General features: G+C 56.3%; 56 protein-coding genes, 1 tRNA gene and 1 pseudogene (1 of these 58 only partly in view). 30 read left to right on the forward strand and 28 right to left on the reverse strand.

Going from position 1 to position 57671, the window contains the following annotated elements; translation table 11 throughout:
* The coding region (locus BM320_RS00375; RefSeq protein WP_165614962.1) for an OmpA family protein at window positions 1–2073 on the forward strand (2073 nt) is incomplete at its 5' end.
* A gap of 59 nt (window positions 2074–2132) precedes the next feature.
* Window positions 2133–2321 (forward strand): hypothetical protein, encoded by a 189-nt coding sequence (locus BM320_RS16635; RefSeq protein WP_511256183.1) that lies wholly within the window; start codon window positions 2133–2135, stop codon window positions 2319–2321.
* A 181-nt stretch (window positions 2322–2502) separates the two neighbouring features.
* Here the strand turns inward: BM320_RS16635 and BM320_RS00380 are convergent, their stop codons facing one another.
* From BM320_RS00380 to BM320_RS00405, 5 genes and pseudogenes are all read right to left on the reverse strand, one after another.
* Complete coding sequence (locus tag BM320_RS00380) at window positions 2503–2796, reverse strand: hypothetical protein (RefSeq protein WP_090194967.1); 294 nt, start codon at window positions 2794–2796, stop codon at window positions 2503–2505.
* 722 nt (window positions 2797–3518) lie between these two features.
* Window positions 3519–3926: a hypothetical protein gene (locus BM320_RS00385; protein WP_090194970.1), complete on the reverse strand. Its 408-nt coding sequence runs from the start codon at window positions 3924–3926 to the stop codon at window positions 3519–3521.
* Entirely contained in the window at window positions 3916–7398 is a 3483-nt protein-coding gene (locus BM320_RS00390; protein WP_090194975.1) for a class I SAM-dependent DNA methyltransferase, read from the reverse strand. The genes BM320_RS00385 and BM320_RS00390 overlap by 11 nt, the downstream gene beginning before the upstream one ends.
* A gap of 328 nt (window positions 7399–7726) precedes the next feature.
* A pseudogene (locus tag BM320_RS00400) lies at window positions 7727–8919 on the reverse strand (IS3 family transposase).
* Window positions 8920–9038: 119 nt separating this feature from the next.
* A complete protein-coding gene (locus BM320_RS00405; protein WP_090194981.1) occupies window positions 9039–9929 on the reverse strand; it encodes an ABC transporter substrate-binding protein in 891 nt (296 codons plus the stop codon).
* A 101-nt stretch (window positions 9930–10030) separates the two neighbouring features.
* On the opposite strand from BM320_RS00405, the gene BM320_RS00410 reads away from it, so the two are divergent.
* The 3 genes from BM320_RS00410 to BM320_RS00420 are packed head-to-tail and all read left to right on the forward strand — an operon-like array spanning window position 10031 to window position 12784.
* On the forward strand, window positions 10031–11020 hold the full coding sequence (locus BM320_RS00410; protein ID WP_090194982.1) for a FecCD family ABC transporter permease: 990 nt from the start codon (window positions 10031–10033) through the stop codon (window positions 11018–11020).
* On the forward strand, window positions 11017–12012 hold the full coding sequence (locus BM320_RS00415; protein WP_090194985.1) for a FecCD family ABC transporter permease: 996 nt from the start codon (window positions 11017–11019) through the stop codon (window positions 12010–12012). The genes BM320_RS00410 and BM320_RS00415 overlap by 4 nt, the downstream gene beginning before the upstream one ends.
* Window positions 12005–12784: an ABC transporter ATP-binding protein gene (locus BM320_RS00420; protein ID WP_090194988.1), complete on the forward strand. Its 780-nt coding sequence runs from the start codon at window positions 12005–12007 to the stop codon at window positions 12782–12784. Before BM320_RS00415 ends, BM320_RS00420 begins: the two co-directional genes overlap by 8 nt.
* Before the next feature lie 351 nt (window positions 12785–13135).
* Here BM320_RS00420 and BM320_RS00430 read toward each other — a convergent pair whose 3' ends face one another.
* From BM320_RS00430 to BM320_RS16465, 6 genes are all read right to left on the reverse strand, one after another.
* Entirely contained in the window at window positions 13136–14005 is an 870-nt protein-coding gene (locus BM320_RS00430; protein ID WP_131802225.1) for a site-specific integrase, read from the reverse strand.
* A 131-nt stretch (window positions 14006–14136) separates the two neighbouring features.
* Window positions 14137–14694: a hypothetical protein gene (locus BM320_RS00435; protein WP_090194994.1), complete on the reverse strand. Its 558-nt coding sequence runs from the start codon at window positions 14692–14694 to the stop codon at window positions 14137–14139.
* Window positions 14695–15131: 437 nt separating this feature from the next.
* A complete protein-coding gene (locus BM320_RS00440) occupies window positions 15132–15350 on the reverse strand; it encodes a helix-turn-helix transcriptional regulator (protein WP_242650918.1) in 219 nt (72 codons plus the stop codon).
* A 38-nt stretch (window positions 15351–15388) separates the two neighbouring features.
* Window positions 15389–16084 (reverse strand): hypothetical protein, encoded by a 696-nt coding sequence (locus tag BM320_RS00445; protein WP_090194998.1) that lies wholly within the window; start codon window positions 16082–16084, stop codon window positions 15389–15391.
* Window positions 16077–16889, reverse strand: a complete 813-nt coding sequence (locus BM320_RS00450; protein WP_242650919.1) for a tyrosine-type recombinase/integrase — start codon at window positions 16887–16889, stop codon at window positions 16077–16079. The genes BM320_RS00445 and BM320_RS00450 overlap by 8 nt, the downstream gene beginning before the upstream one ends.
* Before the next feature lie 28 nt (window positions 16890–16917).
* Window positions 16918–17271 (reverse strand): Arm DNA-binding domain-containing protein, encoded by a 354-nt coding sequence (locus tag BM320_RS16465; RefSeq protein ID WP_242650920.1) that lies wholly within the window; start codon window positions 17269–17271, stop codon window positions 16918–16920.
* Between the two features lie 308 nt (window positions 17272–17579).
* Here BM320_RS16465 and BM320_RS00455 point away from each other — a divergent pair, with 308 nt between their 5' ends.
* A complete protein-coding gene (locus BM320_RS00455) occupies window positions 17580–18821 on the forward strand; it encodes a tyrosine-type recombinase/integrase (RefSeq protein ID WP_090200190.1) in 1242 nt (413 codons plus the stop codon).
* A 429-nt stretch (window positions 18822–19250) separates the two neighbouring features.
* Here the strand turns inward: BM320_RS00455 and BM320_RS00460 are convergent, their stop codons facing one another.
* The 6 genes from BM320_RS00460 to BM320_RS00490 all read right to left on the reverse strand — a co-directional run bounded on the left by BM320_RS00460 (window position 19251) and on the right by BM320_RS00490 (window position 26486).
* Entirely contained in the window at window positions 19251–21005 is a 1755-nt protein-coding gene (locus BM320_RS00460; RefSeq protein ID WP_090195002.1) for a phosphate ABC transporter substrate-binding/OmpA family protein, read from the reverse strand.
* 3 nt (window positions 21006–21008) lie between these two features.
* On the reverse strand, window positions 21009–22112 hold the full coding sequence (locus tag BM320_RS00465) for a BMP family ABC transporter substrate-binding protein (protein WP_090195005.1): 1104 nt from the start codon (window positions 22110–22112) through the stop codon (window positions 21009–21011).
* A 693-nt stretch (window positions 22113–22805) separates the two neighbouring features.
* Window positions 22806–22882: transfer RNA gene (locus BM320_RS00475), tRNA-Arg, on the reverse strand.
* Window positions 22883–22955: 73 nt separating this feature from the next.
* Window positions 22956–24344, reverse strand: a complete 1389-nt coding sequence (locus tag BM320_RS00480) for a sensor histidine kinase (RefSeq protein ID WP_090195010.1) — start codon at window positions 24342–24344, stop codon at window positions 22956–22958.
* Between the two features lie 9 nt (window positions 24345–24353).
* Window positions 24354–25772: a dihydrolipoyl dehydrogenase family protein gene (locus BM320_RS00485; protein WP_090195014.1), complete on the reverse strand. Its 1419-nt coding sequence runs from the start codon at window positions 25770–25772 to the stop codon at window positions 24354–24356.
* Window positions 25773–25775: 3 nt separating this feature from the next.
* On the reverse strand, window positions 25776–26486 hold the full coding sequence (locus BM320_RS00490) for a TVP38/TMEM64 family protein (RefSeq protein WP_090195017.1): 711 nt from the start codon (window positions 26484–26486) through the stop codon (window positions 25776–25778).
* A gap of 283 nt (window positions 26487–26769) precedes the next feature.
* On the opposite strand from BM320_RS00490, the gene rpmH reads away from it, so the two are divergent.
* Genes rpmH through yidD form a run of 3 tightly spaced genes read left to right on the forward strand, consistent with a single transcriptional unit; the run spans window position 26770 to window position 27529 of the window.
* The gene (gene rpmH / locus BM320_RS00495) at window positions 26770–26904 is read left to right on the forward strand and encodes a 50S ribosomal protein L34 (protein WP_008231458.1); all 135 of its coding nucleotides are present in this window, start codon (window positions 26770–26772) and stop codon (window positions 26902–26904) included.
* A gap of 23 nt (window positions 26905–26927) precedes the next feature.
* On the forward strand, window positions 26928–27311 hold the full coding sequence (gene rnpA, locus BM320_RS00500; protein WP_375342068.1) for a ribonuclease P protein component: 384 nt from the start codon (window positions 26928–26930) through the stop codon (window positions 27309–27311).
* Complete coding sequence (gene yidD, locus BM320_RS00505; protein WP_090195019.1) at window positions 27308–27529, forward strand: membrane protein insertion efficiency factor YidD; 222 nt, start codon at window positions 27308–27310, stop codon at window positions 27527–27529. The genes rnpA and yidD overlap by 4 nt, the downstream gene beginning before the upstream one ends.
* Here yidD and BM320_RS00510 read toward each other — a convergent pair.
* Entirely contained in the window at window positions 27526–27897 is a 372-nt protein-coding gene (locus BM320_RS00510; RefSeq protein ID WP_090195022.1) for a winged helix-turn-helix transcriptional regulator, read from the reverse strand. The two genes, yidD and BM320_RS00510, sit on opposite strands and share 4 nt — an antisense overlap.
* Window positions 27898–27997: 100 nt before the next feature.
* On the opposite strand from BM320_RS00510, the gene BM320_RS00515 reads away from it, so the two are divergent.
* The 4 genes from BM320_RS00515 (at window position 27998) to BM320_RS00530 (ending at window position 32006) form a co-directional block, all read left to right on the forward strand.
* Window positions 27998–28393, forward strand: coding sequence for an MAPEG family protein (locus tag BM320_RS00515; protein ID WP_090195024.1), 396 nt, complete (start codon window positions 27998–28000; stop codon window positions 28391–28393).
* 42 nt (window positions 28394–28435) lie between these two features.
* Window positions 28436–29290 carry a tRNA 2-thiocytidine(32) synthetase TtcA gene (gene ttcA, locus BM320_RS00520; protein WP_090200194.1) on the forward strand — a complete coding sequence of 285 codons (855 nt, stop codon included), beginning with the start codon at window positions 28436–28438 and terminating at the stop codon, window positions 29288–29290.
* A 335-nt stretch (window positions 29291–29625) separates the two neighbouring features.
* A complete protein-coding gene (locus tag BM320_RS00525; RefSeq protein ID WP_131802227.1) occupies window positions 29626–31218 on the forward strand; it encodes a PstS family phosphate ABC transporter substrate-binding protein in 1593 nt (530 codons plus the stop codon).
* Between the two features lie 182 nt (window positions 31219–31400).
* Window positions 31401–32006, forward strand: coding sequence for a LolA family protein (locus tag BM320_RS00530; RefSeq protein WP_090195030.1), 606 nt, complete (start codon window positions 31401–31403; stop codon window positions 32004–32006).
* A gap of 42 nt (window positions 32007–32048) precedes the next feature.
* Here BM320_RS00530 and BM320_RS00535 read toward each other — a convergent pair whose 3' ends face one another.
* Complete coding sequence (locus BM320_RS00535; protein ID WP_090195033.1) at window positions 32049–32636, reverse strand: transglycosylase SLT domain-containing protein; 588 nt, start codon at window positions 32634–32636, stop codon at window positions 32049–32051.
* A 75-nt stretch (window positions 32637–32711) separates the two neighbouring features.
* Entirely contained in the window at window positions 32712–33593 is an 882-nt protein-coding gene (locus tag BM320_RS00540; RefSeq protein WP_090195036.1) for an AEC family transporter, read from the reverse strand.
* Window positions 33594–33660: 67 nt separating this feature from the next.
* Here BM320_RS00540 and hspQ point away from each other — a divergent pair, with 67 nt between their 5' ends.
* Window positions 33661–33987, forward strand: a complete 327-nt coding sequence (hspQ, locus tag BM320_RS00545; RefSeq protein WP_090195038.1) for a heat shock protein HspQ — start codon at window positions 33661–33663, stop codon at window positions 33985–33987.
* Between the two features lie 46 nt (window positions 33988–34033).
* Window positions 34034–34804 (forward strand): peroxide stress protein YaaA, encoded by a 771-nt coding sequence (gene yaaA / locus BM320_RS00550; protein WP_090195041.1) that lies wholly within the window; start codon window positions 34034–34036, stop codon window positions 34802–34804.
* Here yaaA and BM320_RS00555 read toward each other — a convergent pair.
* Window positions 34801–35976, reverse strand: a complete 1176-nt coding sequence (locus BM320_RS00555) for an acetyl-CoA C-acyltransferase family protein (RefSeq protein WP_090195042.1) — start codon at window positions 35974–35976, stop codon at window positions 34801–34803. The genes yaaA and BM320_RS00555 overlap by 4 nt on opposite strands.
* Window positions 35977–36116: 140 nt before the next feature.
* On the opposite strand from BM320_RS00555, the gene BM320_RS00560 reads away from it, so the two are divergent.
* Genes BM320_RS00560 through BM320_RS00580 form a run of 5 tightly spaced genes read left to right on the forward strand, consistent with a single transcriptional unit; the run spans window position 36117 to window position 41816 of the window.
* Window positions 36117–36776, forward strand: coding sequence for an ABC transporter ATP-binding protein (locus tag BM320_RS00560; protein WP_090200196.1), 660 nt, complete (start codon window positions 36117–36119; stop codon window positions 36774–36776).
* Window positions 36773–39157: an ABC transporter permease gene (locus BM320_RS00565; protein ID WP_090195045.1), complete on the forward strand. Its 2385-nt coding sequence runs from the start codon at window positions 36773–36775 to the stop codon at window positions 39155–39157. The genes BM320_RS00560 and BM320_RS00565 overlap by 4 nt, the downstream gene beginning before the upstream one ends.
* A complete protein-coding gene (locus BM320_RS00570; protein WP_090195047.1) occupies window positions 39147–40172 on the forward strand; it encodes a lipocalin-like domain-containing protein in 1026 nt (341 codons plus the stop codon). The genes BM320_RS00565 and BM320_RS00570 overlap by 11 nt, the downstream gene beginning before the upstream one ends.
* Window positions 40165–40722, forward strand: coding sequence for a pyridoxamine 5'-phosphate oxidase family protein (locus BM320_RS00575; protein ID WP_090195050.1), 558 nt, complete (start codon window positions 40165–40167; stop codon window positions 40720–40722). Before BM320_RS00570 ends, BM320_RS00575 begins: the two co-directional genes overlap by 8 nt.
* Complete coding sequence (locus tag BM320_RS00580; protein ID WP_090195053.1) at window positions 40722–41816, forward strand: slr1591 family oxidoreductase; 1095 nt, start codon at window positions 40722–40724, stop codon at window positions 41814–41816. Before BM320_RS00575 ends, BM320_RS00580 begins: the two co-directional genes overlap by 1 nt.
* Here the strand turns inward: BM320_RS00580 and BM320_RS00585 are convergent.
* The 3 genes from BM320_RS00585 to BM320_RS00595 all read right to left on the reverse strand — a co-directional run bounded on the left by BM320_RS00585 (window position 41813) and on the right by BM320_RS00595 (window position 45470).
* On the reverse strand, window positions 41813–42601 hold the full coding sequence (locus tag BM320_RS00585; protein ID WP_090195056.1) for a metallophosphoesterase family protein: 789 nt from the start codon (window positions 42599–42601) through the stop codon (window positions 41813–41815). The two genes, BM320_RS00580 and BM320_RS00585, sit on opposite strands and share 4 nt — an antisense overlap.
* 56 nt (window positions 42602–42657) lie before the next feature.
* Entirely contained in the window at window positions 42658–44250 is a 1593-nt protein-coding gene (serA, locus tag BM320_RS00590; protein ID WP_090195058.1) for a phosphoglycerate dehydrogenase, read from the reverse strand.
* A 77-nt stretch (window positions 44251–44327) separates the two neighbouring features.
* On the reverse strand, window positions 44328–45470 hold the full coding sequence (locus BM320_RS00595; RefSeq protein ID WP_090195061.1) for a phosphoserine transaminase: 1143 nt from the start codon (window positions 45468–45470) through the stop codon (window positions 44328–44330).
* 155 nt (window positions 45471–45625) lie between these two features.
* On the opposite strand from BM320_RS00595, the gene serB reads away from it, so the two are divergent.
* From serB to BM320_RS00610, 3 genes are all read left to right on the forward strand, one after another.
* Window positions 45626–46501 carry a phosphoserine phosphatase SerB gene (gene serB / locus BM320_RS00600; protein ID WP_090195063.1) on the forward strand — a complete coding sequence of 292 codons (876 nt, stop codon included), beginning with the start codon at window positions 45626–45628 and terminating at the stop codon, window positions 46499–46501.
* Window positions 46502–46586: 85 nt separating this feature from the next.
* The gene (locus BM320_RS00605; RefSeq protein WP_090195066.1) at window positions 46587–47303 is read left to right on the forward strand and encodes a deiodinase-like protein; all 717 of its coding nucleotides are present in this window, start codon (window positions 46587–46589) and stop codon (window positions 47301–47303) included.
* A 50-nt stretch (window positions 47304–47353) separates the two neighbouring features.
* A complete protein-coding gene (locus tag BM320_RS00610) occupies window positions 47354–48475 on the forward strand; it encodes a trans-sulfuration enzyme family protein (RefSeq protein WP_090195068.1) in 1122 nt (373 codons plus the stop codon).
* Window positions 48476–48629: 154 nt separating this feature from the next.
* On the opposite strand, the gene BM320_RS00615 is transcribed toward BM320_RS00610, so the two are convergent.
* Window positions 48630–49316 (reverse strand): response regulator transcription factor, encoded by a 687-nt coding sequence (locus BM320_RS00615; RefSeq protein WP_090195071.1) that lies wholly within the window; start codon window positions 49314–49316, stop codon window positions 48630–48632.
* Between the two features lie 155 nt (window positions 49317–49471).
* On the opposite strand from BM320_RS00615, the gene ribA reads away from it, so the two are divergent.
* Window positions 49472–50548, forward strand: coding sequence for a GTP cyclohydrolase II (gene ribA / locus BM320_RS00620; protein ID WP_090200197.1), 1077 nt, complete (start codon window positions 49472–49474; stop codon window positions 50546–50548).
* A 4-nt stretch (window positions 50549–50552) separates the two neighbouring features.
* On the opposite strand, the gene BM320_RS00625 is transcribed toward ribA, so the two are convergent.
* Window positions 50553–50795, reverse strand: coding sequence for a hypothetical protein (locus tag BM320_RS00625; protein WP_131802229.1), 243 nt, complete (start codon window positions 50793–50795; stop codon window positions 50553–50555).
* Window positions 50796–50968: 173 nt separating this feature from the next.
* Between BM320_RS00625 and BM320_RS00630 the strand changes: the two genes are divergently transcribed.
* The 3 genes from BM320_RS00630 to BM320_RS00640 all read left to right on the forward strand — a co-directional run bounded on the left by BM320_RS00630 (window position 50969) and on the right by BM320_RS00640 (window position 52498).
* A complete protein-coding gene (locus tag BM320_RS00630; protein WP_090195075.1) occupies window positions 50969–51463 on the forward strand; it encodes a L,D-transpeptidase family protein in 495 nt (164 codons plus the stop codon).
* 64 nt (window positions 51464–51527) lie between these two features.
* Window positions 51528–52010, forward strand: coding sequence for an RNA pyrophosphohydrolase (locus BM320_RS00635; protein WP_090200199.1), 483 nt, complete (start codon window positions 51528–51530; stop codon window positions 52008–52010).
* A gap of 23 nt (window positions 52011–52033) precedes the next feature.
* Window positions 52034–52498 carry a hypothetical protein gene (locus BM320_RS00640; protein WP_090195078.1) on the forward strand — a complete coding sequence of 155 codons (465 nt, stop codon included), beginning with the start codon at window positions 52034–52036 and terminating at the stop codon, window positions 52496–52498.
* Here BM320_RS00640 and BM320_RS00645 read toward each other — a convergent pair.
* Entirely contained in the window at window positions 52495–53679 is a 1185-nt protein-coding gene (locus BM320_RS00645; protein WP_090195081.1) for a lytic murein transglycosylase, read from the reverse strand. The two genes, BM320_RS00640 and BM320_RS00645, sit on opposite strands and share 4 nt — an antisense overlap.
* A 140-nt stretch (window positions 53680–53819) precedes the next feature.
* Between BM320_RS00645 and BM320_RS00650 the strand changes: the two genes are divergently transcribed.
* Window positions 53820–54215, forward strand: coding sequence for a DUF1801 domain-containing protein (locus BM320_RS00650; protein ID WP_090195084.1), 396 nt, complete (start codon window positions 53820–53822; stop codon window positions 54213–54215).
* Here the strand turns inward: BM320_RS00650 and rnr are convergent.
* Window positions 54212–56467, reverse strand: coding sequence for a ribonuclease R (rnr, locus tag BM320_RS00655; protein ID WP_090195087.1), 2256 nt, complete (start codon window positions 56465–56467; stop codon window positions 54212–54214). The genes BM320_RS00650 and rnr overlap by 4 nt on opposite strands.
* Before the next feature lie 134 nt (window positions 56468–56601).
* On the opposite strand from rnr, the gene BM320_RS00660 reads away from it, so the two are divergent.
* Window positions 56602–57360 (forward strand): YHYH protein, encoded by a 759-nt coding sequence (locus BM320_RS00660; protein WP_090195090.1) that lies wholly within the window; start codon window positions 56602–56604, stop codon window positions 57358–57360.
* 128 nt (window positions 57361–57488) lie between these two features.
* A protein-coding gene (locus tag BM320_RS00665) for a hypothetical protein (protein ID WP_090195093.1) crosses the window boundary here: on the forward strand, window positions 57489–57671 show its start. Its footprint extends 393 nt past the window's final position; the window shows 183 of its 576 coding nt (coding positions 1–183); its start codon is at window positions 57489–57491; its stop codon lies off the right edge, out of view.

Genomic DNA, 57671 nt, shown 5'->3' on the forward strand with positions numbered 1-57671 from the left:
GTGACGACTGAGGGGACACCGGATACGGTGAACGGTGTGGCTGCGACGCTGGGGTCCGGTGGCAATGCGACTGTTGCCGAGAACGGCACATGGCCGACTGGCTTTAGCTTGAACACCACAACGGGTGCGGTGATCTACGACGGCACATCTGTGCTGCCGGGTGATTACACGATGGATTACGATCTGTGTGATCTGGCTTCACCGACGCCAAACTGTGAGACGGCGACGGTCACTGTGACGGTTGCTGCGACCCCGATCGAAGCGGTAGACGACACACCACCCAATGTGGACGGCGCGACCGGGGCATCTATCCCCAATGTCGTGGCCAATGACTCGCTGAACGGCGTGACGAACCCCTCGATTGGTTCTGACGTCATCATCAACGAATCTGGCACGGCGCAGGACAGTACCGCTTTGGGGCTTGATGTGACGCCTGCTGCCGGTGGGATCGACCTTGACCCGAACACGGGTATCGTGACGGTCGCTGCTGGAACAACGGCGGGAACCTATGTCTATACATACGAGCTATGTGAGGCGTTCAATCCAGCCAACTGTGACACAGCGACGGTCACGTTGGTCGTTGACCCGCTCAATTTGATCACACGAATCGAGAGCGATCTCGAGGTCATCTTGGAGGAAGATCTGGCCAACACGTTGACGACACAAGTAAACCAAATCTCCGGCTACTCTGCTGATGCTTTGGATCGTTTGCGTCAGCGTTCACCAGAGGCTTGTTTGGCTGATGTGAATGCGCGTCTTGCAGTTGAGAACGTGTTGTTTGACACGGATAAGGCGATCATCAAGCCTGAGAGCAATCAAACGCTGGATGATGTTGCAGAGATCTTGCAAAGCTGTGAGGGCGCATCGTTTGAGATCGCAGGTCACACTGACTTCCGCGAATCTGACGCCTATAACATCGACCTCAGCCAACGCCGTGTCGCGGCCGTGCGCCTTGCGCTTGCGGAACGTGGTGTGGATGTGACGGGCTATGTTGCCCGCGGCTATGGCGAGCGCGAACCCATCGCAACCAACACCACAGCCGAAGGCATGCGTTTGAACCGCCGGGTTGAGTTCCGTCCGATCAGCAATGAAAGCACCGGTCATGCCGAGTACAGCCAATGTGACGATAGCTTTAACCTTGCGCGCAATCTCAACATGACCGCGAACGATAGCGGTGTGTCAGCGCAGGGCGATTTCACGCAAGACCAGCACAGCTGTATCACGGATCGCCGTGAGGTATTGGAAGGGTCTGTCAGCTATGTCGACACAGAGACAGGCCAGACACAAAGTGCGATCAACCTGTCGTACCGTCGTGAACAGTACCGTGGCAGCGAAAGCGTCTTTGGCTACTTTGTAGGGCTTTACGGCTCGCGCTCTGAAGTCACTACGCTGGCAAATGGTGAGATCGACGGGTTTGGGCTGAATGCCGGTATCTACGGTGCCAAACGTCTGGAGCATGACCTGTTCTTGGACTACTACCTTGGTGCCGCAGCGGGCCGCCATTCGTTTGACCTGGCGTTCACCCGTGACTTTGGCGTCGTCAACGCGAATGGTGACTATACCTATCTGGCAGGTTTTGCCGGGGCGGCCATTTCGGGCGAGTTCGCGCTTGGCAAGGCTGTCGTCGCACCACGTGTTGGGTTTGACTACATCTATGCACCCGGTGCAGACGTGGATGTCATCGCTGAACTGGGCGGCCTGACAGAGGCCGGCGGTCTAGAACTGGATGCGATCTCTGGTGGGCGCGTCTTTGCGGAAATTCGGACGGATTACCTGATCCAAGATGGCCGGGCGAACCTCTGGTTCAACCCGCGCGTCTCTTGCTACCAATCTTTGGGTGCACTGGACGGTGTCTGTGGTGTTGGCGGCGCAATCGGGATCGAAAGCGCGGGCGATAACACAGCCCTGACCTACGCTGTCGAGCTTGATGGCGAGTGGGGCGAAAGCTACACAATGGGGTCGCTTTCCATGAGCGTCGCACGTGAGATGGAGGTTGGCGTGCTGAGCGCACAGGCCGACATGACAACACGCGGCGCATTCGGACTTGGCGCGGCATACGACGTCAAGTTCTAACCCGAACAGGTCTTTGAAACTGAAAAAGGCAGGTGCAGCAATGCACCTGCCTTTTTTGCATGCGCGTGTACGAAAGTGCCTCTGGGGGCACCCCTACTGCGAAGTCTGAGCAATTAAGATTGTGGTTGCTGAGCAAATGGCAGCACCCTGAATTATTGCCAAGCGAAGTTGTGCAGCCTGGCCCAAATCCGTTGCGTGAATTGAAAGCCGCGAAGGCCGCAATCAAGACGCTTGTTAATGCGGGGTGACTGGTGCCGTTTGAGGCAGGCGCAGAAATTCGCGGAAAGGTGCGAAAGGAGGCATACCGAATAGTGCGGGGGGCGATCTAACGGATTAGCAGATTAGCGGGATTAGCAGCATGGGGCGGCGGGATTGCAGTTTTGCACCCGCCGTCCTTTTCCTGAATGCAGTGAAATCCTCAGACTAAAACTAGGTATCTTGATCGATATCTATTAACGACTTATCAGTCATATATGCCCTGTATGGAACTAAGATCTCGTTGCTTTTCAGCACCCGCAATTGACCGTCATCTAAATTAACGGTTCCTTCACCTTCCAAAGTAAAGCTCGGTGGGTAGGTTTCTATTGTGTTTGATGCGTCGTGATAGTTCTGGGTGTTCCTTCGGACAGGATGCGCCACATGAACGATTCTGAAGCCTTCTTCACCACCTTTGCAAAAAAGTTCTTTAATATTTTTTAGGTCAATGTCGTTGAGTTTTGCCATTATCGTAAACTCTCTACTCTAATTACCAATTCATAAGTATTGCACATGCTGCTGCAAGTTCGCTGGCCGCACTATTTGGCGCTGGGCCAGTTGCCGCTTCAGTAATGCAGTTTGATAAACTTTGAGCACGATTTCTCAAACCGTCAATGCCGATCTGCCCTACAACGCTCTCACCCAAAATGTGTGCGGCCCAATCTCCAGAAGTCGCTAGCCTGTTAGATGGACTCGCTGCGCCCCACTGAGCGGCGGTGGCGCGGTGGAGTGATCCGCCTTCATACCATTCTGCGAAACTAGGTGTCGCAAAAGCGGTCAACATAGAAAATGCGACTGCGTAATATTTCATAATAAGTACAAGCCCTAAGAACGAATTCAATCTTAGCGGGTGCGGAAAAGAAAGGAAAGCCTCAAGGTGGTAGGTTGGTGCTTCAATAGATTTAGTTAATCGCAAGAAGGGCGTACGATGCGAATTTTGCCAAGGTTCGAGTACTTCTGGAACTACTTGGGGGATCAGGTGGGGGGGTGTCTATGCTCAGATCATAAATTTCCGAACAAAAATAATGATTTGGATGAATTATATGGCGGACTGGGGGTCATCCGCACTATCTGCCTAACTATATGGCTTTGCTTCATAATAATATTATCAAAAAGAAACATACCACATTCAATACCACGCAAAGATCAGAAATGGTGTGTTTGAACCCAAGATCGGGCCCGTTTCCAGCCTACTGCCATTCACATGCTTTCGCGGCTTCCAGCGTCGATGCCAGTTGCAGGCAATACCTTGTGTTGTCCAAATCTCGGGCCAATGTCCTACCTGTATCTAGCAACGTATTACGTTCGTTCAAAAGGTCATTGTAGTCATCGACCAACGTGTTGTGGGTGCGTAGCAGATCATTGTAGTCGTCGACACATTCCGTGACGTTTGATTTGCAGGTAAAGCCTTCGTAATTGCACTGATAGCTATCAAAGCACGAGGCGTATTGATCCACGCAGCGACCGGATGATGAACAGACCGTGTCGCCAAAACCCAGGCACGACGGTTGCGTGCCGCCCCTGCAAGTGAAGCCTTGGGCGGTTGCGGATGAACCGAATGCCACGAGACATAGCGCCGCGATGATCCTATGCTGCATATTTACCCTCTTCGGTTTTATCGGCTTGGCCCAGCGCCGCGAGGCTGTCGAGTAGCGGTGCGACTGTCGTGGCCCTTGCACGTGCGAACCGGCGGGCGATTTGGTCGGGGGTGGCTTCGCCCATCTCGCCCAAGGCTTCGCGCACGGCGGCGATTTGTTCGGGCAGGGTTTTGGGCCATGGGGATTTTTCGACCTTGGCCACAACGCCCAAATCCATGTCGGTGGTTTTGCCCGGTGCCGCCTGCTTGCCTGTCGGGTTTTGGTAGTCGGGGCGGAGCCAGCGAATATGGCCGCGCGCCTCTTCCTCGGCGCGTTCTTTGTTGAGCGCGACAAGGCGCAGCAAAATCTCTTCATCAGACAGGTCCACGGGCCAGCCGTAAGCATCGGCCACAGCGGCATCAATCTGGTCGTGCAGGTCGCGCAGGATACCGATCAAGCCTTGGTCATAAATCTCGCGATCCTTGCCTTCGATCACGTCACCCGCGCGCAGTTTTTCCAGCACGTTATACATCTGCGTCAGGGTCAGCTTGGGGTGGGCGGCCTGCTGACGCTTGCGATGCGCATCAAGGTCTTCACCAAGCTGGCGCAGGTGAGTGCGTTGCGCGTCGGTGAGGTCTGGGAAGGGGAATTTGTCAAAACATTCCGCGTGATTGTAGTTTGCATCATTGCCGACACCTAGCCAACCTCCAGAAGCAATCGACCACCTAACATGAATATGGCTGCTCAAAACTGTCATCAAGGACGCGTCGCCTAAAGCGATTCCAATAAGCTTTGCATCTGGCAAGACGTCTGAATCAACAAAACCAAAAACTCTGTGCTTTGCTGTTCGGCATGTCGCTATGTAACGCTCGAGTGAAGCAATTCCTTCCCGCAAGCTTGGTCGCTGCCTGCCAAATAGCCACCAACTTTCACGAAACTGCTTGTCTCTATTCTGGGCGCGTTCTGGCCAGACCCGATCTCTTAAAATTTGGAAGAGTTCAGGTGCTAAACTTCTAGCCTGCAATTCCGTTAACCCAAAAAAATCGATAACTTGCCAAGCCATCCGGCCATCTATGAACTGTTTTCCATTTTGATAGCGTGAAAGGTAAGACTTCAAATTTGGCTTTTCCGCAAGCAATGCTTTAGCTTCGCTTTCTTCCAAACGAAAGCCTTGACCAACGAGGATCAATCCTTGATGAGAAATGTCGTTGTTTGCCAAAAGTGATTTGGAACTGGCAACATCAGCGCCTATTTGCAAATTCGCGAAAACCTTTCCAGCTTGGTGGTCGAACGTCACCAAATGCCCATCTGCTTCCATTGCCACTTTGGTCTCACTTGCAACTGTCAACAAGCGCCCGCCTCGATTACCAACCGCCCCAACAGTCATAGAAATTCGCACAGCCGCGCCGAATTGTGTATCGACCCAAGGGTGATCGGGAATTGCAAACAATAGAGAAAGCGGCTTTTTGGGATCGTTCAGATGCGGTTCTAGCACCCTGCGGTTAAACGTCTGACGCAAGCTATTGGTTGTGATCAATCCAAACCGCCGCGTGCCTTTGCCTGTTTTGGCATTCCAGCCCCGCGCGGCCAACGCCGCCTTTTCCCACCAGAACATCACCAAATCAGCCGATTGCGGCATCTTGGGATAGGCTTTCCACAGTGCATCGACATAGCCATCGCCAAGGTTGTCGCGCATCCGCTTATTTCCAATAAACGGCGGGTTGCCGACGATAAACTCTGCCTCTGGCCATTTGGTCGCTTTGGGCTTCGCATAGTCATATACGGCAATGCGCGCAGTGGGGTCTGGCACTTCTTCGCCCGTCACGTTGTGCCGTATGGTCGTCACCCCGTCCCAGCGGGTCACAGGGGTGCCGTTCGCGTCCATACGTGGGGTGCGCCCGTCCCATTCCAGCACGGCGTCAGCATTGCGGATATTCTTGAAGTCGCGCAGCACAGGTTCGGACGGGGCCGCGTTGCCATAGGTGCGGAAATGCCATTGCAGGTAGCCGATCCACAGCACCAGTTCGGCCACGTTGGCCGCCCATGGGTTCAATTCGATCCCAAGGAATTGATGCGGGTCCACGGTGATAAAGCTGGTTTGGTCTTCGCCCAATTCGGACAGCAGGGCTGTTACCTCGCCCTCTAGCCGTTTCATCATTTCAAGCGCGACATAAAGAAAGTTGCCAGACCCACAGGCAGGGTCCAGCACCTTGATCTCGCAGAGCTTGGCGTGGAAGTCGTGGACCAGCTTGCGCGCATCTGCTTCCTTGCCATCGCTTGCCAGACGCTGCACCGCCGTTTGCACATCGCGCCAGTCTTCGCGCAGGGGTTCCATGATTGTCGGTGTCACCAACCGTTCCACATAGGCGCGCGGCGTGTAATGTGCGCCCAGCTTGTGCCGTTGCCGTTTATCCAGCGCGCGTTCAAGCAGGGTGCCGAAAATCGCGGGTTCAACCTGTTTCCAGTCGGCTTCCGCCGCTTCGATCAACAGGCTTAGTTGCAGGTTATCAAGGGGCAGGGCGTCCGCCTCTTTGAACAGCCCGCCATTGAACCGTTTGAGGTCTTGCATCAGAACTTGGGAAAAGCCGCCCTTGTCCATGGTTTGCCACAGCCCGCGCAAGGACGGTTCCGCATGTTCGGGGTGGCCACGCAGTTTTTGCAAAAGTGCAGTGAAGCTGCCACGCGGGATCAGGTCCACGTCTTCGGCAAACATTGAAAACAGGCAACGCATCAGAAACCGCGCAACCGCCTCGCTTTCATGCCCTTGACCTTCAAAACTTTTGCCCAGTTCCGCAAGGTGCGCCGCGATTTCGCGCGTGACCTTCGCCGATTGGAGCGATGGATCAAGGCTTTGCGGGTCTGTCCAGATCGTGCGCAACAGATCGCGGGTTTCTTCGTCGCGCAGGTCTTCGAGATAGATGCGGTAGCGGTTGCCGTCAGGGAACTGGTTGTAGCCCTGTCCTTGTCCCGAGAAGTCCGCATAAAGCTCGATCACATGACCAACGTCCACGACCATCAAGAAGGGTGGCCAGCCGTCTTCCTTGGCGACGGCGCGCGCATAGTTGTCAGCCTGATTTCGGGCTTTCAGCATTGTGTCGTCAAATTTGGACGTGCCGCGTTTGCCATGCCCCGTTTGCTTTGTCGCATCCTTTTCAAGGAACAGTTCGAGCGTGTTCTTATCCTTGGCATCGGGCGAAACGAATTGCTTGGCTTCAAGAATAAAGTGATTTTTCTTGTAGAGGTCGATGCGCCCATTTCGTTTGCGCCCAGTATGGGTCAGCGTCACAGGCCGTTCAAAGCGATAGTCGAGAAAATCACCGTCCTTGTCCGATACATTGGGACGTGCCACGCCCAATAGTTCGGTCAACTCAATCGCGAATGTCTGGGCAGTTGCCATTTCGCTACCGCCTGACCCGAGCCAACGCTCAATGAACTCTTCTATCTGCACATGTACCGCCCAAAGTATCAAATTTATCAATTGGAAGTTGCGCATGTATTGGTGGGCGTTTCAATCCCGCAGTTCAGGTTTTTAGCTACGGCGTTGCATACAAACCTTTGATCAACCGGCCCTGTTCTTCTTCTGACACGGGCAAATAACTGGAAATCGTGGTTGCCATATTCTCATGCCCCAAATTCTGCGACCATGCCTTTTGCGCATCTAACGGCAAGTTTCGGTCACTCATTTCCTGTCCCAAGGTTTTGCGAATGCTATGGGGTGTATAGGGATGTAATTGAACTTGGGCGAAAGCGCCGCGAAACACTGCGTTCACATGAAATGAATCTAAGCTACTCCCCAAATGTTGGACAGGATCTGGCGTAAATTAAGCTGCTCTTTGCACCTGCTGATCGGGGTTGGCTGTTTCATTTCTATGCCAGTTGACCACGGCGGGTGGCCTGCCGCCAAGCGAGGAATGCGGTCGCTTGTGATTGGAGGGCTCGATCCACTTTCTAACGCCCGCCTTGGCCTCTGAACCGCTCTCCCAAGCATGCAGATAGACGCACTCGTATTTCAGAGACCGCCACAATCGTTCGACAAAGATGTTGATCCGTTGCCCGGCAGTCGTTTCGCAGAAACGATGAGAGGGGAGGAAACGGCCTTTGCCGTCCGTCGAGATACGGACAGCTGACCGTCGCAGCCGATCTGCCCACGCAACTGAGGTGAACTGGCTGCCCTGATCCGTATTCATGATCTCTGGCGCGCCGAACTTGTGGATGGCCCCGTTCAGGGCGTCGACGCAAAACTCAGCTTTCAGCGTGTTCGATATCCGCCAGGCCAGCACCTTGCGCGTGTGCCAGTCCATAACGGCCACCAGATAGAGGAAGCCGCGCCACATGGGTAGGTAGGTGATGTCAGTGCACCAAACCTGGTTGGGCCGATCCACCAGGAGACCGCGCAGCAGATACGGGTAAATCTTGTGCCCCTTGGCCGCCTTACTGGTGTTAGGTTTCTGATAGATCGGCATAAGGCCCATCAACCGCATCAGGCGTCTGATCCGCTTTTCGTTCACAAGATGATCTTCATTGCGCAGATGCTATGTCATCTGACGCACACCGTAAAACGGGGTCTCCAGGAACTGCTTATCGATCAGACGCATCTGATCGAGGTTCATCTCCGTCTCGCCCTTTGGCTCGTAGTAAAACGATGATCGCGAGATCGACAGCAACGCGCAATGCTTGTCAACTGACAGCGCGGGCAGGTTCGGTTCAATCATATTGCGCCTCACTTGCCGGTCCAGGGTTTGAGCTTTCTGGCCAAAAAATCGTTGGCGACGGCCAACTCCCCGATCTTGGCGTGGAGGTCTTTGACCTGTTCTACGACCGCTTCCGGTGCCTTCAGGCTGCCACGCTCAAAAACACCAGACGCGCCTTCCAACAAGGCCCGTTTCCACTGATGGATCATCGTCGGATGTCCGCCGAACCGACTGGCCAATTCGCTGACCGTCTCTTCGCCGTTCAGCGCCTCTAACGCGACCTTAGCCTTAAACTCTGGGTGATGTTGCTTCCGTTTCGACATTCCTGATCTCCTTCGTGTTGAAGATCAGGAGACTATAAATAGCAGCTTACGTCAGTGTCCGAAATTCGGGGGGTAGCTCACACAGCGGCCGCGATTATCTGTGGTTTACGCGAAAAACGTTACTCGACGCCGTAGATACGCGCGATGTCTTCCAGCATCAGATTGGCGGCCAAGATACCCCCTGCGGTGTTCCAGATAGGATCGCTGACTTCATGCACGCGGCCTTCAGCGACGGCGGAAAGTGACTGCCATAGCGGGTCGGACATGGAATCATCACGCGCGGCCAGACCTTCGCCATCGCCGGTATCCCAGGTAAAATGGAAGATGCGATCACCGTCCATGTCGGGAATGCTTTCCTTGCCGGTCCGGATGGCAAAGTCGTCAACGTTCTGAATTTCAGGACGATCAAAGCCAATTGCGCCAAGGATAAATCCGGAAAAACTATCCAGTTGATAGATGCGGATCTGTGTCGGCAAGAAGCGGATGACGCTGACTTGTTCGTCTTTGGCGTCGCCCAGTTTTTCGGACAAACTCGCCACATTGCTTTCAAACGCGGTCAGCGCCGCTGCACCTTCATCCGCGCGACCAAGTGCGCTTGCATAAAGCTCAAAGTTCAGGCGCCAATCTCCGCGAAGACGTTCTGACACAACAGTCGGGGCAATCGCGGAAAGTTGGGGGTAGATCTCTTCGTGGCGTTGTTTGTTGGCAAGGATCAGATCAGGTTCGAGCGCTGCGAGCAGCTCAAGATTGATCGCGCTTTCTTTGCCAAGGCTGACGGCATCGCCCATGGCGTCGGTGATATGGGGATACCACGGTTCACCCAGCCAGGACTGTGCCGCACCAACGGGGACAACACCAACGGCCAAGACCGCCTCGGTGCCTTCGTTTGTCAACACAACAACGCGTTGCGGGCTATCGGGCACTTCGGTCTCTCCCATCGCGTGGGTGATCGTTTCAGCAGCGAGTGCCGCAGGAAAAAAGACAAGTGCAGTGAGTAGAGAGCGCAGCATCGCGGTCTCCTTTCTATAAAGTTTGAATGCATGACAGAATACGGTGGCGGCAGCTGCGTAACCCTGTTAGCTTTTCTGAGTGAAATACTCGGATACGTCAATTGCTAAAATATTATCTATTCGGCTTGCTGGTTCTGACATTGGCCATCGCGCTATGTACCAGCCTGCATCTCGGTCTGCGGCTCTATACGCCAGTGCAGGTTTGGGCGGCTCTGACAGCCCCTGACACCAGCGAAGTCGCGTTGATCGTGAATGGCTTGCGAGTGCCGCGCACCTTGGCTGCATGCGGCGTTGGGGCCGCGTTGGCGGTGTGCGGGCTGTTGATGCAATCTGTTTTGCGCAACCCATTGGCCGACCCCGGATTGCTGGGGGTGAATGCCGGGGCCAGCTTTGCCGTCGTGTTCGCGTTTAGCGTCTTTGGTGTTTCATCCCTACATGTGCTGTCGATCTTTGCGCTGGCGGGGGCCACAATGGCGACCTGTTTGCTCTACATGCTTTTGGCCCTGGCCGGTGGGCGCATGACCTCGGTCACATTGGTTTTGGCCGGTGTCAGCCTTGCGGCGATGTTGTCGGCGCTGACCCAAGTGTTGATCGTCACCGACGAGGGCACGATGGAGGCCTTGCTGTTCTGGCTCGCGGGTGGGTTCGCGGACCGTGACCCGCAAATGTTATGGGTCGCGCTGCCTGTGATCGGGGTGGGTGTTTTGTTGGCCGCACCCTTGGCCCAAGGGCTGCAAGCCTTGCAAATCGGTGAGCCCGCAGCGCAGGCGATTGGTGTGAATGTCGCCCGTTTACGGATCATCGCGCTTGCGCTTGCCACCGTACTGGCCGGTATCTGCGTAACAATCGCGGGGCCCGTTGGGTTTGTCGGATTGGTCGCACCGCATCTGGCGAGCATGACAGGAGTGCAAAGCTTTGGCTGGCGGATCGGCTTCAGCGCGCTGATTGGCAGCACCTTGGCCGTTTGCGCGGATATTGCGGCACGACTGGTCGTGGCACCGCAAGAAGCACCCGTTACCGCGATGTTGGCCTTGGTGGGAGCCCCGGTTTTGATCGCATTGGTCCGGCGGCAAGACGGAGCAGTGGCATGATCCTGAGACTCTCTGCACCCCTTATCTTTTTGGGCTTTCTGGCCATTCTAGCCACGGGCATCGGGTCATCTTGGATGCCGCTTGACCGTGTCGTAGCAGCGTTGTTTGGCCAAGGCACACGCACGGATGAGATTATCATTTGGACCTTGCGCATGCCGCGCGTTTTGCTTGCGATGTTGGCGGGGGCGGCGCTCGCGTTGGCCGGGCTGTTGCTGCAACATGTCGTGCGTAATCCGATCGCATCACCTTCCGTGTTGGGGCTGGTCGATGGTGCGGCGGTGGGGGTCGTCTTGTTCCTCATGCTATTCTCGAACGAGGCGAACGCCTTGGTTGTTTCTGTCCATTGGTTACCGTTGGCCGCGACATTGGGGGCATTGAGTTTCGCCGCGTTGGTTGCATTGGTGGCAGCCCGCGACCTGATGCAGCCTGCCCGTTTGATCCTTTACGGCATCGCAGCGGCGGCTTTGGCCAAAGCTCTCGTGACCGTGCTGATTGTCCTTGGCCCGGTATACCGCGCGGGCCAATCATTGATCTGGCTGGCGGGATCTGTGCATGCGGCCCACTGGGATGATGTGGCTATCTTAACCTGCGTGTTGGTTGTGCTGACACCTGTGCTGGCGGCAATGGCGCGCCCGTTGGACCAGCTTTTACTCGATGATCAAAGCGCGGGCGCAACGGGGCTTGCGCTTAATTACACAAAAGTGGCGGTTCTGGGATTAAGCGTCATTCTCACCGCCGCAGCCGTATCATTTGCAGGCGGGTTGGCGTTTGTCGGCCTGCTGGCCCCGCATATTGCACGGGCGCTTGTGGGGCTTAGGATGGGCGCGCTGTTGATCGTCACACCGGCTGTTGGGGCCGCGATTGTTCTGGGCGCCGACATCTTTGCGCGCACGATGGCCGCCCCGCTAGAGCTGCCAACAGGAGCGATCACTGCACTTGTCGGAGCCCCCTATTTCTTTTGGCTACTAATCAAAGAGGTCCGCCGTGACTAACCAAGGCTTAACCATAAAAGACGTCTCTTTCGCTTACGCCGGAACACCGGTTTTGCACGATGTGTCAGCGACCTTTGCAAAAGGGCGTTTGACGGCGATCTGCGGCCCAAACGGATGCGGAAAATCCACGTTGTTGAACATTGCAGCGGCGCAACTGACACCATCGCGCGGAGCGGTGCATCTTGATGGACAGCCCTTGGCACAAATACCGCCCAAATCGCGGGCCAAGCAAATAGCCATGTTGCCACAATCACCCCATGTACCGTCCGAATTGAAGGTCCGCGATCTGGTGGGACTGGGGCGATATGCACATCGCACGGCTTTGTCCGGTCTTTCGGTCGACGACCATGACGCCATCGATGCAGCGCTCAAATCCACGAAACTGGATGCCTATGCGCACAGACCAATCGCGGCGCTGTCAGGGGGCCAGAAACAACGTGCGTGGATTTCAATGACCCTCGCCCAATCCGCGCCGTGGGTTCTTCTGGACGAACCAACAAACCACCTTGATGTGACGCACGCCGTTGAAACCATTGAACTTCTCTGGGATTTGGTCCAAGCGGAAAACAGGACCGTTGTCGTCGTGTTACATGACCTGAACCTGATGGCCCGTTTCGCGGACGACGTCATCTTGATGGATCAGGGGCGAATCATCGCGCAAAATACATTTGCAGAGGCAGTCACTGAGAAGCGGCTATCAGCAATCTATAAGCGGTCCATTTCCTTCGGCCACCTCAATAACCGAGAACGCCCGTTTATCGTTGTCGACTAAATAACCCGTTTTCCCTAAACCCTTCGTCCGCTCTTCAACTTTCTGAAACTTCTTTCGTTGCCGCTGAGAAGGCCCACAATCCGCCTTTGCTGTTCTTCGCTGCTGTCGCAAAACGTGTGCAGCGGCCGTTCGTTATGCAAAGGGCAAAGGCCGTTTTGTCCCGCATTTCAGTCATCGGCCTCGCCAAAATGCTGCGCTCCATTACCAATGTCCGCTTCGGGGAAGCTGCAGCGCAGCGTTGCGACGCCAAGGTCCGCAATGGGCCGTTCGCGCACAATAATCCAGAGCCCTCAATGCATTCAAGATTGGGACAGACGTGATACGCCACGTCGAGATTTGCACCCGCCGTTGTTACCGCTGTCTGCCAAATCCGATCTTCTCCACCACCGCGTCATAAAATGCGATTTTATCTTCGTCAGTCATCTGAGGTACATCCGGTGCGCGACCAGTGCCGATGTTTTTCAAGACCTCAAATCGCTGATCTTCAGGCATCGTCCCGTAATGACGTTCCGTGATCTGTTCTGTTTCATGACCGATGTTCAATGACCACGCTTTGCGCTCTTGATGGGTCAACGGACGGGCGTCGCGTTCTGCTCCGATCGTGTGTTTTGCTGCATGGGGCGTATATGGCACCTTGAGGTCGCGGCTGGCCACTCTGAACGCGTCTGTCACGGCATAGGTTGTCGACATAACCGGTATCTGTTTCACCAGATCGACCTTGTGCTTCAGCCACTTGGTATCGGGAAACAGCGCATCTGTGTCGCGGAAACCCAACATCCAAAGTTGCTCGATCCATGCCACAACGATCTCCTCAAAGGCTTTGGCGATCGGGAACCAGAATATGTTGATGCTTTTGCCAGCTTTGGTCCGAGATGCCCCGCCATCCTGTATGATCAGACGTTGCGCGATTTGAACGTGTTGCAATTGAAACGACGCGAGCGTGTCGGCCCGCAATGCTCCGAGAAACGCCAAGGCAAATATCGCACGCGACCGCATCTCAACGAGTGACTCTTCTGGCATGTCCAGCAGCAGCTGCTCGGCGTCTTCAATACTCGGAAAGTCTTTCTGCTTCGTCTGTGCCGGTTTCGCAAGGATCGCCTTGGGCACAACCAAGTAACCCCGAAAATCACGAGGCAAACGTCTGTACCCTTCCTGGCTAATCAACCAATCAAAAAACGAGCCGAGGTACGAGATCGTGTGTTTGATTGATGAAGCCGACATCCTGTCATCGGACGTGACATTGGCGCGTCGCTTGAGATCATCACGTACCGCTGAAAAGTCGTCGATACGTAGCTTACCGAACGACTTTCCCGACAGACATTGTTCAAAATACCGGATCGCAGCGAGGTGCTTTACGATGGTTTTTCATCATAGCGTCCGGCATAGCTCTGCCATTTGTGAATGATGCGATCATTCTCCGAGGAGTAGATCTCGCTTTGATTACCCATGTTAATCCAAATACCCCCACGCAAGTCGGTTTTTTCTTCGCGACAGCAGTCCGTGGGGATATTGGGATTGCGACAATCCTGAAAGCTGTCGCAATCAGTCTCATGCGTTATCTTCTGGACCTTGGACGAACATGACGGACAAACCGCCTGCAGCATGGGACGCCCATTCGCTGCACGGATTTTAGTCACGGCTTCTGGATCCGGCTCGACCGATGCTTGGCACGACCGGCACCAAAACTCGGCGGGCAAAAGTTTGCGGCCTTTCAACGAGCGTTGATGCTTGTGGAATGCGACAACAACAGCCCCACGGAACACATATGGCTTCTGCGCGTCAGAGGGCATCAACCCCTCCTTCACCCAGTTAGAGACCGTATTGGCGGTAACACCGCATGCGATCATCAACTGCTCGACCGAGTAGACCCGGTTCTTCTTGAGGAACACGTTTTTGTAGGACTTTGCCATTAGCCCGCGCCCAACTTTGTTGCTGTGCGCTTCTTGCGTTCGGCTTTGCGTGCCTTCGCTTCAAACTGAACGAGGTCGCTGAGCTTCCAGCGCGATGTGCCTGCGCTCAGCTTGACGGGTGCCGGAACGTTTTCTCGCTGGCCAACCAACGCCAAACCGAGGCGCGCGAGACGTCGTAGCGTTTTGCCACTTCGCGATCCGAAAGAAAGCACTCAGCACAGCTCTCGCACCGAGGTGTTTTCTTCTGGCGAGACTCACGAGCGGATTTTACCGGGTTGGCATCTGATGAGAACAGGTTCAATTGGCTATGTGGCGAAGTTGCGGGCACGACTACGTCCCCCAAACTTGCAGGCTGTCGAGCGCAAATTCACCGCGCACGGAAACCGTCAGGGCGCACGCACCCCATGATTGGCTCGAAAGAAGAGTTGCGGGGGCCATTACTTGCCCCCTGCATTCGGGTCGACGCGGTGCGCTTCAACCCACTGATTGAGATCACCCCCACGGTAAACGATCTTGCGACCCAGACGGTAATAGGCAGGGCCCATCCCTTTGTGGCGCCATTGCGCAAGCTTGTCACGGTCACCCAGCAGCTCAAGCTCAGGATCACCCAAGACATAGCTACGTTTGTTTTCAAATATATTCGTCACTGCCAACATCCATTCGGTTGCTTTGGTTTGCAACGAATGGATGCCCGCTAATCTACATCAAACGTCAGTCCCCGATTTCCAAATCGGGGACCCCAAAGCTTTGATATATATAGAAAAGAAATTTGCTCTTCTGGATCGACGTACGGCACTTTGGTGCCCCTCGGGCAATTCTCGCTCAAGCAGCGCCGGAACTCCTCAACCAAATGCAGGACATTCAAACCTTGCTCCGGATTGTTTCCGCAATACTCCAGCGCCATGCCCAAATGCACCACGCCTCGGTAAGTGTTCCAAACTTCCCGAATGACGTCTTTGTCGCGGGCACCGCTAATCTTTTCGGCCTTCGCCTCCTCGCGCACCTGCTCGAGAACTCCGCCACGCGACTGAACGCCTTCAAACTTTTCGTCCTTGATCGACAGAAAAATCTTGCGACCTATTTGTTCAGCAATGTTAAGCTTGCGTTCGTTTTTAGCCTCGTATCGTTTACCGGTTTCTGAGAACTCAAAAGCTGCTTCCGTTCTTTGCCCCGCTGTCATCGCGACCCACTGTATGAACTCTGAATTGGCCGGGTCAGATCGCCACTCGGGGCCCAGCTTCCGCATCAACTTATCAATCCTGTCAGCCACGACATCATGCTTTACATTCTTGATGGCCCTTTCGCGCAGTTCCATCGTCTCTTCGCTCAAGCCGACCCTGACGAGCTCGATGAACATGAGGTCAAACTCGTTTACTGTGACCTCAATCATCTCGAGCCTCCGCAGACTGCCCCGTTGCCACAAACCGCGACCACCGATCCGTCAGCGCTCTGCGCTTCTCCAGCAAGTCAGATCGTGCGTACGCACGCTCGACATCTGATCCCACGCGATGTGACAGGCTCATCTCTGCAACCTCACGCGGCACGCTCGCCACTTCTGACGCCCAGTCCCGGAATGTGGATCGGAAACCATGAACCGTAACGCCCTCGACATTCATTCGCCGCAACAACATCAGCATCGACATGTTCGACATCGGCTTATGGCGCTTTTGACCCTCAAACACATACTCGGATTGCATGGCCCTCAATGGCTCAATTATCGCCAGCATTTCATCAGTTTGCGGAATGCGGTGATCTTCATCAGTTTTCATCCGTTGCGCTGGGCAGGTCCAAAGCCGTGCATTGGCGTCAATTTTTTCCCAACGCATCCCAAGCACCTCGCCAGTACGCGACCCCGTCAAACAAGTGAACATTAAAGCCTTTGCCGCCATTGCGTTGCGCAGTCTTAAATCCGCGTAGAAACTTGGCACATCTTGCCAGACCATCGCTATGTGGTGCTTTGGCTTGCGTTTTACCTTTGGCAAGGCTTGGGCGTCTTTGATGCCGGTCACTGGGTTTTCACCGGATCGAAAACCTTTGGACTTGGCTACGTCCAGCACAATTTTGAGTCGTTGCGCCAGACGTTTGGCCGTTGCATGCTTTTCCGTCCAGATTGGTGCAAGGCACATCATGATTTCGGGCTGGCCTATGCTATCTATCGGCATCCGACCGATCTTGGGAAAGGCATAACTGCGCAAAGTGCCAATCCACTGTTCGCCATGCTTTTTACTTTTTCCACATCGGCATCCGATCAAAGTGGACTTGTTGGGCGACTTCTTCAAATGTCGGCACTTCGCGGTGCGCTTTGAAGCGAGGATTTAGACCCTGCTTTGCCATGCGGCGGTATTCAAGCGCGCGCTCTCTCGCTTGGTTCAAAGTGACGATGTCAGCGCCGCCCAATCCAAAGTCTGTCCGCAGAGGGCCACCTTTTTTATTCCTCTGGCCTTTGACGACAACGCGCACAAACCAACGCCGTGCACCGCTTGGGTCGACAACGAGATACAAACCATTGCCATCGCCGTGCCGCCCAGCGCTCAGATTCTCAACGAGTTTCTTCGTCAGCTTACCAGATAGGGCCACGATACATACCACTCAAGGAATGAATATAGGTGCAATCGAAGTAAATTCACCGAAAACCAAAAAACCACTAATGCTAAGCGAATAAACAAAAAAGGCCGCCCAAGGTGACCTATTCGAATTCATCAAAAGTGGTAAATGGCGGACTGGAGGGGCGCCATTGTCAATTCCGCAGTTGATCCAAGGTGTACGGCAATGTCTTTTAAAATATGACATATTTGACTTCATGTTTCCCGTGACTTCCTGTCGGTTCCGGTGTATTCACGTTTATAGTGGGGGATCAGTTGGGGGATCAGTTGGGGGATCAGATAATGGCAACATCTGGAATTCGAACACCTAAGAAGGCTTTGACGGCTGCATATGTCCGTACCGTGACGCAGGCGGGCAAGCACTTTGACGGAAACGGCCTTTTCCTTAAGGTCAAAGCTAATGGTGCTAAGCAATGGGTGCAGCGGATTACCATTCGCGGCAAGCGTACCGAGATGGGCTTGGGCAGTGCTGACCTCGTCAGTTTGAGTGAAGCCAGGGATGTCGCACTGCAAAATCTTAAAGTGGCGCGTTCAGGTGGTGACCCGTTGCGGGCCAAGCGTGAAAGCCAAGCTGTTCTGACCTTTGAAGATGCTGCACGCAAGGTTCATGAGTTGAACAAGCCAAGCTGGTTGAACCCCAAGCATGCAGCGCAGTTCATAAGTACACTTGAGACTTACACTTTCCCTACAATGGGGAGTTACAAAGTCAGTGATGTCACCACCTCTGACGTGTTGGCAGCGCTTACACCGATCTGGCTAACCAAACAAGAAACGGCACGGCGTGTGCGCCAGCGGATCGGCGTAGTCATGAAATGGGCAATTGCGCAGGGCTGGCGGCAAGACAATCCAGCCGAAAATATTGATCAAGCGTTGCCAAAGCAGACGAAGGCTGTGAAGCATCGCAAGGCGTTGCCCTATGGTGAAGTTGCTACCTGCATTCAGGTCATACAAAATTCAGGAGCAGGGCGTTCAACGAAACTTGCCCTTGAGTTCCTGATACTGACTGCCGCGCGGTCTGGTGAGGTGCGGGAGGCGGTTTGGGACGAAATAGAGTTCGAGACTGATCCCTCTGCTAATCCCGCTAATCCTGCTAATCGGGCAGTTTGGATCATTCCAGCGCAACGAATGAAAATGAAGCGTGAACACCGCGTGCCGCTTTGCACCCGTGCCGTTGAGATACTGGAAGAAGCAAGGGATATTGCTGATGGTGGCGATCTTATATTTGCGGGAACGAAGGCGGGTAAGCCGCTCTCTGATATGACGCTTTCTAAGTTAATTAAGGAGTTGGGGTTCGAGGCAGATGTTCACGGTTTTAGAACCTCATTCCGTACATGGGCGCAGGAACAAACCAATGTTGCGCGGGAAGTGGCTGAGGCTGCACTTGCACATGCCATTAAAGATGCGTCCGAAGCGGCATATGCTCGGTCCAATTTGTTCGAAAAGCGCAAAATCTTAATGGATAGCTGGGCGAGCTACTTGGCGCTGGGCGAGGCTGAAATTATTACGTTGGGCGCAGCCAAATGAGTAAAGATGAGCCGAGAGAGCAAATTACCGTGCTAGGCGATGATGGCATTCACACCTTAATTCATAGACTTCCGTTAAATGATGATGGCAGCAAACGCGAGTGGGTTGGCCCGACCGAGAGTGTCTTTTGGGGGCGGGTTGAAAGCTTAATGCAAGAAAGTGATCAAGTACTACGTGACGAAGGGTTTCCGAGTGCCACGGCAGCAATACTTTACGCAGTAGGTCATGGCTGGGTATCTCAGGGGGTGCCCCCAAGTAATGAGAATGAGGCCGATATCGTGTCGTTGGTGGAGGGCAGAGATCGCGATGAGGCGAAGGAAATCCATGTAAGATTCGGTAACCCGCGCAGCGGATCTATGAAACAGCCAAGTCGCAAATGGCCCGGCGCATTTCTGCACCGGGCCATTTTTGTCGTCGTCTCAGATCAGCTTAGGCGCGTGGACGGATCCAGATTTCGACGCGGCGGTTTTGTTCGCGCCCTTCGTCGGTCTCGTTGCAGCCAACCGGTGCAATTGGGCCGATCCCATAGCTGCGGACAGCGGCGCTATCGAGATAGCCAGGGTTGTCCAAAAGCAGCACGTCTTTCACCGCATCAGCCCGACGCTCTGACAGGGCAAGGTTTGCATCCAATGATCCGTATGAATCGCTGAACCCAAAGACCAGCACTTCATAGCCTTCGTATTCATTCGAACGAACGATCTCAGAAATCCGCGAAATATCGCTTTCAGCCTTGCTATCAAGCGTGGCGTTGCCGCTGAGGAACCGCAAAGATGTCGAAATCCGGCGCGCGTTGGCAGCTTGGTTGAAGTAGCCACGCATCACGTTGTTCGACGCACGATCTGTATCCCCAGTCAAAACCGTCGAGAGCAAACGTGCCCCTTGGTCTTGCATTGGCACGATTTGCAACTGCTGGGTCACCAAACCGCGCGACGCGATAGAGGCTTGGCCAGCATCTGTTGGGATATATTGCCCAACATTGCGTGCAAATTCCGATGCGGTCCCCGAAGCCAGCGCATAGTGGTACCAGCGCAGGGTCAGCGGATGCTCTTCGGTTTGGATCGCAAAATCAGAGTTGTCGACAAAGATATTGCACGCTGTTGCAAGGTTGAGCGCTTTGACGCCTTCCGCTTGCGACCGGTACAAGATGCCAAAACCTGTTGGGTCCGCAGCAACCGCTGCATTCAGCGCGTCGACAGAGGCGTGGATTGTGCCATTGCCCATTGCGTTGATGCCGGTAAAGCCGCGGGCGTTCAACTGCGCGCCAAGCGCGTCATTGCTGGCCAGCGTGTGCAAGGTGATTGGCTGGCTAGAACCGCCAAGCTGTGACCAATGGGTGATCTCACCGTTGATGATCTTTTGGATCGACTGGAAGTCAATGACATCAATGCCATTGTCTTCACTGACAACAAAGCTGATCGCGTCAAGGCCGATGATTTCTTCGGTCAGAACCTCTGAAATATCAGTTACCTGACGTCCAAGGGCAACAGTCACATCCGCGGGGGTTGCGCGGCCACGGGTCACAGCAAATTGGCTTTCGCCCGCGACCAAAGCCTTGATCGCATCGACTGTGTTCATTGACTGCATGCTGACACTTGCGACCTCAGCACCGCGCGCATCACCAATCAACAAGCCGGGGAGGCCTGATTCACTGCCAAATTGTTGCGTCAGGTTGAAGTCCTTTGCTGCGGTGTAGTCGTCGATGATCGCAGCCACGAGCTGCGCCCCATCCGCACCGGGTACGGTTACGACAAAGCGGTCGCTGGCATTTGCGGAGCCCGGACAGGCAGCGCCTTCGCAGCTCGCGAATTCGCGGCGGACAGTCAGGCTACCATTGCTGGTTTCAATCACATACTCGGTATTAGAATAATCCAGCAAACGCCCGTTGAGCGTGATCAGCCCATCTGAACTGGTCAGCGTTACAACATCCGTTTCATCGACGACCTCTTCGCCATCAGATGGGCATTCGGGGCCTTCGCAGGTCGCAAATTCGCGCCGTATCCGCAATTCGCCAGTGTCTGTCTTAAGAACATAGGTGTCCTCAGTGACATCAAGCAATTCACCGCTTAGAGAAATTGTACCATCGGTGGTTGTCAAGACAACATCTGCAACTGCGGGTGTGGCCACCAGCAAAGCTGCAGAGATTGCACATTGCGCCGCCAAGTTTTTGTTAAATAATCGTCCCATGTCTTAGCCTTCCGAGGGATAAACAGAAGAAATCCCATCCACATAGTAGTCCATTGTCAGCAAGCGGCTGTCGCTCGCAGTTTCACCGGGGGCCAACCAGCCAGAGCCATCTTGCAGGCGCACCGGGCCGGTGTAGGCATGCTCTTCGCCTGATGAGAGGCGCGCAATCACATCCTGGGCCTGCAACACGGTGCGGCTTGGCAGGGTTTCAAGCAGCGGTGCCATAGCAACCATCTGCGCGCCCAGACCGCCCCAAGTGTCCTTGGATTCCCAAGTGCCATCCAAGAATTCGCCAATCCGCTGTACGTAGTAGGGCCCCCAGTTGTTGATCATCGAGGTCATCACAGCATCTGGCGCGTAGTGGCTCATGTCTGACCCTTGGCCAAAGCTGTAGATGCCTTTTTCCTGCGCGGCTTCAACCACAGCGGTCGAAACGGTGTGCTGCATCAGCACATCCGCGCCGCGTTCGATCATCTGGCGCGCAACCGCGCCTTCTTGTTCATAATCGTACCAGGTGTTCAGCCAGGCGATATCAAAAACGATGTCAGGGTTGACCGATTTCGCTGCCAAGTAAGCGGCGTTAATACCCCGGATCACCTGCGGGATAGGGTAGGCGCCGACATAACCGATGCGATTGGTCTTGGACATCGTCGCGGCAAGGAAACCTTCAACCGCACGGCCTTCGTACCAGCGGGTGTTATAGGTGGCGACGTTGGCCGCCCGGATATAGCCCGCACAGCTTTCGAAAATCACATTTGGATTGGCTTGCGCCACCTCAATCGTGGACTTCATATAGCCCGCAGAGGTGGTGAAAATCATGTCATAGCCATCGTCGACCAGCTCTTGGAATTTTTCCTTGTCGCCATTGCCCCATTCGGCAACTTCGTGGAACGCATCGATCTGCGCGCGATCGCCATAGGCGGCACGGGCCTGTTCCAGCCCACGGACATGCTCGTAATCCCAGCCAACATCGCCGCCGGGCGCAAAAAGAAGGGTAAACGCGATTTTGCGTTTGTTCAGTGATTGCGCGTAGGCGGGGCTAAAGACGCTTGTGCCCACCGCCGCTGCGGTCATGCCTAAGGCCTTGCGTCTATTAATGTCTTTCATCAGCGATCTCCGACGTTTAACTTATTTCTCAGCGGATCACTCCGCCTAGTTTTTTACCAATAGGTAAAATTAGACGAAAATAAGTTCGGGTGGAGGCAGCGATATGACCGTGCATTGCCATGCGATTTGCAGCATCGGCGGAATCCGTCCAATCTTGATGTAAAGGGCCACCAAGAGCGGCATTTCCTATCAATTCTGGACGAAGTTGTCATTCTGGACCGGGCGAGCGATCATTTCAATTTTTTTACCAATTGGTCAGCGTTTGCACATTTTTCGAGCATTTCGCAGGTGCCAGGTTGGCCGCGCGGCGGGCTATGGCCGAAAAACGGACCGCAACCACGAATCGAAGTGGCGTCACAACGGCGCGCAGAGCATTGACTGGCATGGAGCCATTGCCGGCATCTGAAAAATCATAGCTGTGGACCTCGGATAATGACGATGACAATTTGGCGCGACTGACCCGACAATATTTTGCGCAATGGCTGTATTTGTTGTGTGTATGCTAGTCGGAAAAGTTAAAGCTGATCGGCTCGTCGCTCGGAAATCCGTTTAACATTGCGCTAACCTGAACAATTGCCATCACCAACTAACTGAGGGCCCGACCCTGGCACCATACATTCGCGCCGCGCGTTGAAGCATGCACGAAGCTTCGCGTGGCCACAGAGTTCAGCCGAAACGGTCAGAAGGGCTAAATGGCGGACTGGGGAGGATTCGAACCCCCGACCCCTTGATTCGTAGTCAAGTACTCTATCCAACTGAGCTACCAATCCGCGTAGGGGGGGATTTAGACGGGCTGGCGCGCGGACGCAAGGCCCTAATTTGATTCTTTTGCGTTTCGTTCGGTTACGCCAGCGCGAGGTCGGCTTTGGGCAGTTCGATCACGAATGTTGTGCCGTCCGCGCCTGTGCTTTCAAGCCGCAAGCGCCCTCCGTGGCCGCGGATCAGGTCACCCGCAATCACAAGCCCGAGGCCGGAGCCGCCTTTGCGCACGCCGCCCTGGAATGGCTGGAACAGGTGCTCTTGGGCCTTGGGCGGCAGGCCGGGGCCGGTGTCAGAGACCGTCAGAAGCCAGCAATTGTCGTCTTCATGCGCATGAATGCAGATTTCGCCGGGTTTTTTCGTGGCCATGATCGCCTGACGCGCGTTGCGCACGAGGTTTTGCACCACGCGGTAAAGCTGTTCGCCATCTGCGCGGACGGTCATGGTGGCGGGAATGTCTTCGGAAAATGACATCTCGTATTCTTCGGCTGCAAGCCGTTCGCTGTCGATCACATCGCCCACAATCTGCGCAAGGTTCACGCGTGACAGTGTTGGCGCAGGTTCTTCGACGCGACCAAATGCCAGCGTGTTTTCGCACAGATGCACAGCGCGGGTAATCGAGCCGACAAGTTTGGGCGCCATGCGTTGCACAAGCGGGTCTTGGGAGCCTTCGATCCGGTCGGTGAAAAGCTGTGCAGAGGTCAGGATATTACGCAAATCATGGCTGACCTTGGCGACGCCGCTGCCCAATTGCGCCAACCGTTCCTTTTGCTTGAGCGCGCTGGTCAATTGCATTTGCATCATTTGCAGCGATTCTTCGGCAGCGCGCAGTTCTTTGATACTGGCCGTTGGCGTGATGATCTGGCGGGCGTCCTCTGGGGCCTTTGTGTAGGCCTGCATATGCGCGACGACCCCCTTGATCGGGGTGACCAGCAGGCGACGCACCGCAAAAAACAGCATCCCTGCGGTGACGACCGAAATAAAGGCGGAAAGGATCAGGATGTTCCAGCCATATTGAAGCATCGCGCTGCGCAGCGGCATTTCGTCAATCGTGACCTCGATCAATAGCCCGCCATCACGCACAGGATTGCCGATAATGCGGATCACGCGTTCTTGCTTATTTAGAAGCGTGGCCAATGCATCGCTGATCAGGGTCATGCTTGTCGGTGCGCGCATGTCATAAGTCGCGGTAATCGGCGAAGGGATCGGTGACGATAGCGCAAGCTGGCGCATATCATCTCGCCGAAGCACCACGTTATAGACTTCGGCATTTGTCAGCAGCTCTGCTTCCAGCGCGGGGCTGATCATATCAGCCGCCTCAAGCGCAAGAGACGCCAGCTGCGCCCGTTCAAGCCGTGCGTTCAAATAATCCTGACGGAACCGCGCGATAGAGGGCACAAAGATAAATACTTCGGCCAGCATCACAAATATGACCGTCAGGATCAGAAATCGGCCAGAAAGTGAGTTGGTCATTAACCCTCGCTATGGCAGCCAGCGCTGCACAAGTCCGACGACACGTTTGACCGTCGGGTTTTCAAATAGTCTTGGGGTAAAATAGGCACCCGCAGCGCGTTTGTTAACCTCACTAATTGTGGGGTAGGGCAAAACAGTGTTTGCGACGGCTGACATTTTCATTTTATTGGCAATCGCCATGGCCCAAATCCCGATCAATTCGCCCGCCTGATGGCCTGCAATTGATGCGCCAACGGGGCGGCCCTTGACGACCATCACCTTGATTAAGCCCTTAGTTTTGCGTTCCGCAATCGCGCGGTCGTTATGTGCAAATTCAAAGCGCACGGTTTCGACGCGATCCCCGTATTTTTCGATCGCTTGCACTTGGGTCAGCCCGACTTGGGCCAGTTCGGGGTCGGTGTAGGTTGCCCACGGGATATGATCGGTCCGTTGCTTGGATGGCAGCCCGAACAGCATGGACCGGATCAACACGCCCGCGTGGTAGCCCGCGACATGTGTAAACTGTAGCCCGCCAGCGACATCACCTGCCGCATAAACCCTTTTATTACTGATAGATCGCAGGTTGTCCCCGACCTTAAGCCCGCGCCGGTCATGTGCGATGCCGCCCTTATCAAGGTCAAGCTTTTCGGTGTTCACCTTACGGCCCACGGCCATCAGCAGGTGTGATCCGGTGAAATCGCCATTGGGCGTATGGACAGTAACCGTGCCATCCGCGCCACTGATTTTTTCGGCTTGGGTGTTCTCGACAATATTCACGCCCTCAGTACGCAAATTGTCCAGCACGATTGCCGCCAGTTCGGGGTCATCCTTGCCCAATGCCTTGGCGCCTTCGATCACGGTCACCGCGCAACCAAGCCGCCGATGCGCCTGCGCCATTTCCATGCCAATCGGGCCACCGCCGATAATGATCAGGTGCTTGGGCTGTTCGCGCAGATCAAAGATGTTTTCATTTGTGTAATATGTGACCGCGTCCAAGCCTGGGATCGGCGGAACCAGCGGGCCAGAACCTGTCGCGACCACAAACCGCCGCGCTGTCACGATAGTATCGCCGGCCTGCACTTCGGTTTCAGAGATAAAACGCCCGTAATGTTCGATCACTTGCACGCCCAAGCCTGCGAACCGCTCAACGCTGTCATTAGGCGCGATAGTGGCGATGACGTCATGCACGTGGTCCTTGGCGGCGGCGTAATCCACCACCGGCGCGGTGTCAGCAACGCCGAGGCTGGCCCCGTGGGACATTGCGTGGGCTTGCTTGGCCGATGCGATCAGCGCCTTGGACGGCACGCAGCCATAGTTCAGGCAGTCACCGCCCATCTTGCCGCCTTCGATCAGCACGACCTTGGCGCCCATTTGCACGGCGCCCGCTGCAATCGACAACCCGCCAGAGCCGCCGCCGATGATGCAAATATCTGTTTTAATCCGGTTCATGGTTCACAGACCTTTCTTGCCGCGCAGGGCTTTGATCACGATGGGCAGGGCGGCAAGCGCCGACAACCCGATAATGGGGAAAAGGATGGCAGGTTCAAAGATGATGCCAAGGTTGGGGGTTTCGCCACGCGCGAAAATCTCGCCCAGTCCGGCGCCAACCGAAGTATAAACAACCGATCCGGGGATAATGCCAAAGAACGTCGAAATAACAAAGCGGTGCAGCGGCACGCCCAAGAATGACGGGATCAGATTGGCGAGGAAAAACGGCACGATTGGCAAAAGCCGCATCAAAAACAGCATTGACCACTGGTTTTCGTTGATGCCTTCTTTGATCTTTTTGACCGGTCCGTCCGCACGATCAAGCCGTTGGCTGAGCGCATCACCAAGCCCCCAGCGCGCCGCAAGAAAAATCGCCGTCGCCCCAATTGTGGCGGCGGTCATGTTAAAGAGCGCGCCGGGGAATGTGCCAAACAAAAAACCCCCCGTCAGCGTGGCAATCGTGGCACCGGGCAGCGAAAAGGCGACGATGGCGATATAGGCGGCAATGAATACCAAAACAGTTGCAATATAGTTGCTATCGCGAAATGCGATCAGCGCCTCGCGGTTCTGGGCCAGCGCATCAAACGTCAGCTTGTCGCGCAATAGATAGGTGCCAACCGCCGCCACGATAAGAATCGCAATAAGCGGCAGTTTGCGGGTGATAGGGTGTGACATGACCGTTCCTGAATATTCTGGTGTTGTGCCATAGATGGACCTAACAGCGCTGTTGCGCACCCCGCCTCACGGCGCATTGATGGAAAACGACCGGTTATTTCAGTTTTAGCCCCTATTGGCCGCCGCGTTGAAACATTTGGACCTGTGACTTTCTTGGAATTGTTGCAGTTTCCTATGCTTGGGCGCGTTGACATGGGGGGGCGTCCTCTCTAAAGGACAGGTCTGAAATGTTGATCGGCTTCGAATCCCATATGGGGTTTGGCCTCGAACCGGAGAGAACGCGATGAAGCGCACGTTCCAACCATCAAACCGGGTTCGCAAGAACCGCCACGGATTCCGCGCACGGATGGCTACAAAAGCCGGCCGTAAGATCCTGAACAATCGCCGTGCCAAAGGCCGTGCGAAGCTGAGCGCGTAAGCGTTAAGCCTGTTTTGAGCGATTTGAAACCGCCGGTTGCGCCCGAAGGTGGCACTCCGGCGGTTTCCGTTTGCCTGCATACAATGATCAAGCGCGCGGATTTTGTGCGCGCGTCAAACGCCCGCAGGCAAGGAACCCCCGGTATTCATGTTCAGGCGCGCAAGCGTGCCGATAACGAAGCGTCGGGGATTCGCGTCGGGTTCACCTGTTCCAAAAAAGTCGGCAATGCCGTGGCCCGCAACCGCGCCAAGCGCCGTTTGCGCGAAGTCGCCCGTGCTGTGCTGCCCGAAATGGGCCGCGATGGCTGGGATTACGTGCTAGTTGGCCGCAAAGACGTGACGGCGACCCTGCCCTTTGATACGCTAATTGCGGATTTTCGCCGCGCGTTGAAAAAGGTGCATACATGACACCCCTTGCCTATCTCGTTTCATTGCCCGTGCGGGCCTACCGTTTGGTTTTGTCCCCGTGGATCGGCAATAGCTGCTGCTATCACCCGACCTGTTCGGCCTATTCGCTTGAGGCGTTGGAAAAACACGGCGCAATCAAGGGTAGCTGGCTGACGATCTGGCGGATTTTGCGCTGCAACCCGTGGTCCAAGGGTGGCGTGGATAACGTGCCCGACTAATCACGACCGGGGGCATGGCGCCCTGCGCGAAACCAATCGGGCGTGTGCCAGCGATCCGGCAAATGTTCTTCTGACCAATCGCCCATCGCGATCAGAACGGGCCGCAGCGCGGTCCCCTTGGCGGTGAGGTGATATTCATAACGCGGCGGCTTGTCCTGATATTGCACGCGTTCGGCCACACCCAGCGCTATCAGCTTTTTCATCCGGTCCGCCAGAATGCTGGGCGGGACATGTTCGTTTCCGGCTTCAAGATCGCTGAACCTGCGTTTGCCGACCAGCATGTCGCGGATGATGATCAGGGTCCAACGGTCCCCCCATAGGTCAAGGAAACTGGAAATCGGGCAGGGGCTGCGGTGTTCTGTGGTCATAGGGTGAATTTACCGGCCTGCTTTGGCAAAGTAAACTTTCGATTTGAAAGTAACATGTCTGCATAGTAACTATTGATTCGAAAGTAACTGGGGGACCACTATGGAACTGATCGCAATATTGGGCATGGGGCTACTGACGTTTGTCGCGGCGGCGGGGCAACATTTGTATACGGTACATAGCAAAGGGGTTGGCTTTGTGATGACAGACAGGGCGCAGCCGCTGGGTGCTGACGGGTTTGCGGGGCGATCCGCGCGGGCGCTGCGCAACACGGTCGAATCGGTCGCGATGTATGTGCCTGCTGCCGTTGTTCTAACGTTCGCGGCAGGGCAAACCGCTGTCACGGCAACCGCCGCATTGATATACCTATGCGCAAGGGGCGGGTTCTTGCTGGCCTATTGGGCAGGGATCAACAAACTGAGGTCGGTTTTCTGGGGCGTTGGCATGGCGATGATTATCGTCACGTATGTCGCCAGCATCCGCGCGCTGATCGCCTAACAAAAGATTGGAAACGCCCGCATCATCTGGCATATGACGCGCATGTTAGATGAAGCCGACGATATACACCCGCTGTTCTACGGTGCGCCCAAAACCACCGAGTTCAAAAAGCTGCGCAAACGCATCGTGCAAAACGTGCGCGAGGCGGTTGACCAATACGGCATGATTGAACGCGATGCGCGGTGGCTCGTGTGTCTGTCAGGCGGCAAGGACAGCTATACGCTGCTTGCGATTCTGTATGAATTGAAATGGCGCGGGCTTTTGCCGGTTGAACTGATCGCATGCAATCTTGATCAGGGGCAACCGGGATTTCCGGCAACCGTGCTGCCTGCGTTTCTGGAAAAGATGGGCGTGCCGCACCGGATCGAATATCAGGACACCTATTCGATCGTGATGGATAAGGTGCCAGCGGGACGCACGTTCTGCGCGCTTTGTTCGCGGTTGCGGCGCGGGAACCTGTACCGGATTGCCCGCGAAGAAGGGTGTTCCGCCGTTGTGTTGGGCCATCACCGCGACGATATTCTTGAAACGTTTTTCATGAACCTGTTCCACGGCGGGCGTCTTGCGACCATGCCACCTAAGCTGGTGAATGAAGAAGGTGACCTATTTTTGTACCGCCCGCTGGCCCATGTGGCCGAAGAAGATTGCGAAAAATTCGCGGCGGCGATGCATTATCCAATTATTCCTTGTGATCTTTGTGGGTCACAAGACGGGCTGCAGCGCCAACAGGTCAAACAGATCCTTGATGGCTGGGAAAAAAACAGCCCCGGCCGGCGTCAGGTAATGTTCCGGTCGCTGATGAACGCGCGGCCTTCGCATCTGCTGGACCCGAAACTCTTTGATTTTGCGGGGCTTATGCGGAACGCGGCGGGTAAAAACGAAGACATGCCGCACTAATCATGCGATCTGCGGCCTGCAATATTTAGCGCCATTACTGCCGTGAAACGACTAATGTTTGCCCAATTTCCATCATCGCACAAATACTTGCATCCGCAGCATTGCACAGAATGCACCGCGCTTACACGTTTCTTGCGGAACGGCAAGTAAGCCAACAGTTGTGTCGGCGGAAATCCGCAGCTATCAATTAGTTAATATTGGCAAAGTGAGCCTAACGAGTGTCAGAGCCTACGAAGTTGTAGGGTGGTTAAATAACGGTTTTTGCCGACCACATTGAAAGAAATTTGCAGCGTGTCTTGGGTCATGCCTGCCGTCGCGTCGCACTGGAGTTGATTATGATGACACTAAAAAGTATTTCTGCAACGCTGCTTTGCATGGCCGCACCTGCCGCGCTTTTTGCCGAACCTGTTGAATTGCGGTCGATCGACGGGTTCATCAGTGTCGACGGCGAGATCGTCGGTTACAACGGCACTATGGTGTCTGTGGAAACCTCGGTCGGGCGGGTCAGCGTGCCCGCATCAGAGGTCGTCTGCTATGGCACCGGTTGCGATGAGGCGATTGCAAGCAATGACTTTGGGCTAACGCGTGCGGCGTTTCGCGATGTTGTGACCCAGTCAGAGGTCGCGGTTGTCGGCGGATCTGATGATGTGATCGTCAGCTTTCTGACGCCGATGTTTGACAAAGTGTACCGGATCGTTGTCGGCGCCTATGTCACAACCGGCCAACCCGAGGCCAATCTAACGATCGGCGCGGCGGGCGAGATCACGCTAGATTCATCCGCGACGGGCGCGGTTGCGCGTTTGCGCATTGCCGATTTTGGAGAGCCATCCAACGCCGAAGTGACTGTCGCATCATTGCAAGGCGAAGCACCTCAAGCATTTGCCACAGCGGCAGATTGGGCGCGGGCACCTGCCTTGCCTGATCAGTATCTTGCGACGCGGGCATTTGCGGTGATCGCTGCACCAAATGTCGGCATCGAGACGATTTCAATGGCCGATCTGGCTGCGATCTATGCCGGAGATATCAAGAACTGGTCGGAACTTGGCGGACCGGATCTGGCGGTTCTGCCGCTGCAATTGCCAACAACATCCACAGTGCGTACCGAATTTATCAAACTGGTCATGGATCCAGCGGGCAAGGCAATCGCGGGCAATGTGCTAACAATGTCCGATGGCATCAGCATTGCTTCTTCCGTGAACCAGTTTTCAGGCAGCTTAAGTGTTGTCGAGCTCGCCGATGCCGCTGAAAACAACATTCTATCCGTTTCAGGGTCATGCGGTGCGCCGGTGCAACTGAACACATTCAACGTGATTTCAGGGGATTATCCGCTGGTTCGCCCGTTGATGATCCGTTTTGACGAAACCCCGCAAACGGATCTGACCTTTGAAGTGTTCGACTTTGCCGCGGGCGATATCGCGCAGCGGCTTATTTCTGCAGAAGGCTTTGATAGTCTGGCAGCCGTCGGGCAATCAGAGGACGCAAAAAACCGCCGGCTCAATCAACTGCTAGGGGCCACGTTTGAAAATGATGAACGGCTTGCTGCGGCACAGATGTTCCAGCGTCTGTTCGAAGCACAGCGCCTTTCGCCGACGATGTTTGGCGGCGCAACCAGCGGCCCGGAGGCCGGTTGGAACCGCGCAATGTTCAAGGTGCTTGCTGATGTATTGGCTACATCCGACATGGCAGGCCGCGAGGTCATATTTGCGGGCTTTGGTGCGCATGAAGACGGCGCGCTGGCCGCTTTGTCAGGGTCTGCAGCCGCTGCCGCTGATATGAAAGAAGCATTCCTGCAGTTTGCGCCGAATGTTGTTGCGACCAACGGTCTGGTTGTTTCGTCGCACGGGTTTGGCGGGATTTCTCCTGCGACCTGCTACGAAGGGCAAGTTGCAGCAAGCGGTCATAACCGTGTTGAAGTCTGGGTGAAATAACCGGAACCCACCCAAGAATAAAAATGCCGCAAGTTTCTTGCGGCATTTTTTTTGCGCAAATCCTGACGTTCACGGGCCGCTATCGCAAAACGATGGGTGTGATATCGCCTAGCAAAGCGATAAATGCTGTTTTGTCGGGATCTAAGGCTGGATGTTTTCAGCTGAACACATAGGTAAAGAGCATGAAAAAACATATCCTATCCACCGTCGCCGCGCTGGGGCTTGCCATTTGCGCAGGGGCCGTATCCGCACAAGAGCTAAGCCTCGGGCAGATTTCGCAATACCTGAACAGCTTGCAGACCGCGCAGGGCGGGTTCACGCAGTTTAACCAAGATGGCACATTGTCCACCGGAACAATCTATATCAAACGTCCGGGCCGGATCAGGTTTGACTATGCCGCACCCGACAATACGTTGGTGATTGGCGGCGGCGGGTCACTGGCGATATTTGATCCCCGTTCAAACGCAGGGCCGGAACGCTATCCGCTGAACCAAACGCCGCTTGGGCTTATTTTGCGGGACAATGTGAACCTTGAACAGGCAGATATGGTGACAGGTGTTGCATCGGACGGCACAACCACCACCGTCACGGCCCAAGACCCGGATCATCCCGAATATGGCAATATCCAGCTGGTGTTTACAGCAGACCCGATCGAGCTGCGCCAATGGATTGTCACCGATGATGTCGGCGGGCAAACCACGGTGATCATGAATGATATGGTTACCGGTGGCCGTGTGCGCGATATCTTGTTCAATATCCAGGCCGAGACACGCAACCGCAGCAACTAGGCCCAATCGAAAATGGCGGCCCGTTTGGACCGCCATTTAATCCTAACGCTTGCGGCACGCCCGCAACTGTTGGTCATACATCACGGCGCGGGCTTCGACCTCGCCTGCGATGCGGATCAGCCAGCTTTTGGCGCGCCATGTCCCGCGCAGATATCCTGAACGCCCGTCATGATAGGCAAGATACTGGTTGCGGGTATCGTCAATCGCCACGCCGGTTTCTTCGACGGTTTGCTCCATATACCAGCCCATGAAATCGGTCGCGGCGTTAATATCCTGACGACGTGCGCGCGATCCGCCGACTGTGTTCTGGTATTCACGCCACGTTGCATCAAGCGCCTGACTATACCCAACCGCCGATGATTGCCGCCCGACAGGGATCACACCCAGCGCATATTGATGCGGCGGGCGGTTATCGCTGATAAATTTGCTTTCCTGATAGATGATCGCCATCAGCGACGGCACGGGCACGCCGTACTTGCGTTCAACGGCGCGGAACGCGCGAAGATATTCGGGGCGCTCGGACACGATGCTACATGCGTCATCAAGGTTGCGCGGGGCCGAGTTATGGCTCGATCCTCCACAGCTGCCCAAAATCAGCATCAGTGCCATTGCGCGAAAGAAACTGCTCATCTGCCTCTCGCTTATTTTGTTTTTTTTGTACGATAGCCTGTTCCGGCCGATCTGCAAATGCCTAAGCGGGAAAAATCAGATCACAAAGGCAAGGATCAGCGGCAAATAGATCACGGATAGCAGCGTCGACGCCACAACAAGCCCCGCAACGGGCTGCGCATCGGCCCCGTATTTTTCGGCCAAAAGGTAGGATGTGACGGCAACGGGTGTCGCGATTTGCACAATCAGCACGGCGGCGGCAATCGGGTCCAGCCCGAACCATGCGGCTGCCCCCCATGCGGCCCCGACACAGATCACCACCTTGATGGCCGATAGCCAGACGGCTTGGGTCATCGCCTTGGTTTCCAGCCGCGCGACCGCAACGCCAAGCGTGACCAGCATCAAAGGAATTGCCATCTGCCCAATCAGTTCAAGCGTGTTTGTAATGACCTGCGGCGTGTGCCAGCCCTGCCACAAGAACAGCGCGCCCAGCAATGTCGCCCCGACCAGCGGCTCTTGGATGACGCGTTTCAATGATCCACCACCCGACACGATCCAGACCCCGATGGTAAACGACAAAATCGCCATGACTGCAAAAACCACAACCGCATAGCCAAAGCCCACTTCGCCAAACGCAAATAGCGCCAAAGGCAGGCCAAGGTTGCCGGTATTGCCAAATGCCAGCGGCGCCAGAAATGTGCGGGTGTCCAGCTTTGCGATCTTAACCAGCACAAAACATGCCGCCATTACAACAAGATAAGCGACCAAAGACGCCAGCGATAGCGCGGCCAGCGCTTCGGGGTCGATGTCGGTTTTCATCAACGCCACAAAAATCAGGCAGGGCACCGAAAGCGTCATGGTCAACCGTGTGACAAATTGCACGCGGTATTCAAACCCGAGCTTGACCCAGACAAACCCGATGGCTGCCAGAAAAAAGACAGGTGCTGTAATATTCAACACTGTAAAGATCATGTTCACAGACTGTTTCCCTAACTGGCGTCCTGCGCCGTGGACTTTTGATACCCTTGGGCCATATAATGGGGCCATGTTCAAGACGCGCGCGAAATATCATCTCGGCCAAGTGGTCCGCCACCGCAAACACCCGTTTCGCGGCGTGGTCTTTGACGTGGACGCGATGTTTTCCAACACGGACGCATGGTATAACGCCATCCCCGAAGACAGCCGTCCCAAAAAAGACCAGCCGTTTTACCACCTTTTGGCGGAAAACGATCAAAGCTACTACGTGGCCTATGTTTCGGAACAAAACCTTGTCGCCGATTATTCCGGTGAACCTGTCGATCATCCCGATGTCGATGATTTCTTTGGGCCGTTTTCAGACGGGCATTATCCGCTGCAAGGTCAGTTGAACTAGCGGCCAGCCGTGTTACATCTTCCGTTCACTTGATAGGAAGATTGCCATGCTCGTCGTCATTTCCCCCGCCAAAGCGCTTGATATGGATCCGGTTTCGGTGGCCCCAACGCAGCCCGCGTTTCAGGCCGATGCTGTGCGGCTGGCGAAAACGGCGCGCAATCTGACGCTGGGCCAGTTGAAAAAACTGATGAACCTGTCTGATGATCTGGCGCGGCTGAACCGTGACAGGTTCAAGGTATTCGCCGCCGAACCCGCCACTGATGCCGTCAAACCTGCGGCGCTTGCGTTTAATGGTGATACCTATCAGGGCCTCGAGGCCAAGACCCTAACTGACGACGATATGCGCTGGGCGCAGGATCATCTGCGCATTCTGTCGGGGCTTTATGGGCTTTTGCGCCCGTTGGATGCAATGCAGCCCTACCGTTTGGAAATGGGCAGCCGTTTAAAAACGCGGCGCGGGACATCGCTTTATGACTATTGGGGCGCGACGATTGCCAAGGCGCTGAACGCCCAAGCGGGTGCGGTAAATGCGCAATTCTTGATCAATTGTGCAAGTCAGGAATATTTTGGCGCGGTTGATCAAAAGGCGTTGAAACTGCGCGTGATCACCCCGCAGTTCATGGAAATCAAAGACGACAAACCCCGCATTGTCAGTTTTTTCGCCAAACGCGCGCGTGGGGCGATGGCGCGGTTTATCATTGAAAACCGCCTGACCGACGCGGACGACATCAAAGGCTTTACCACTGGCGGTTACGCCTTTGATCCTGATTTATCCGCGGGTGACACATGGGTGTTCACCCGCGATTATCCGTCCTAGATCCGTTCAATCGCCAGCGCGATGCCCTGACCGCCACCGATACACATGGTAATCAGCCCGCGTTTGCCGCCTGTGCGTTCGAGTTCATACATGGTTTTCACGGTAATGATCGCACCTGTCGCCCCCACCGGATGACCCAGCGCGATCGCGCCGCCATTCGGGTTTACCTTTGCAGGGTCAAGCCCGAGTTCTTTGCTGACTGCCAAAGCTTGGGACGCGAAGGCCTCGTTCGATTCGATCACATCGAAATCGCCCACGCTTAGCCCGGTTTTTTCCAGCAGGTTGCGCACGGCAGGCACGGGGCCGATGCCCATGACTTCGGGGCGTACGCCCGCGTGGCCATAGCCAAGCACGCGGAATTTTGGCGCAAGCCCCGCCTTTGCCGCCGCATCTGCTGTTGCCAGCACAATCGCCGCCGCACCGTCGTTAATGCCCGACGCATTGCCTGCGGTCACGGTGCCGTCTTTCTGGAACACAGGTCGCAAGCCGCCCAATGTTTCAAGTGTGCTGAGTTTTGGATGCTCATCGCGTGCAAAGTCTACCATGTCGCGTTTGACGCGGACTTGCACCGGCGTGATTTGGTCGTCGAAATACCCTGCCGCAATTGCCGCCGCCGCACGTTCCTGACTTTGCAACGCAAAGGCGTCTTGGTCGGCGCGGGTGATCCCATGCTCATGCGCCACGTTTTCCGCCGTGATCCCCATGTGGCCTGTGCCAAACGGGCAGTTCAGCGCACCCAGCATCATGTCTTGGGATTTGATATCGCCCATCTTTGCGCCCCAACGGGCATCTGACAGAATATAGGGCGCGCGGCTCATGTTTTCGGCGCCACCAGCAAGGCCAAAATCAGCGTCACCCAGCATCAAGGACTGGATCACCGACACAATCGCCTGCACGCCGGACCCGCAAAGGCGGTTCACGTTCATCGCAGGGGTCGTGTCCGGCACACCAGCGTTCATCGCGGCCACGCGGCTAAGGTACATGTCGCGCGGTTCGGTGTTGATCACATGGCCGAATGCGACATGGCCGATCTGGTCGCCCGCTACGCCCGCCCGATCAAGCGCGGCCTTGGCCGCAGCCGTGCCCAGATCAATCGGCGCGGTCCCTGCCAACGCCCCGCCAAAAGTCCCAATCGCCGTGCGCGCGCCGCCAAGAATTACAATATCAGTCATCGGTGACCCCTGTTGTTTTGATTTACCTTATCTTACGCCACCGGTTGATCAGGGCCAGAAAAACGTGAGGTCATAATTTATCGACGTCTGCGGCGTTTCCTTTGTGGATCACTGTGCTAGTCATAGACAAGCCGCGAGGGATCACTGTGCTAACTGTCGAAAACATCCACAAAACCTATGCCACCGCCGATGGCCCGTTTGCCGTTTTGCGCGGTATTGGCCTGTCGCTTGCCGCTGGCGAGACGCTGGCGCTGACAGGCGAATCCGGTAGTGGCAAAAGTACGCTTTTGCATATTATCGGCGGGCTGGACACGCCCGACCAAGGGCGGGTGGTGCTTTCTGGCACTGATATTGCCGCGCTTGACGATAACGGGCGCGCTGCGGTCAGGCGCGGAACGGTTGGCGTTGTGTTCCAGCAGTTCAACTTGATCCCAAGCCTGAAGGTCGTTGATAATATCGCGTTTCAAGCACGACTGGCGGGGCAGTATGATGCGCAATGGGCGGCTGATCTGGCCGCGCGCATGGGGCTGGAGGCGCAGTTGAACAAATACCCCGAACAGCTTTCGGGGGGGCAGCAGCAACGCGTGGCCATCGCACGTACTTTGGCGCCAAAACCGCGGTTGGTGCTGGCCGATGAACCCACAGGGAACCTTGATGAAGATACCGCCGCCACCGTGATGGATTTGATCCTTGAACTGGTGCGCGACACGGGGGCTGGGCTGTTGATGGTGACCCATTCGCAGGCACTGGCCGGACGGATGCAGCGCCGCGTGCATCTACGCGCGGGCCAGATCGCATGACACGCGCGACGCTGCATGCGCTTTTGTCGCATTGGTGGCGCAGCCCGCTGCAATTGTTCACGCTGCTTGCGGGGTTGGCGCTGGCCACCGCGCTTTGGTCCGGTGTGCAGGCCGTAAACGCCGAAGCGCGCGCAAGCTACCGCGCTGCATCAACCACCTTGGGCGAGGGCAATTTTGACCGGCTTTTGCGCCGCGACGGGCAACCGATTGATATGGCAACCTATATCGCGCTGCGGCGTGGGGGCTGGCTCGTTAGCCCGGTGATTGCGGGCCAGCTAAACGGTGTGCGCATTATCGGGGTTGATCCGCTAACCGCGCCGGGCAGCATGGGTGCAGCGCAATTGGCCCAAGATCAGGCGATCACAGGGTTTTTCACCGGACAGGGGCAGCTTTTGGGGTCTGCGGATGTCGCGGCGCGCTTGCCCGAATTTACGGTTATCATCAGCGAAAACGCGGCCCCTGATACGGCTGTGACGGACATTGGCGTTGCCCAAGATATCTTGGGCCGTGCGGGTGAAATCGACAGGCTGGTCATCGCGCCCGACCAACCCCTCCGCCAAGCCGATCTGGCGCTAATCGCGCCCGACCTGATCCGCCAGCGCGCGCAGGCATCCACGGATACGGCGCAGCTGACCGAGAGCTTTCACCTGAACCTTTCTGCCTTTGGATTACTGGCCTTTGCGGTGGGGATTTTCATCGTCAACGGCGCGATCGGGCTTGCGTTTGAACAGCGCCGCCCCGTGGTGCGAACGCTGCGCGCGCTTGGCGTGCCGCTGCGCCGCTTGGTGCTGCTTATGGCCGCCGAGCTGATGATTTTCGCGCTGGTTGCGGGGCTGGTCGGCGTGTTCTTGGGTTATGTCATCGCGGCGCTTTTGCTGCCGGATGTGGCGGCAACCTTGCGCGGGCTTTATGGCGCGGATGTATCGGGCACGTTGCAATTGCGGCCTGCGTGGTGGCTGTCCGGGCTGGTGATTGCGCTGGGCGGCACGGCGCTGGCGGCGACGGGCGCCCTGTGGAAGCTGTCAAAAATGCCCTTGCTTGCCGCCGCGCAAAAGCGAGCGCTGGCGATGGCGGCAGGGCGGCGCGCAGGGGCGCAGGCTGCGATTGCCGCGTTGTTGCTGGGGATTTGCGTGATCCTTGGGCTGACGGCACAGGGGCTGATCGCGGGGTTTGCATTGCTGGCCTGTTTGCTGATTGGCGCGGCGCTCTTGCTGCCTTTTGTGCTGGACCGCGTGCTGGCGCTGGCAAGCAAGGGCGCAAAAACCATCGCCGCGCAATGGTTTTGGGCCGATACGCGGCAGCAATTGCCGGGGTTGTCGCTCGCGCTCATGGCGCTGCTATTGGCGATGGCGGCAAATGTGGGCGTGTCGACGATGGTATCAAGCTTTCGCACGACCTTTACCGGATTTCTAGATCAGCGGCTGACATCAGAGCTCTATGTCGACACCGCCGATCCGGCCCAAGCCGCTGCATTTGTCACCTATGCCACACCGCGCGTTGATGCGGTGCTGCCGATTGTGTCGACCCAAATCACCATTGCCGGCCAACCGACCGAGATCCACGGCACCCGTGATCACGCCACCTACCGCGATCATTGGATGATGCTGGAGGGCACGGCGGACCATTGGGACACGACATTTGCGGGCGAAACGGTTTTGATCAACGAACAGCTGGCGCGACGGGCGGGGCTTGCGGTTGGCGACAGCACCAACATCGAAGGGCGCGATATGGTGATTTCCGGCATCTATGGCGATTATGGTAACCCCATCGGTCAGGCAATTATCGCCGATACGCTGTTTGCGGATCTTTATCCCGATGTCGCTGCGGATCGTTTTGGCCTGCGGATTGCGCCCAACGACGTGTCCGGCTTTGTGGCGGCTTTGACATCGGAAACAGATATTTCACCCGCGCAGATCATCAATCAAGCAGGGATCAAAGCCGTATCGCTCGCGATTTTTGAACGCACGTTTACCGTGACCACGGCGCTGAATATCCTGACCCTCGCGGTTGCGGGGTTCGCGATATTGATGAGCCTGCTGACCCTTGCCGCAATGCGTGTGCCGCAACTTGCGCCGGCATGGGCCATGGGTATGACACGGGCGCAATTGGGGCGGCTCGAACTGCTGCGCGCGGTCTTGCTGGCGATGCTGACGGCGGTGATCGCGTTGCCGCTGGGTTTGGCGCTGGCTTGGGCGCTTTTGTCGGTGGTCAATGTCGCGGCCTTCGGGTGGAAACTGCCAATGTATCTGTTTCCGCTGGATTACGCGCGGCTGGGCGTCTTTGCGCTGCTTGCGGCCGCGCTTGCGGCGCTTTGGCCTGCACGCCGCTTGGCACGTACCCCGCCTGCTGATTTGCTCAAGGTGTTTTCAAATGAACGTTAAGGTGCTGCTGTTTTCCCTGCTGCCGATCACAGCCAACGCCCAAGGGTTTGCCGGACTTGGCACCGCTGCCGAAGGGTTTTCTGTGCCACAACCGGGCTATGCCTTTGCCTTCCCCGCGGATCACGGCGCGCATCATGATTACCGCATTGAATGGTGGTATCTGACCGCCAACCTGCAGGGGCCGGACGGCACGGATTACGGGTTGCAGTGGACCTTGTTTCGCTCTGCCCTCGCGCCCGAAGCAGGCAGCGGATGGGGCACCCCGCAACTATGGATGGGGCACGCCGCCGTGACCACGCCCGATAATCACTATGTCAGCGAAAGGCTGGGTCGGGGCGGCATCGGGCAGGCGGGGGTGACAGCCGATCCGTTCAGCGCATGGATCGACGATTGGGAATTGTCCGGCGATTGGACGAATATGCAAATGGCGGCGTCAGGCGCTGATTTTGCCTATGATATGAACCTGACAGCCCAAGGGCCGCTGGTGTTTCACGGAGATGCGGGATTTTCCGTGAAATCAGCCGAGGGCCAAGCGTCTTACTACTATTCCCAACCCTATTTCGACATCGCGGGCGTGTTGACCCTGCCGCAGGGTGACGTACCAGTGACCGGGCAGGCGTGGCTTGACCGCGAATGGTCGAGCCAGCCTTTGGGTGCCAATCAAACCGGCTGGGACTGGTTTTCGCTGTCATTTGATGATGGGGCCAAACTGATGGGGTTCCGGTTGCAGCAAACCGACGGGGATCATTACACGTCGGCCACGTGGATCGCAAAAGACGGTCAGGCGACACCGTTTGCGGACGGGGCGTTTCAGGCTGTCCCGCTGACAACAAACGATCATGGCGTTCCGGTGCGCTGGCAGGTCACATTGCCGGCATATGGGGTTGATGCCACGGTGAGCGCAGTAAACAATCATGCATGGATGGCGACCAGCGTTCCTTATTGGGAAGGACCTGTTCGCGTAACAGGAAGCCATAACGGGCGCGGATATCTTGAGATGACAGGCTATGAATAACTGGTTTGAGACATTTGAAGGGCTGCGATGCCGCGTGTGGGAAACCCTGGCACGTGGCGTTGCGGATGCGGGCGATCCTGCGCGCCTGATAAATTTTGCAACGGTGTCACAGGATGGCTGGCCAGAGCTGCGCACCGTTGTGCTGCGCAGTGCAAACCCCGAGGATCACAGCATTACCGTGCACACAGATTTGCATTCAGACAAAATACGCAGTCTGCGTGCACATCCCCGCGCAGCGCTGCACCTGTGGGATGCCGGTCAGGATTTACAACTGCGCATGCAGGCCAATGTCAGCATCGCATCCGGAGACGCGACCCGTGCGCTTTGGGATATGATCCCTGATCATGCACAGCAGTCTTACGGGGTCGTGCCGCCACCCGGCGCGCCGATCAAAGCCGCACTTGATTACGTCAAACAGCCTGATCCGGCGACATTTGCCGTACTGACTTGCCAGATCGTGCACATTGATGTGGTCCATCTCGGGGCTGATCATCGGCGGGCGCAGTTCACACATGCCGGCCATTGGGTTGGCCAGTGGTTGTCGCCGTAATGACCGGTCAACCCCACAAGAATATCGTATTGATTGGTGGAGGGCATTGTCATGCGCTGGTTCTTCGGCTTTGGGGGATGAACCCGCTACCTGACACGCGCATCACCGTGATCAATCCGGGCCCGACGGCACCCTATTCAGGCATGTTGCCAGGGTTCGTGGCAGGCCATTATGCGCGCGCAGAACTGGATATTGATCTGGTCAAACTTGCCAAGTTCGCAGGTGCGGAGTTGATCGACGGGGCTGCCATCGCGATAGATCGGGGCGCACAAACCGTTGCTATATCGGGGCAGACGCCGATAACTTATGATGTGTGTTCTGTTGATATCGGTATCACATCAGAGATGCCGCAAATGTCCGGATTTTCTGAACATGGCACCCCCGCCAAACCGCTGGGTGCCTTTGCTAGCCGGTGGGACCAATATCGCGCGACGGCCCAAGCGCCCAAGATCGCCGTGATCGGTGGCGGGGTTGCTGGGGCAGAGCTTGCCATGGCGATGGCGCATGCGCTTGCGGACCTTTCCCCGAAGGTCACGCTGATTGATCGCAGCAACGTCTTAACCGCGCTGGGCGATACGGCGCGTCGAAAAATGCGTGCTGCTTTGGCTGCGCAGGGTGTTACGATCCTTGAAGATGCAGCGGTCGACATGTTGACGGAAAGCAGTGTCACTTTGGCGAATGGCAGCGAAATAGAAAGCGGATTTACGGTTGGTGCTGCGGGTGCCAAGCCTCACGACTGGATCACGGACACAGGGCTGGCACTGCATAAAGGGTACATCATTGTTGATCCGACGCTTGCGTCAGATGACCCGAAAATCTTTGCGGTTGGTGATTGTGCGCATCTGGGGTTTGATCCACGACCCAAGGCCGGTGTCTATGCGGTCCGTCAGGCGCCGGTGCTGTTCAACAACCTGCGCGCGGCGGTTTCGGGTGGCGCGATGCAGGCTTATAAGCCACAAAAAGACTACCTGAAGCTTGTCTCGCTGGGCGGCAAATCCGCTTTGGCTGAAAAATTCGGGCTTGCATGGCATGGTCCGCTGCTGTGGCGTTTGAAAAACCGCATCGACCGCAAATTCATGCGGCAGTTTGATTAAGGCAATAGCGGCACGCGGCCCGTTTCGGTCAGGGTCCAGCAGTGGCGGCCCTCGAATACGGCGGGGACAAGCGGGCGACCGTATCCTGCACCGCCGTCCAGATCAACGCGATTGCCAAAATGCTGCGGGTGATCCAGCGCGGTGTGGCCGTGCACAACAAGCTGGCCGAAATTGTGACCCGTCTCCAGAAAACCCTCGCGGATCCAGATCAGATCATCGGGGTCTTGGTGGGGCAGCGAAATATGCGGGCGCAGCCCTGCATGCACAAAAAGCAGTTGTTCGGTTTCATGCCACAACGGCAGGCTTTCGATAAACGCGATATGGTTTTCGTGAACGGCAGCCTGCGCGGCGGCGATCAACGCATCGGGTGTGATACGACCTGCCGCTATCTCGCTATGCAATAATTCTTCGGTTTCACCAAATTCTTGTTCCGCAAAATGCATTTCGCCATGCACACCATATGACGCAAGCGTTTGCACTCCGCCAAGCCGGGGGTTCAGCCAGTTCAATCCTGATTTTACGCGTGGGTCATGCTGGCGGCCTTCGCGGAAAAACCGCGCAAGAAACCGGTCGTGATTGCCGAGTAAACAGGTCCAAGGCTTGCCCGCGGATTGCCCCGCCATCAGGGTTTCGATCACGCCTCGGCTATCAGGGCCACGGTCGACGTAATCACCCAAGAACACAATTTGCGCGTCATCACCGCCGTCAGCTGTGATCAATGCCAGCGCATGGTCAAGCATCTCTTTTTGCCCGTGAATATCGCCGATGGCATAGATAGGGGGCATGGTCTTTCCTCGGATAAATGTAAAAAGGCGCATGGTCTCCCATGCGCCTTGTCTTGTTAGATGTCAAAGCTGAGCGGCTTGACCTGTTTGAACAATCCGGTCGCCTTGAGATCGTCAATCGCACTTTGTGGCATGGGCGCGTCGATATAAAGCAGGGCGATTGCCTCGCCTTTCTGGACCGCCCGCCCAAGTGTAAAGTTCGCGATGTTGACTTCATTTTTGCCAAGCAGCGTACCCAATGTCCCGATGATGCCAGGAACATCGTCGTTGGTTGTGTAAAGCATGTGCTCACCAACTTCGGCGTCGATATTGATGCCTTTGATCTGGATAAAGCGCGGTTTGCCATCGCTAAACACCGTCCCCGCAATAGAGCGTTCGCGGGTGTCGGTAACGATGGTGACCTTGACATAACCTTCAAAGGCACCGGATTGGTCTTGCTTGGTGGTTGAAATTTTCATGCCGCGTTCTTTGGCAACGACCGGCGCAGAAACCATGTTCACGTCAGGGTTTGATGCCTTCATGATCCCGGCAATCGTCGACGCGGTCAGCGCCTTAAGGTTCATCGTGCTCACCTCGCCGTCGAACAGGATGTTCACGGCTTTGATCGGCTCGTCCGTCATCTGGCCGATATAGTTGCCAAGGTGACCCGACAGTTTAATCCAAGGGCCCATGATCTTGGCCTCTTCGGCAGTCACGGACGGCATGTTCAATGCGTTCTGCACAGCGCCTGTCAGCAGGTAGTCGGACATTTGTTCGGCCACTTGCAGGGCCACGTTTTCTTGTGCCTCGGTTGTCGCGGCACCAAGATGCGGGGTGACCACAACGTTTGGCAGGTTGAACAGCGGGTTTTCGGTCGCGGGCTCTTCGGCGAATACATCAAAAGCCGCGCCAGCAACATGACCGGATTTCAGCAGTTCGGCCAATGCGGCTTCGTCCACCAGACCACCACGGGCGCAGTTGATGATGCGCACGCCTTTTTTGGTTTTCGCAAGATTTTCTGCGCTCAGGATGTTTTTTGTGTCCGCGGTCAATGGCACGTGCAGGGTGATGAAATCGGCGCGCGCCAGCAATTCGTCCAGCTCGACCTTTTCAACGCCAATTTCGGTGGCGCGTTCTTCGGACAGGAACGGGTCCATCGCGATGACTTTCATCTTCAGGCCGCGTGCGCGGTCACAGACGATTGAGCCGATGTTGCCGGCGCCGATAACGCCCAGTGTTTTGCCTGTCAGCTCGACACCCATGAATTTGGATTTTTCCCATTTGCCCGCATGTGTGGATGCAGATGCTTCGGGAATCTGGCGCGCCACGGCGAACATCATCGCAATCGCATGTTCGGCTGTCGTGATCATGTTGCCGAAGGGCGTGTTCATCACGATGATACCCTTGCGGGATGCCGCTTCGCGGTCGACGTTATCCACACCGATACCCGCGCGGCCGATGACCTTGAGATTGGTCGCAGCGGCGATGATTTTCTCGGTCGCTTTGGTGGCAGAGCGGATCGCAAGGCCGTCATATTGGCCGATGACCTCAAGCAGCTTGTCCTTGTCTTTGCCAAGGTCGGGCTGGAAATCAACGTCAATGCCGCGATCCTTGAAGATCTGCACGGCGGCTTCGGAAAGTTTGTCGGAAATAAGTACTTTAGGTGCCATTGTCAGCTATCCTTTTTAGATGGCGCGGCAGATCAAATTTCGCAAAATTTGATCGCCGCTGCCGGAATTGTTAGAAATTATTGCGCGTCGATTTCGGTTTCAAAGGCCCATGCCAACCAAGGCAGCATGGCTTCGATGTCCGATGTCTCAACCGTTGCACCGCACCAGATCCGCAGACCCGCAGGCGCATCACGGTAAGCACCGATATCGAGCGCGACGTTTTCAGCCTCAAGGCGTTTTGCAACGGCTTTGGCGAATGCAGCGCCGTCTTTGATCCGGTCGTCGGTGAATTTCAGGCACACAGATGTGTTTGACCGCGTCGCCGGATCAACCGCCAAATTGGCGATCCAGTCGTTTTCGGCGCAGAAATTCCAGATCGCGCGCGCGTTGGCATTGGCGCGGTGGATCAGCGCATCCAGACCACCGATTGAACGGCCCCATTTCAGCGCGACAAGGTAATCTTCAACCGCCAGCATTGACGGTGTGTTGATGGTCTCACCGCGGAAGATACCTTCGATCAGCTTGCCGCCTTTGGTCATGCGGAAGATTTTTGGCAATGGCCACGCAGGTGTGTAGCTTTCCAGACGTTCGACAGCGCGGGGCGACAGAACCAGCATACCGTGGGCCGCTTCGCCGCCCATGACTTTTTGCCAAGAGAATGTCGTGACATCCAGCTTGTCCCAAGGCAGGTCTTGGGCAAATGCGGCAGATGTCGCATCGCAGAGTGTCAGACCAGCGCGGTCACCTGGGATCACATCGCCATTGGCCACGCGCACGCCGGATGTGGTGCCGTTCCAAGTGAAACATACGTCATTATCATAGTTCAGCGCCGCCATATCGACGATTTCGCCGTATTCGGCAGTGTGCACTGTGGCTTCGATTTTCAGCTGCTTGACCACATCTGTGACCCAGCCCGCGCCGAAAGATTCCCAAGCGACCATTTCCGCAGGGCGTTCGCCCAACAGGGACCACATCGCCATTTCAAAAGCACCGGTGTCGGACGCAGGCACGATGCCAATGCGGTAGTCAGCGGGAATGCCAAGAATGTCGCGGGTCAGCTCGATCGCTTCGGCAAGCTTTGCCTTGCCCACGGATGCACGGTGTGACCGGCCCAAAGGGGCGTCACGCAAAGCATCCAGATTCCATACGGGGGGTTTGGCACATGGGCCAGAAGAAAAACGCGCATTTGACGGCCGCGTTGCCGGTTTGGTCTTAACCATTGCTGGTATCCTCACAGATATATGCCCTTCGTTGGGGAAGGGTGTCCCACGGCCGGACATAGAGCCTGACTTTGACTTTCACAATGGACAAAATGACGCTAGACCGCCGCTTGAGCCGCTTTTTGCGACACCCTTTGACGCGCATAGGAAACACGATGTTCACGGTCACGCTTTTGACGAACCCCGAAAAACGCAATCTTGAATTGGCGCTGGTCGAAAACCTGCGCAACGCTTGGGGCGGGGGGGACGCGGTTTGGCTATCTGTGGACGAAGTCGCCGAATTTGGCATCGCGCAACTGCCAGATAACCAATGGGATGTCTGGAAAGACTTGCAAAGCGCGGGCGTTGATCTGATTGTACAACCATCTGAAAACAGATGTAAAAAAATGCTGTTGGCCGATATGGATAGCACCATGATCGAACAGGAATGCATTGATGAACTGGCTGCCGAGGCCGGTGTTGGCCCGCGCGTCGCGGACATCACAGCGCGCGCAATGAACGGCGAATTGGATTTCAACGAAGCGCTGACCGAACGGGTTGGATTGCTTGCCGGCCTGCCAGAATCGGTGATCACCAAGGTGCTGGATGAACGCATTACCCTGATGCCCGGCGGGCGGGTGTTGTTGCAAACGATGAAGGCCAATGGTGCCTATGCCGCGCTTGTGTCGGGCGGGTTCACCGCGTTCACCGCGCGAATCGCTGCTGAATTGGGCTTTGATGAAAACCGCGCCAACACGTTACTGGTCGCGGATGGCAAACTGACCGGCGCGCCGGGACTGCCGATTTTGGGCAAGGCGGCCAAAGTGACCGCGCTTGAAGAAATCACCGCGAAATTGGGCATCGCCGAGGCTGACGTGCTGGCCGTGGGCGATGGCGCCAATGATCTGGGCATGCTGGGCCGTGCAGGCACGGGTGTCGCGCTGCATGCCAAACCGTCGGTTCAAAAAGAATGTGACGTGCGGATCAACCACGGTGATCTTACCGCGCTGCTTTATATTCAAGGCTATGCGCGCGACCAGTTCGTGACCTAGCACACCTGTCGCAATCGCTTGCCCAATTGCTGACAGCCATGATGATTCCGGTGTAGGATTGGTTCCAATAACAAGGAGCTGTCCTATGGGTGATTACAATTATGCCACGTTCGCGGCGTCGGATTATGATTTCACGTCGGTAAATGGCCCCGCACTTGGGGCCAAGGCCCCAGATATCGTCGTCACGACTTTGGCTGGCACACAGCGACAGTTGCTGGAATTTGACGCTGATTTTCTGGTGCTTGAGTTGGGCAGCATTACCTGCCCGCTATTCCAGACGCGGCGCAAGGCAATGACGGCGCTGGCGCGTAAGCATTCCAACGCTGTCCACGCGGTTCTATATGTCCGCGAAGCCCACCCGGGTGTGGCGATTCCGGTGCATCAGGATTTTGCGCAAAAGCATTCCTGCGCCAACCGTTTGGCCGAAGCCGATGGCGAAACACGCGAAATCCTGATCGACGGGATTGACGGCGCGGGGCATCGGGCCTTTGGCGGGATGCCCAATGCGGTGTTCATTATTAACCGGAACGGGTGCGTCGTTTTTCGCGCGTCATGGAATAACCCTGGGGTGACTGCGCGCGCGCTTGAGGCTTTGGTTGCGGGGCGGACAATATCGGCCAAAAACTATTTTCGCCCCGCCACCCCCAAGATTGCATTGGAAACCTTCCGCAAGGCCGGAAAGGGATCGGCGCGCGATTTTCTAAAAAGCTTGCCAGCACTGATCTGGGCAAATGTGGTGCGGCGAAATTTGGGATTGTTATTTGGCAGGGCGCAAGACGTGTCAGGTGATATGGCCTGCTAGGCAATTTTCGGGGGCTTGCAATCGCGGCCAAAACCGCGCCAGATGCCGCAATGAAACATGATCTGAAACCAGCGACCATCGCGGCCCATGCCGCAGGTGCGCTTGACCCGCAATCGGGCGGCGTTGTGCCTGCTTTGCAGCCCTCAACCACGTTTACGCGTGATGAAAATTATGAATTACTGCGCGCCGATAACATCTATGCGCGCGATAATTCGGACAATTTGCGGCAGGCTGAAAAAGTGTTGCAGCAGCTAGAAGGTGCGGCTGACACGTTGCTGTTCCCCTCCGGCATGGCGGCAATCGCCGCGGTGTTCCGCACCCTGCCAAATGGCGCAACTGCCGTTATCCAATCCGGCATTTACTGGGGCACAACCGCGTGGATTCGCGATTTTTGTGCGCGGCGCGATGTGACGCTGATTGAGGCCGACGTGCCGGATCTTGCGCAGGCATGTGCCAAACATGATCCGGCGTTGATTTTTGTTGAAACGCCATCAAACCCTTGGCTTAAGAGCGTGGATATTCGCGCGTTGTCTGATGCGACAAAAGCCACCTTGGTCGTGGATGCAACCGCCGCGACACCGATTCTCATGCAGCCGCTTGCGCATGGTGCGGACATTGTGATGCATTCAGCGACCAAGGCGATCAACGGCCATTCGGATGTGCTTGCAGGGGTCTTGTCGACGGGCAGGCCAGACGCGCAAATCTGGCAAGACATCCGCGCGGACCGCAAAGGGGCGGGCGCGATTTTGGGGCCGTTCGAGGCATGGTTGCTGACGCGTTCCATGCGCACGCTGCCATTGCGGGTTGAACGGATGACGCAGAACGCCCAAAGTTTGGCCGAACATCTGTTTGATCATCCGCAAGTCGCGGATGTGTTCTACCCCGGCCTGCCGCACCACGCCGGACATGAAATTGCGAAACGCCAGATGACGGGCGGATTTGGTGGGTTGCTGTCCGTTTTGGTCAAAGGCGACAAGCAAGACGCGCTGCGGGTTGTGGGCAAGCTGGAACTGTTCTTGCGCGCCACGTCGCTCGGCGGGGTCGAAAGCCTTGTTGAGCACCGCCACACGATTGAACCGCACACAGGCATCCCTGAAAACCTGATCCGCGTGTCGGTCGGGATCGAAGATATCGGCGATTTGATAGCGGATTGGAACCAGGCGTTGGGCTGAGCTTGCTGATGGCCGTTCGCGCACCACCCAAAAAAACCCGGGCATAGAGCCCGGGCAAGTCCAACAGGGAGGTGGTGATATGAACCGATCACCGGCGGTATTCTTGGGCCCGGTCGCATGCTGGGGGAGGAGCCATGCAACCGGGGGAGTAACCTTACGCCACCAATCTATAACCGCCAGATTCGGTCACAAGAAGGCGCGCATTGGACGGATCTGGTTCTATTTTTTGGCGAAGACGGTAAATATGTGTCTCTAATGTGTGCGTGGTCACGCCCGCATTATAGCCCCAAACCTCGTGCAAAAGCACATCGCGGGCGACAACTCCGTCGGTTGAACGGTAGAGATATTTGAGAATATTCGTCTCTTTTTCGGTCAGCCGAACCTTCTTATCGTCTTCTGTTATCAGCATTTTTTGGGCAGGCTTGAATGTATAGTGCCCCAGCTGGAACACCGCATCCTCAGACTGTTCATGCGCGCGCAGCTGGCTGCGGATCCGCGCCAGAAGTACGGGGAACTTGAACGGTTTGCTGACATAATCGTTGGCGCCGGCATCAAGACCCAGAATTGTGTCTGCATCGCTGTCTTGCGCGGTCAACATCAGAATCGGGCATTTCACGCCTTGTTTACGCATCACGCGGCAGAGTTCGCGGCCGTCGGTATCAGGCAGGCCGACATCAAGGATCATCAGATCGTAAAGTCCTTCTTTGGCCTTTACCATCGCGCTCGCACCGTCGTCGGCTTCAAAGACATCAAAGTCCTCGGTCATCAGCAATTGCTCGCCCAATGCTTCGCGCAGGTCGTCATCATCGTCGACCAGTAGAATTTTCTTGAGTTGTGCCATCACATCCTCCTTCGTTACCCACTAGAAATGTGCCTTTGATACGTATGAGACAAGGTTTTCCGTCAAACTTTCACACGCTCGTGTGATTAAACGTGCAAATGTTTCACTTTGCTTCAGAACAGGGTATCCGTTTGAAACAGAATACGGGCGTCTACATGGAATTTTCACCGAATATTACAGAGCGGTTGGCACGTGCGCGGGCGGATCTGCGCATGGGGGTGCCTGTGGTGCTTGAGGGTGGCGCGGTTGTTCTCGCCGCCGAGACCCTGACCGCAGAACGGCTTGCCGCATTGCGCAACCTTGGCGGAGAGCCGTCGCTTGCCCTGACAAGCCGGCGTGCCCAGACGCTCAAGGCACCCGCATATGATGGCGATGTCGCGCGAATTGCGCTGCCTGCCGATGCGTCGCTTGCGTGGGTTTTGTCGATATCCGATCCAGCGGATGATCTGCGCGCACCGATGAAAGGGCCAGTCCAGAGCCTGCGCGCTGGCGATGCGGCGATGCACCGCGCGGCAATTGCCCTGACCAAGGCCGCGCGCCTGTTGCCGGCCGCAATTGTGTTGCCTATCGCCCAAGCGGCTGAATTTGCGCGGGCGCAGAACCTGACGTTGGTGCCTGCATCCGCTGCGATCGACGACGGGCTCAGCCCGCTGAACCCGATTGTCAGCGCGCGCCTGCCACTGTCGGTATCCGAGGCGGGGCGGCTTCATATTTTTCGCCCCGATGATGGCGCAGAGGAACATTATGCCGTTGAAATCGGCAGGCCCGACCGCAGCAAACCCGTGCTATCACGGCTGCATTCGGCCTGTTTCACGGGTGATCTGCTTGGGTCGCTCAAATGTGATTGCGGCCCGCAATTGCGCGGGGCACTGGCGCAGATGGGTGCCGAAGGGGCAGGGGTGCTGCTGTATCTGAACCAAGAAGGGCGCGGTATCGGGCTTGCGAATAAAATGCGCGCCTATTCCCTGCAAGATCAGGGGTTTGATACGGTCGAGGCCAATCACCGTTTGGGATTTGAAGACGATGAACGCGATTTCCGGATCGGCGCTGAGATTCTCAAGCGGATGGGGTTTGGCGCGACCCGACTGCTGACCAATAACCCCGCGAAGGTCGCAAAAATGGAAAGCTGCGGCATTACGGTTGTTGAACGGGTGCCGCTAAAAGTTGGCGAAAACGCGCATAATCACGGGTATTTGGCAACCAAAGCCGAAAAATCAGGCCACTTGCTCTAGCCGTTCACGGGTTGGCGGATGTTTCTTGCTTTAATGCATGTGCAAGGTCAGGGTGCCGCCGCGCAAGGCTTTGCACTTCTTGGCCAAGGCTGGTGATGGAAAGTGATCCGTCGCGATCCGTTTCGGCGAGCCGCAGTTTTATCAAACTGGCAGCTTCAAACCCCATACAGGCCATTGTTTTCGAACAGGCGCGCGCGCAATTAAGCCGCGCCAATTCATTGGGCGTCAGGATTTTCAGAATTTCCAAAGCCATACTCATAACAATACACACGTTGCTAAAGGCGCCAGTTTTGGCTGACATCCAACGTTATACGTAGGCTAGATTATTTCCGTCGGTATTTGTTGAAGAAACGATAGTGCCAGATTTGATGACACCAGCGCGCCGTTGCGCCGAAAACGGTGGTTGGGTATCAGTTTGCTATGAAGCCGATTGACCTCGTTTTGACCCCAACCCACCTGCGGTTTATGAACCGGCGCTTTGCCTGTACGATCGGGCGTGGCGGGTTAGCATCCGACAAAACCGAAGGCGACGGCGCAACCCCCGTTGGCACCCACCGGATTGTTGACATGTTTTACCGCGCTGACCGGATGGCGCGACCTGCGGATTGGGCGCGCCCTATCGGCCCGCGTGATCTGTGGTCGGATGACGTGTCGGACCCTGCCTATAATCATCGGGTGCGCGCACCGCATGGGTTTAGCCACGAACACCTGCGTCGCGCGGATCCGATGTATGACCTGATATTGGTTACCGACTGGAACTATCCGCATGCCGCCGCTGGCAAGGGATCGGCTATTTTTATCCACCAGTGGCGCGGGCCGGGGCGACCGACGGCAGGTTGCATTGCGTTTCGGCGTGATCATCTGCGCTGGATTGCGCAGCGGATCACCTGCGGATCACGGCTTGTTATCGCATAGCCGCTGGACCTTGGTGCATATATGATGCGAGATGCACCCGATTGTACCAAAGGTATTGACCCAGATGACCCCAGACGAAATTGCCGCCTTGCCCTACCGTCCCTGCGTGGGGATTATGCTTGCCAATACGCGCGGGCATATCTTTGTCGGCCAGCGCATTGATCGCGACACAGATGCCTGGCAAATGCCGCAAGGCGGCGTCGATCCGGGTGAAAATACCTATGAAGCCGCCCTGCGCGAGTTGCTTGAAGAAACCGGCATCACCCCCAATCTGGTCAGCCTCGACGCCGAATGCCCGGGGCTGATCCCCTACGATTTGCCACTCGATCTGGTGCCGAACATCTGGAAGGGCCGGTTTCGCGGGCAAGAACAGAAATGGTATCTTTTGCGCTATCATGGCGCGGATAATCAGGTGAATATCGCAACCAAGCACCCCGAGTTTTCGGCATGGAAATGGATCGCGCCCAGTGAATTGGTCGGTGCAATTGTGCCCTTTAAGCGTGCGGTCTATGCGCAGGTTCTGGACGCGTTCAAAGCTAAACTGTAACCCCCCAAAGAAAGGTACCTGCGATGAAAAAAGTGACACTTACCCTTACTTTTGCCTTGATGGCTGGTCAGTTGCAGGCGCTTAGTTGTATGCGTCCCGATCCGGTTGCAGCATTTGCGCAGATCGCGCAGGCGCCCGAACCCTATTACGTGCTTTATGGCCGGCTTTCGTTTGATGAAACGGCGCTCCCTGCGGGATTTCGTGACACGTTTGACGGCGAACCGGCACCCATCCCCGCACGGTTCGAAGGCAAAGGGTTAACAAACGCGGGTTTCACATCCGATTTTATCAGCCCTGCCCAGTTACAAGTGGAATGCGCCGCAAATTACTGCGGCACAGCCCAAAGCGGTATCGACGCACTGTTTTTTGTGCGCGCCGACCAGACACCTGTGACCATGATAGCAGGCCCGTGCGGCGGCATGATTTTCCCTGAACCTTCGCAAGCATTGCGCGACCAGATCACCGCCTGCATGCAAGGCGGCTGCTAGCGGAGCCGTTCAAGTAACCCCAGCGACGGATGCCCGTCGGGGATCAACCCCTGCGCGGCCTGATAGGCACGGATTGCGCGGCGCGAATTGGGGCCGATCTGCCCGTCAATGCCCCCTGTCTGATAGCCCGCGTCGCTTAACAACTGTTGCAGTTCGACCCGTTCGGCGCGCCGTAGCTGCCGTTCGCCGGCAGGCCACCCTGCGCGCAACCCGTCCATGCCGCGTATCCGGTCACCCAGATGGCCGACGCCAATGATATAGGCCTCTGCGTTATTGTAGCGCGAAATCACATCGAAATTGCGGAACACCAGAAACGCGGGGCCGCCTGCACCCGTTGGCGTGATAAGCGAGGCATCACCGTAATTCGGCACAGCGTGCCCGTTTATATCACCCACGCCAAGCCGCGCCCATGCCGCCGGGCTGCGCGAAACGCTACGGCCGGTTTGGTTATAGTCAAATCCGCGCGGCAGAATGACTTCGACACCCCAGGGCTGGCCTTGCTGCCAGCCAAACCTGCGAAAATAGGCCGCCGTTGACGCCAGCGCGTCGCTCGGGTCGTCAGCCCAGATATCGCGCCGCCCGTCGCCGGTGAAATCAACGGCATAGGCTTCGTAAGAAGTCGGGATAAACTGCGTGTGCCCCATCGCGCCAGCCCATGACCCTGTCATATTCTGCGGCGCGACATCGCCGTTTTGCAAGATTTTCAATGCGGCAATCAGCTGGCTTTCAAAGAACCGTCCGCGCCGCCCGTCATAGGCCAAAGTCGCAAGCGTCGATATCAGCGGGGTATCGCCGCGCCGCTGGCCGTAATTGCTTTCCATGCCCCAGACGGCCAGCACGACATGTGGCTCGACCGCATAAGTGGCCTCTATCCGCGCCAATAGCCGCCCGTGCTGGCGCAGCATTTCGCGTCCGTTGCGCACCCGATCATCCGAGGCAGCTGTGCCCATGTAATCGGCCATCGGTTTTACGAATTCGGCCTGATTGCGGTCACGCTCGATACTGTCTTGCAAGTATTGTGCGCCCTGAAATGCGGCGTCGAACGTGCGGTCCGAAATGCCAGCGGCATTGGCGCGTGCGCGAAAATTTGCGATCCACGTGCCAAAGCCGCGCGCATCGGCCAAGGCGGGCCGTGCCAGCGTGATAGCGGTGCCTGTCATAAGAAACTGTCTGCGATCCATTTTTTGGCCTCATTGTTTTTCGTGCAACCTAGTGCAGAATCACGCGCTGCGTAAATCAACTTTGCGCCAGATGTCAGTTATGGTCAGCAAAGCGCGCATTGCGGCTGGGCAGGGGCCGCGGGGGCGGCTAGGTTCGGGCGATGACACCCGTTTGTGACCCCAAGGTGCAAGCCGCCTTTGATGCTTTCCCCGCGCCTGCGCAGGCTGCTGCAATGGTCTTGCGCAAGCTGATATTTAATGAAGCGGCCCAAGATCCAAGGATCGGCCCACTGACCGAGACCCTGAAATGGGGCCAGCCCGCCTATCTGACTGCGACAACGAAATCAGGCACGACTTTGCGGTTAGGCGTCCCCAAAACGGGCGGCTGTGCGATCTATGCGCATTGTGCGACCACTGTGATCAGCCGATATGCGCAGGCATTTGCCGATCTTGATAACGTCGAAGGCAACCGCGCGGTGCATTTTGCAACCGCGCAGGATATTGCGCCGGACCGTATCGCGCTATTGATACGTCACGCGCTAACCTATCATCTTTAGCGCCGCGTGCGTTTGACCTTGCGCGCGATTTTTGCGGCCTTCTTGCGCGATGAACCTGCTTTGCGCCGTGCTGGTTTGCCGCGACCGCGCATCGGGCCACGTGGCACCGCGCGATCATCAATCGAAAGCAACTCCACGATCAGCCCGCCGGTAACGGGTGTCGCTTCTGCCAGTTTGACGGTGACCCGCTGCCCCAATGAAATCATAAGCCCTGTGTCAGCGCCCATCAGTGTTTGGCTGTCGGCATCGTAATGGAAATATTCGCGCCCCAGATTGCGGATCGGAATCATACCGTCAGCGCCGGTTTCGTCCAGCTTTACGAACACGCCGAATTTTGCGATCCCGCTGATCCGCCCCGTCATTTCGGCGCCGATCCGGTCGGAAAGGAAAGCCGCCAGATAGCGGTCAGTCGTGTCGCGTTCGGCAACCATCGACCGGCGTTCTGTGTCGGAAATCAGTTTGGCCGTGTCGGGAAGATGTTCAACATCCCACGGGCTAAGCCCGTCTTTGCCCCAACCATGTGTCGCAATCAGTGCACGGTGCACGATCAGATCGGCATAGCGCCGGATCGGCGACGTGAAATGCGCATAAGCGCGGAGCGAAAGCCCGAAATGCCCAAAGTTTTCAGGGTTGTAATAGGCCTGCGTCATCGACCGCAATGTGGCGATATTGACCAGTTCCGCGTTCTCTGTGTCCTTGGCCTGCGCCAGAAGCCGGTTCAGATGGGCGGTTTTCAGAACCTGTCCCTTGGCCAAAACCAGCCCCGCCGCATGTGCAACCTCGCGCAGCGCATCCAGTTTGTCGCTATTGGGTTCTTCATGCACACGAAACAGCAGTGGCGATTTTTTCGCGATCAGGGTTTCGGCGGCGGCGACATTGGCCAGCACCATGAATTCCTCGATCAATCGGTGCGCATCCAGTCGCTCTTTGAAATTCACAGAACTGACCTTGCCATCATCGCCCAGCACAATCTGGCGTTCGGGCAGATCAAGCTCAAGCGGTTGACGTTTTTCGCGCGCGCGCACCAACGCATCGTAAGCCGCATAAATCGGCCGGATGACATCATCCATCAGCGGCGCAACCTTGTCGTTGGCGCGCCCGTCCATCGCGTCCTGCACTTCTTCATAATTGAGCGAGGCAACTGATTTCATCAATCCGCGATGGAACGTGTGATCAATCAGATTGCCGCTAGCGTCGATACGCATTGCGACGGCCAGACAGGCGCGTTCAACGCCTTCGTGCAACGAACATAGATCACCTGACAGGCGGTCTGGCAGCATGGGCACGACGCGGTCGGGAAAATAGGTGGAATTGCCACGCTTGCGGGCCTCGATGTCCAGCTCGGACCCCGGAGTCACGTAATGGGCAACATCGGCGATCGCGACCCAGATGATAAAACCGTCCGCGTTTTTCGGGTCGGGGTCAGCCTCGACATAACAGGCGTCATCGTGATCGCGCGCGTCCCATGGATCAATGGTGATCAGGGGCATGTCGCGCAGGTCTTTGCGGCCCTTTAGCCCTGCGGGTTTGGCTGCGTCGGCTTCGGCCACGACAGCATCGGGGAAATGATCGGGAATCCCATGCTGGTGGATCGCAATCAGGGACACGGCGCGCGGCGCACTCGGATCACCCAAGCGGGCGATAATGCGGGCCTTGGGCAGGCCCATGCGCCCCTTGGGGCCGGATTGTTCGGCCTCGACCAGTTCGCCGTCTTTGGCACCACCAGTGGCATCGGCGGCGACGGTCCATTCCTTGTCAGCGCCCTTGTCCACGGGCACAACGCGCCCGCCTTCGGACCCTGCACGAAACACGCCCAGAATGCGCAACGGGTTGCTGCCAATGCGGCGGATCATACGGGCGGTATGTGAATGGTGTTCCGTTTTGTCGACGGTCAAGCGGCCCAAAATACGGTCGCCTTTGCCAAGCGCCGGATCGCCGTCACGCGACAGCATCAAGATCACGGGTTCGGCACCTTGACCATTCCATTCAAGCGGTCGCGCAAATAGATCGCCATCCGCATCTGGACCTGTAATTTCTAGAACGGATACCGGCGGCAGATCTTCGGCATCGCGGTAGGATGCGCGGCGCTTGGTCAGCTTGCCCTCGTCCTCAAGCTCTTTGAGCAAGCGCTTGAGATCAATGCGGGCTGCACCCTTGATCCCAAAGGCCTTGGCGATATCGCGCTTGGCGGCTTTGGTGGGGTTCTGGGCGATCCATTCAAGGATCTCGGATTTGGACGGGATACGTATCATCCGCCAGCCCTAGCACGGAAGATCAGGGCCGTCACGGGGATTGGGCAGGGCCGATGCAAGTGAAGTCAGGAAATCGCGACGGAAACAGTGCGCAGAGCCGTGGTACATAAGACTGACACCCAAAGGAGCCGGATATGCCTCATCTTCGTACAGCCGCATTCATTGCGATCATTGCCGCACAAACCGCCCATGCCCATGACAACCAAAGCAGCGTGGAAACCCGTGGCGAGATGACATGTATCAGGTCAAACGGTGCCCCCAATCACGACATGGGCCGGTTTCCCAACCGCGGCAATCCGAATGCGTTTCGGGCGCAGAGTTTGACGTTTTGTTTTTCAACAGTGCCGCAATTGACGGGTGCTGTGACCGGCGGGCAAATGACGGTGGGCGTGTCGGTGACAGGCGTGCCGATCCGGCCCTATACGGCGGGTTATTATGACCCCAACGGGCGGCGCGGCGTTGGCCGTGACCCGTCAAGCGGCTGGCGCGTGCAGGCCATGCAGAACCCGCGCAGCCTTGGCATGGATGACCAGAACGCGCATGTGGACCAGTCAGGGCTTTATCATTACCACGGCGTGTCCGGTGATTTACTGGCCTCGCAGGGGGGCAGCCTTATCGGCTATGCCCCTGACGGGTTTGAAATCCGCTATAGTCCGGCAACTGCAATTTCATCGTGGCAGTTGAAGGCGGGGACACGGCCAAGCGGGCCGGGGGGGCGCTATGACGGGACCTATGAGGAAGATTTCACCTATGTTGCCCAAAGCGGGACGCTTGATGAATGCAACGGTGGCATGGTGAATGGCACCTATACCTATTTTGCCACCGACAGCTACCCGTATTTCCCGCGCTGCTTTAAAGGCGAGGTCAATCCGCGTTTTATGACGCGCAATTAGGCGCGATTTGTGTGGTCTCGGCTGTTTTGTGCCGGTACATATTTTGCGGGGTGCCTAACCTGTAAAAGTATATAGATATCAACCCGATGATGGTGCGATGCACCTAGGTGAACAGGTCGGGGATTTCTATGCAGGTATCGCAGTTCGGTTTTTACGGGCTTTATTGGGGGGTGCCGTTTCTTGTTGCAGTGATGGCCGTCCTGATCGCGCTAAAGTTTTCGAATAAGAAGGCACGCGGTCTTTTGATTGTTGCCGGCTTTCTGGCCGCCTCTGGCTACTATTTCTGGTTTGAACTTACAGTGCGCTACGAG

Origin of the sequence: Yoonia tamlensis, from assembly GCF_900115105.1 — a bacterium.
GTDB classification, from domain to species: Bacteria; Pseudomonadota; Alphaproteobacteria; order Rhodobacterales; family Rhodobacteraceae; genus Yoonia; species Yoonia tamlensis.

Coding starts and splice junctions, on each gene's coding strand:
- BM320_RS16635 (WP_511256183.1), top strand. CDS start 2,133: ATGCGCGTGTACGAAAGTGCCTCTGGGGGCACCCCTACTGCGAAGTCT.
- BM320_RS00380 (WP_090194967.1), bottom strand. CDS start 2,796: ATGGCAAAACTCAACGACATTGACCTAAAAAATATTAAAGAACTTTTT.
- BM320_RS00385 (WP_090194970.1), bottom strand. CDS start 3,926: ATGCAGCATAGGATCATCGCGGCGCTATGTCTCGTGGCATTCGGTTCA.
- BM320_RS00390 (WP_090194975.1), bottom strand. CDS start 7,398: ATGCGCAACTTCCAATTGATAAATTTGATACTTTGGGCGGTACATGTG.
- BM320_RS00405 (WP_090194981.1), bottom strand. CDS start 9,929: ATGCTGCGCTCTCTACTCACTGCACTTGTCTTTTTTCCTGCGGCACTC.
- BM320_RS00415 (WP_090194985.1), top strand. CDS start 11,017: ATGATCCTGAGACTCTCTGCACCCCTTATCTTTTTGGGCTTTCTGGCC.
- BM320_RS00430 (WP_131802225.1), bottom strand. CDS start 14,005: ATGTCGGCTTCATCAATCAAACACACGATCTCGTACCTCGGCTCGTTT.
- BM320_RS00435 (WP_090194994.1), bottom strand. CDS start 14,694: ATGGCAAAGTCCTACAAAAACGTGTTCCTCAAGAAGAACCGGGTCTAC.
- BM320_RS00440 (WP_242650918.1), bottom strand. CDS start 15,350: ATGTTGGCAGTGACGAATATATTTGAAAACAAACGTAGCTATGTCTTG.
- BM320_RS00445 (WP_090194998.1), bottom strand. CDS start 16,084: ATGATTGAGGTCACAGTAAACGAGTTTGACCTCATGTTCATCGAGCTC.
- BM320_RS00455 (WP_090200190.1), top strand. CDS start 17,580: ATGGCAACATCTGGAATTCGAACACCTAAGAAGGCTTTGACGGCTGCA.
- BM320_RS00460 (WP_090195002.1), bottom strand. CDS start 21,005: ATGGGACGATTATTTAACAAAAACTTGGCGGCGCAATGTGCAATCTCT.
- BM320_RS00465 (WP_090195005.1), bottom strand. CDS start 22,112: ATGAAAGACATTAATAGACGCAAGGCCTTAGGCATGACCGCAGCGGCG.
- BM320_RS00480 (WP_090195010.1), bottom strand. CDS start 24,344: ATGACCAACTCACTTTCTGGCCGATTTCTGATCCTGACGGTCATATTT.
- BM320_RS00485 (WP_090195014.1), bottom strand. CDS start 25,772: ATGAACCGGATTAAAACAGATATTTGCATCATCGGCGGCGGCTCTGGC.
- BM320_RS00490 (WP_090195017.1), bottom strand. CDS start 26,486: ATGTCACACCCTATCACCCGCAAACTGCCGCTTATTGCGATTCTTATC.
- rpmH (WP_008231458.1), top strand. CDS start 26,770: ATGAAGCGCACGTTCCAACCATCAAACCGGGTTCGCAAGAACCGCCAC.
- yidD (WP_090195019.1), top strand. CDS start 27,308: ATGACACCCCTTGCCTATCTCGTTTCATTGCCCGTGCGGGCCTACCGT.
- BM320_RS00510 (WP_090195022.1), bottom strand. CDS start 27,897: ATGACCACAGAACACCGCAGCCCCTGCCCGATTTCCAGTTTCCTTGAC.
- BM320_RS00515 (WP_090195024.1), top strand. CDS start 27,998: ATGGAACTGATCGCAATATTGGGCATGGGGCTACTGACGTTTGTCGCG.
- ttcA (WP_090200194.1), top strand. CDS start 28,436: ATGTTAGATGAAGCCGACGATATACACCCGCTGTTCTACGGTGCGCCC.
- BM320_RS00525 (WP_131802227.1), top strand. CDS start 29,626: ATGATGACACTAAAAAGTATTTCTGCAACGCTGCTTTGCATGGCCGCA.
- BM320_RS00530 (WP_090195030.1), top strand. CDS start 31,401: ATGAAAAAACATATCCTATCCACCGTCGCCGCGCTGGGGCTTGCCATT.
- BM320_RS00535 (WP_090195033.1), bottom strand. CDS start 32,636: ATGAGCAGTTTCTTTCGCGCAATGGCACTGATGCTGATTTTGGGCAGC.
- hspQ (WP_090195038.1), top strand. CDS start 33,661: ATGTTCAAGACGCGCGCGAAATATCATCTCGGCCAAGTGGTCCGCCAC.
- yaaA (WP_090195041.1), top strand. CDS start 34,034: ATGCTCGTCGTCATTTCCCCCGCCAAAGCGCTTGATATGGATCCGGTT.
- BM320_RS00555 (WP_090195042.1), bottom strand. CDS start 35,976: ATGACTGATATTGTAATTCTTGGCGGCGCGCGCACGGCGATTGGGACT.
- BM320_RS00565 (WP_090195045.1), top strand. CDS start 36,773: ATGACACGCGCGACGCTGCATGCGCTTTTGTCGCATTGGTGGCGCAGC.
- BM320_RS00570 (WP_090195047.1), top strand. CDS start 39,147: ATGAACGTTAAGGTGCTGCTGTTTTCCCTGCTGCCGATCACAGCCAAC.
- BM320_RS00575 (WP_090195050.1), top strand. CDS start 40,165: ATGAATAACTGGTTTGAGACATTTGAAGGGCTGCGATGCCGCGTGTGG.
- BM320_RS00580 (WP_090195053.1), top strand. CDS start 40,722: ATGACCGGTCAACCCCACAAGAATATCGTATTGATTGGTGGAGGGCAT.
- BM320_RS00585 (WP_090195056.1), bottom strand. CDS start 42,601: ATGCCCCCTATCTATGCCATCGGCGATATTCACGGGCAAAAAGAGATG.
- serA (WP_090195058.1), bottom strand. CDS start 44,250: ATGGCACCTAAAGTACTTATTTCCGACAAACTTTCCGAAGCCGCCGTG.
- BM320_RS00595 (WP_090195061.1), bottom strand. CDS start 45,470: ATGGTTAAGACCAAACCGGCAACGCGGCCGTCAAATGCGCGTTTTTCT.
- serB (WP_090195063.1), top strand. CDS start 45,626: ATGTTCACGGTCACGCTTTTGACGAACCCCGAAAAACGCAATCTTGAA.
- BM320_RS00605 (WP_090195066.1), top strand. CDS start 46,587: ATGGGTGATTACAATTATGCCACGTTCGCGGCGTCGGATTATGATTTC.
- BM320_RS00610 (WP_090195068.1), top strand. CDS start 47,354: ATGAAACATGATCTGAAACCAGCGACCATCGCGGCCCATGCCGCAGGT.
- BM320_RS00615 (WP_090195071.1), bottom strand. CDS start 49,316: ATGGCACAACTCAAGAAAATTCTACTGGTCGACGATGATGACGACCTG.
- ribA (WP_090200197.1), top strand. CDS start 49,472: ATGGAATTTTCACCGAATATTACAGAGCGGTTGGCACGTGCGCGGGCG.
- BM320_RS00630 (WP_090195075.1), top strand. CDS start 50,969: ATGAAGCCGATTGACCTCGTTTTGACCCCAACCCACCTGCGGTTTATG.
- BM320_RS00635 (WP_090200199.1), top strand. CDS start 51,528: ATGACCCCAGACGAAATTGCCGCCTTGCCCTACCGTCCCTGCGTGGGG.
- BM320_RS00640 (WP_090195078.1), top strand. CDS start 52,034: ATGAAAAAAGTGACACTTACCCTTACTTTTGCCTTGATGGCTGGTCAG.
- BM320_RS00645 (WP_090195081.1), bottom strand. CDS start 53,679: ATGGATCGCAGACAGTTTCTTATGACAGGCACCGCTATCACGCTGGCA.
- BM320_RS00650 (WP_090195084.1), top strand. CDS start 53,820: ATGACACCCGTTTGTGACCCCAAGGTGCAAGCCGCCTTTGATGCTTTC.
- rnr (WP_090195087.1), bottom strand. CDS start 56,467: ATGATACGTATCCCGTCCAAATCCGAGATCCTTGAATGGATCGCCCAG.
- BM320_RS00660 (WP_090195090.1), top strand. CDS start 56,602: ATGCCTCATCTTCGTACAGCCGCATTCATTGCGATCATTGCCGCACAA.